Consider the following 57671-nt stretch of genomic DNA (forward strand, 5'->3'; position numbering starts at 1 on the left):
TTAATATCAATTCCGGCACCCAAAATCACACCCACCCCCCCGGCCCCCCCGCGACGAGTTCACGTCGCGGGGGCGCGGGCCGTACGGGGTGCCCGGTGCGGGTGGCTCCTACTTGAGCCAGCTCATCATCGGGCGGAGCTTGGCACCGGTCTTCTCGATCGGGTGCTCGGCGAGCTCCTCGCGGTAGGCGGTGAACCTCTTCTGGCCGCTGTCGAACTCCTCCACCAGTTCCCTGGCGAACTCGCCGGACTGGATCTCGGCGAGGATGCGCTGCATCTCCTTCTTGGTCTCCTGGGTCACCACGCGCGGGCCGCGGGAGTAGCCGCCGTACTCGGCGGTGTCGGAGACCGACCAGTACATCTTGTGGATGCCGCCCTCGTACATCAGGTCGACGATCAGCTTCATCTCGTGCAGGCACTCGAAGTAGGCGACCTCGGGCTGGTAGCCCGCCTCGATCAGGGTCTCGAAACCGGCCTTGATCAGCTCGGACACGCCGCCGCAGAGCACGGCCTGCTCACCGAACAGGTCGGTCTCGGTCTCCTCCTTGAAGGTCGTCTTCAGCGCGCCGGCGCGGGTGCCGCCGATGCCCTTGGCGTACGACAGGGCGAGGTCCAGGGCGTTCCCGCTGGCGTCCTTCTCCACCGCGACGAGACACGGCACGCCGCGGCCCGCGGTGTACTGGCGGCGCACGAGGTGACCGGGGCCCTTGGGGGCGACCATGGCCACGTCCACACCCTCCGGCGCCTCGATGAGGCCGTAGCGGATGTTCAGGCCGTGCCCGAAGAAGAGCGCGTCGCCCTCGACCAGGTTCGGGGCCACGTGGTCGGCGTACAGGTGGCGCTGGATGTGGTCCGGCGCGAGGATCATGGTCAGGTCGGCCTCTTCGACGGCCTCCGAGGGCGTGAGCACCCGCAGGCCGTCGGCCTCGGCCTTCTCCCGGCTCTTGGAACCCTCGGGCAGGCCGACCCGGACGTCCACGCCGGAGTCGCGCAGCGAGAGCGCGTGGGCGTGGCCCTGGCTGCCGTATCCCAGAACGGCGACGTGCCGGCCCTGGATGATCGACAGGTCGGCCTGGTCGTCGTAGAAGATCTCAGTCACTTGCTTGACCTTTCGAGTTTCTCGAGTGCGTTACGCGGTCCGGTCCAGGGCCCGGAGAGAACGGTCGGTGATGGAACGGGCGCCGCGGCCGATGGCCACCATGCCCGACTGGACGAGCTCCTTGATGCCGAACGGCTCAAGGACCTTGATGAAGGCCTGCAGCTTGTCCGGCGTGCCGGTGACCTCGATGGTCACCGCGTCCGAGGAGACGTCGACGCAGCGCGCCCGGAACAGGTTGACCAGCTCCAGCACGCTGGAGCGGTTGTCCGCGTCGGCCCGCACCTTGATCAGTGTGAGCTCGCGCTGCACCGACTGCGCCGGGTCGAGCTCCACGATCTTCAGCACGTTGACGAGCTTGTTCAGCTGCTTGGTGACCTGCTCCAGCGGCAGGTCGGCGACGCTGACCACGATGGTCATCCGGGAGATGTCCGCGTGCTCGGTCGGCCCGACCGCCAGCGAGTCGATGTTGAACCCCCTGCGGCTGAACAGCGACGCGACGCGCGCGAGCACGCCGGGCTTGTTCTCCACCAGCACGGAGAGCGTGTGCCTGCTCATGCCTAGTCCTCGCTGTCCCAGACCGGCGCCATGTCGCGCGCGAACTTGATGTCATCGTTGCTGGTCCCGGCCGCGACCATCGGCCACACCATGGCGTCCTGGTGCACCACGAAGTCGACGACCACCGGCACGTCGTTGATCTCCATGGCCTTCTTGATCGTCGCGTCCACGTCCTCGGGGCGCTCGCACCGCAGGCCCACGCAACCGTAGGCCTCGGCGAGCTTGACGAAGTCGGGGATGCGTCGGACCGTCTGCAGGTTGGTGTTGGAGTAACGCTCGTTGTAGAACAACGTCTGCCACTGCCGGACCATGCCCAGGTTACCGTTGTTGATGATCGCGACCTTGATCGGCACGCCCTCGATCGTGCAGGTGGCGAGCTCCTGATTGGTCATCTGGAAGCAGCCGTCACCGTCGATGGCCCAGACCGTGGTGTCGGGCCGGCCCATCTTGGCCCCCATCGCCGCCGGCAGCGAGAAGCCCATCGTGCCCGCGCCGCCGGAGTTGATGAACGTGCCGGGGTTCTCGTAGCCGATGAACTGCGCGGCCCACATCTGGTGCTGGCCGACCCCCGCGGTGTAGATCGCGTCCGGGCCGACGATCGCTCCCAGCCGCTCCATCACGTACTGCGGGGCGAGGGAGCCGTCCTCGAACTCGGTGTAACCCAGCGGGTAGGTCGCCTTGTAGGTGTTGAGCGCCGTCCACCACTCGGCGTAGTCGCCCTTGCGTCCCTCACCGCGCACCGCGGCGATCAGGTCGGAGATGACCTCCTTGCAGTCGCCCACGATCGGGACGTCCGCGTGCCGGTTCTTGGAGATCTCCGCCGGGTCGATGTCCGCATGGACGATCTTCGCGTACGGCGCGAAGGTCGACAGGTCGCCGGTGACACGGTCGTCGAAGCGGACACCGAGTCCGATGATCAGGTCGGCCTTCTGCAGCGCGCCGACCGCCGACACCGAGCCGTGCATGCCGGGCATGCCCATGTGCTGCGGATGGCTGTCGGGGAAGGTGCCCCGCGCCATCAGGGTGGTGACCACCGGGATGCCGGTCAGCTCGGCGAACTCCAGCAGCTGCGCCGACGCGCCGGCCCGGTGCACGCCACCGCCCACGTAGAGCACCGGCCTGCCGGCTTCGACGATGAGCTTGGCCGCCTCGCGGATCTGCTTGGAGTGCGGCCGGGTCACCGGCCGGTAGCCGGGCAGCTGCATGACGACCGGCCACTCGAAGGTCATCTTCGCCTGGAGCGCGTCCTTGGCGATGTCGACCAGCACCGGCCCCGGACGCCCGGTCGAGGCGATGTGGAATGCCTCCACGATCGTCCTGGGGATGTCGTTCGGGTTGGTGATCAGGAAGTTGTGCTTCGTGATCGGCATGGTGATGCCGGAGATGTCGGCTTCCTGGAAGGCGTCGGTGCCGATGGCGGCGCTGGCCACCTGACCGGTGATCGCGACCATCGGGACCGAGTCCATGTAGGCGTCGGCGATCGGGGTGACCAAATTGGTCGCGCCGGGACCGCTGGTGGCCATGCAGACTCCGACCTTGCCGGTGGCCTGCGCATACCCCTGGGCCGCATGCCCCGCACCCTGCTCGTGCCGTACAAGCACGTGCCGGACCTTGGTCGAGTCGTAGAGCGGATCATAGGCGGGGAGAATCGCGCCGCCCGGGATCCCGAACACAGTGTCGACTCCGACGTGCTCCAGCGCCCTAACCAGGGCCTGGGCTCCTGTCATCTGTTCGGTCATCGGCTCGTTCCTTGTAGCTGAACATGCTTAATGGCATAAAAAATGCCCCATTCCGCTTGGTCGGCGGAGCTGGGGCGGCGCGCAGGTCGGAGTACTTCGCTCAGCGACCTGCGCGCCGGTGAAGTACTACGAGGATCCCACGGTCAATCTGCATGCCTCCACCTTGGCCGACGGAGTGGCCCCACGTCAAATTCATGGGACAGATATCTCAGAGTCCGAGATGTGAGGTCAGGCGTGAGTCCCCAGGCTGGAGAGGCTGGTGCGCATCAGCGAGTCGACGCCGCGCGCGGCCATCGGGCGCGCCACCAGGAATCCCTGGCCTCGGGTGCAGCCCATCTCACGCAGCAACTCCAGCTGCTCGGGCCGCTCGATGCCCTCGGCGACCACGATCAGCCCCAGGTCGTGACCGAGCCGCACGATCGTACGGGTCAGCAGGGTCAGCGTCTCGTCGCAACCGAGCCCGGACACGAAGGAGGGGTCGATCTTGATCATGTCGACCGGGAGCTGCCGCAGCAGCGCCAGCGAGGCGTAACCGGTGCCGAAGTCGTCGATGGCCAGCCGGACCCCGAGGGTGCGCAGCTCGGAGAGCCGGGTGATGGTCTGCTCGGCGTCCTCGACCAGCATCTCCTCGATGACCTCCAGGGTCAGCGCGCTGGGCGGCAGCCCGCTCTCGACCAGGGCGGACTCGACGGTCTCCACGAAACGCGGCGCCATGATCTGCCGGGCGGACAGGTTGAGCGAGAGCCCGATCTCCCAGGCGGAGGCGCGCCAGGTGGCCACCTCCCGGCATGCCTCGCGCAGGATCCACTCGCTCAGCGGCACGATCAGGCCGGTGTCCTCCGCCGGGCCGAGAAACTGCTCGGGCGGTACGAACTCGCCCCCCCGGCACCAGCGCACCAGTGCCTCGACGGCGGTGACGCGCGAGGTGGCCAGGTCGACCACCGGCTGGTACTCGATCACGAACTGGTCTTCCAGCAGCGCCCGCTGCAGGTCGGCGGCGAGCTCCAGGCGCCGTACCACGTCGGCGTGCATGTGCGCGGCGAACACCTCGACCCTGCGCCCGCCCAGTTCCTTGGCCCTGGCCATCGCCACGTCGGCGTTGCGGATCAGATCGGCGGAGGAGACGTCGTCGGCCGCGAAGGCCACCCCGACGCTCGCGGTCAGCGCGATGTCACGGTCGGCCACCCGGAACGGCTCGGAGGAGACCGTACGGACCAGTCGCTCGGCCAGGTCCACCGCCGTCTGGGCGTCGACCGCCTCAAGCAGCACCGCGAACTCGTCTCCGCCCCAGCGCGCCAGGGTGTCGTCGGTCCGTACCGCGGCGCGCAGCCTGCGGGCCGCCTGGCCGAGCAGGTAGTCGCCGCTGGCGTGGCCGACCGAGTCGTTCACCGCGGTGAAGCCGTCCAGGTCCAGGAAGACCACGGCGACGCTGTTCGCGCCGGGGCGGCCGAGCACCTCGCGGGTGCGCTCCTCGAAGTAGGCCCGGTTGGGCAGGCCCGTGACGCCGTCGTGGAAGGTCAGGTGGGCGACCTGGCTGCGCAGGGCCTCCTGGTCGCTGATGTCACGGGTGGTGACGAGCAGCAGGCCCTCGCCGCGCACGTGCCGGGTGGCGACCGACTCGGCGGGGCGCCAGGTACCGTCGGAGGCTCGGACCCGGCAGACGACCATGCATGCGCCAGGCCCCTCCTCGGCCTCCTCCTCCAGGCTCATCGCGCTCAGCGCCCCCTGGATTCCCGGCACGTCCTCGGGGTGGATGTAGTCGAAGATCTTCCCGCCGACCAGCTCCTCGGGACGGTACCCGTACGTGATCTCGACACCCTCGCCGATCTGCCGCACCACACCGTCGTAGTCGCAGAGCAGGACCACGTCGCCGGCGCTCTCGGCCAGGTCGTGCAGCTGCCGCTCACCGAGATGGAGCAGGCTCCGCAGCCGCCCGGTCTCCAGCAGCATCACGAACATGCGTACCAGCAGGACCGCGACGATCGACGCGCACACCGAGGCCAGAACCACCGGCGGCCCCTGTACCCCGCCCCCGATCACCTTCAGGAGCACGACGACGGCGGCCACCGCGACGAGGAACAGCGGCACCGCCGCGATCAGCGAGGACGTGCTCTCGCGGAGGAACGGCTCGTCGTCCTCGAGATCCGGTGACCGCGCCGCGCGCCCGCTCCACGGGACCACGGCGAGCACCAGGAACGCGGCGGGGGCCAGCCACACCCAGGTGAGCGACGGCGTGTCGCCGCTCACCCGGGCCAGCGCGGTGATCGTCTCAGAGGTCGCGACGGCGGCCAGCACGGCCAGCGCCGCCAGGCCGACCGGCCAGGCCGACCGCCTGATCGGCACCACGGCGGGGCCCACGACGCAGGCGAGGATCAGGCAGAACAGGGGTGAGGCGAAGGTGACCGCGGCATTGCCCGCGTCGCCGGCGTCGCGGTAGACCGGCCCCACCAGCGTCACCCAGATGATCACCAGGATGGAGGCGGCGCACACGTAGGAGTCGGCGAGATCGCGCAGCAGGGCATGCCCTCGGGCGGGCCTGGCCGCCGACAGCGCGGTACCGACGGCGATCATGGCCGTACCGGCCAGGAGCACCAGGTCGGCGAAGGTCACCACGAACGGCGCGCCGTCCGCGATCGGCCGCACCCCCACCCCGACCAGCCAGGTGACCGAGCCACCCGCCAGCCAGCGCCAGGCCAGCGCCCTGCGCCGGCCGATCACCCTGGAGGCCGCGGCGAACAGTGAACCCGCGGCGGCCGCCGCGGTGACGACACCTGCCACCGCCTCGACGACCACGGCGGGAGCGCCGCTGACAAGAGCGGCAACGAGCCCCACCACGCCGACGGCGGCGGCGGTCAGCGGTACCCGGGGGTCACGCCAGCGGATCAATGTCGTCTGCCTATCGGTGTCGTTTCAGTGTGTTCTGCTCCCGCAGCATCTCCTGCTCGCTGCGCTCATGTCACCGGCGCGAGCGCGTCGTCCTTCGTCCTCGGCGCTCGTACCGACACACGGCCAGTGTGGGCCGTCCGGCCCGCGCGAGGGGTGACAACGCCGTAGTCGTCACCGATCTGATAACCGCGCGGGCGATGGACATCGCTGCCGTCGACGCTACGCACCGCAGGTCACGAGGTAGCCACGGTCCGGATTCCTTTGCCGGTCAGTAGGAACCCGTGATCACATTTTTGAGCGGCTCCCCCGCGAGGTAACGCAGCAGCTGGGAGCGGAGCAGCTTCAGCGTGCGCCGTACGGACGCCGGGCTGCTGCCCGCGACGTGCGGGGTGATGAAGACCCCCGGCGCGCTCCACAGCGGGTGTCCCTCGGGCAGCGGTTCGGGATCGGTGACGTCGAGCGCGGCCAGGATCCGGCCGCTGCCCAGCTCGGCGACGAGCGCGGCGGTGTCCACCACCGGGCCCCTGGCCGCGTTCACCAGGACGCCGCCGTCCTTCATCGCCGCCAGGAACCCGGCGTCCACCATGCCCGCGGTCTCAGGGGTGGACGGTACGAGCAGCACCACCACATCCGCCGCGGGCAGCAGGGCGGGCAGCTCGTCCATGCCGTGCACGCCGGGCCTGGCGGTCCTGGCCACCCGGACGACGTCCACCTCGAAACCGTCGAGCCGTCGCTCCAGCGCCTCACCGATCGAGCCGTAGCCGACGATCAGGACCGTGGAGTCGGCCAGCACCCCGGTGTGGTGGTAGGTCCACTCACCCCTCCGCTGCGCGTGGACGAACCCGGGGAACTCCCGGAGCACGGCGATCATGGCTCCCACCGCCCACTCGGCGGTACCCGCGTCGTGCACGCCCCGGGCGTTGCACAGCGTCACCCCCTCCGCCAGGTGCGGCCGGTAGGCGTCGACACCCGCCGTGACGGTCTGCAGCAACCGCAGGCCGGTCATCCGGGCGAGCAGATCGGGAAGACCCGCCACCGGCGTCAGCGGTGGGACCCAGACCTCGACCTGCTCCGCCCCCTCCGGCACCGGCTCCGTGCCGTCATAGACGACGCACTCCACTTCGGGCAGATCACACAGAACGTCAGCGGCGGCTTTCGAGGGGACCCAGATCTTCATCCCCGCATTATCCAACCGCGACGCCCGCGAGCCACTACTCGTCTGCGCTTCCCTCACTCACGCACTTCAGGTCGAGTTCGGGGCGGTAGACCGTGGTCTCCTTGACGCGCTTGATCTCCTTGCCGTTCTGCTTGAAGACGCGCCAGACGTCGATCGTGAACCCCTGCTGGCCGACCATCGGGATGCAGTTGGGGCCGCTGTCGGTCGCGCTCTTGAACGGGGTGATGTTGTAGCGCTCGGACGAGATCGACTCGATCTCGTACCGCTTGGTGCTCCAGAAGGCGACGGTGACCCCGTTGTTGTCGAAGGAGGTCTTCACCAGCACCCCGTACGGCGAGTCGTTCTTCCAGCGGAAGTCGGGCTCGGGCCAGGAGACCGTGGACTCCCGTCCGGCGGGGTAGCGGGAGATGTAGAACTCGTGTGCCATGTGCTGGACGTCCTCAAGGCCGCCGAAGAACACCGCGTTGTACATCGTGGTTACGAACTGGGAGATTCCACCGCCGACCGAGTCGACCAGCCTGCCGCCCTGGATCATGGGAGCGGGGACGAAGCCGCGGGCGGTGTCGCGCTGGCCGATGACGCCGTTGAGCGAGAAGGTCTCGCCCGGCTTGACCAGGTAACCGTCCAGCAGCTTGGCGAGCGTCCTGATGTTGGTCACCCGTGGCGGGCAGCACTCGTAGGGCGTGGTGAACTGGCTGATCCGCTCCTTGATGCCGAGCTTGCGCGCCTCGGCGTCGGACATCCGCGGCCGGACCGTGGCCATGGCCACCGGGATCGTCCGCTCTCCGTTGCGGGAGACCATCTCGGCCACGTCGGCCGCGAGCCGCTCGTCGTCGACGCCCTTCCCCTTGCGGCCGGGCACCAGTTTCGGCTTGCCCGCGATGATCTGGAAGGTGGGGTCGCGCGGGGCCAGGGCCGGATCGACGAGCTTGTCCTCCACGGAGGCCACCGCGCTTCTGGCGTCGAACACCGGGCGCATGCCGCCGGAGCTGTCCGGCTCGAAGGACAGGTGCGCGGCGAGGGTCTCCACCGGCAACTGGACCTGCTTGCCGGAGAAAGTCAGGGTGACCGGCCCGGACAGGGCCTTGACCGCGTCGTTCGCGGCCTTCTTGACCGTCTCCGCGCCGACCTTGGGCTTGATCACCGAGACCGGGAGCCTGACCTCCTTCGCCGGACCGAGGAAGGCGTCCGTGATCGCGGCGACCGCGGCCTCCCTCTCCAGTTCCCTGCCGTCGCGGGGCGTCACGACGACGGGTTTGACGCCCTCGAAGGTGACCGAGCCCTCGCGGACCTTGAGGTCGATCTTCTTGGCCAGGCTCGCGACCGCGGTCTTCATGGCCTCGGCGTCGGTGGAGACCTTGGGCTCCAGTTCGGTGGTGCCGGTGAAGGCCCGCCATACCTCGGCGGGAGTGGGGAAGTCGCTGGGCGCCTGGTCGATGGTGGCGACCACGTTGAACTCCAGACCCGCCTTGCCCGGGTCGAATTCGTGGCGCTTGCCCGCGGCCAGGAGGGTCATCTCCTCCGACGCCTTACCCGCCAGACGGTCTCTGAGCTTGTCGGCCGCCTCGGTCGCGGTCAGGCCGCCGATCTCGACACCCCGCACCACGGTGCCCGGCAGCATCTTGCCGGACATGACGACCGCGGGCACCGCGTAGGCGAGACCGGCGACGAACAGCACGGCGAGGATGATCAGGACGATCCTGCGGCCCTTGCGCCGGCTCGGGGAGGGCTCCTCGTAACGGAGGCCGCTGGACTGCGGGAACCCCCCGTCGCCGCCGGGAACGAGCGAGGGCTCGTCTCGCCGGAACGAGGGCTCGGGCGGGGCCGCCATCTGCCAGGGCTGCGGAGGCTGTGCCGCGGGCGGAAGCGCCGTCGCCCCGCGGGCCGGTGCGGCGGGACCGCCAAAGCCGGTGGGGCCGAAGATGTCGGGTGAGACTCCCGGGGGGAGGCGCGAGCCGTCCTTGGACTGGCCGCCCGGTGCTCCCGGAGGAAGGCGCGGATCACGGGCGCCGGGCGGGACAGGACGTGAGGGAAGCGGTATCGCCTCAAATGGGTCCGTCGGCGGGTCCACAGACGCTCCGGCGTTCCGCACGGCCTCCGTCTCCTCCTGCTTCTCAGCTTCCACCTCCCGCAACCCTAAACCACATCGGTCAACCAACACCCGAAAAGAAATAACAAATCAACCAGTCCAGCGGTAGCGGTGCTCGGGCCGACCAGCGGTGCCGTACTTCGGACGGAGTTCCGCCTGGCCCGCCGCGCACAGGTGCTCCAGGTACCGGCGGGCGCTGACTCTGGAGAGACCGGTGATCACTGCCGCCTCGGCCGCCGACATGTCGGTGTCGCTCTTCCTGAGCGCGGTGGCCACCAGGGCGCACGTGGTGGCCGACAACCCCTTGGGCAGCGGCAGTGGGACCCCCTTGACCGTGCCGAAGAGCTGGTCGACCTCGTCCTGGCGCGCCTCGTCCCCGAGGGTGGCGAGCCTCCGGCGCATCTCGGCGTACTGTTCGAGGCGGTCGGTGAGGGCGCGGGCGGTGAAAGGTTTGATCAGGTAGTTGACCGCGCCGCCGCGCATGGCCGCCCGGACCGTGGCCACGTCACGCGCGGCGGTGATCATCAGGATGTCCACCGGGTGCGAGGCCCCCCTGAGCGTCATGAGTACGTCGAGTCCCGACATGTCCGGCAGATAGATGTCGAGCAGTACCAGGTCGGGCCCGTGCGTCGTGACCGACTCGATGGCGGCACTCCCGGTGTGCACGACGTCGGCGACCGTGAAGCCGGGCACCCTGGCGACGTAGCCGCCGTGGATCCTGGCCACCATGAAGTCGTCGTCCACCACCAGTACGCGGATCTCCCCCGCGTGCCCGTCCCCGGTCATCTCCGCACCTGCCGTTCCGTGAGCTCCCCGGGGCCGGCGGGCTCCCCCTCGGGAGACGGCGCGGGCTCACCCGTGGGGAGGAGCGCGGTGAAGACGGCGCCGCCCGCGTTGTGCACCCGTACCCAGCCACCCCGGCGCGAGCACGTCTGACGGGTCAGTGCCAGCCCCAGGCCCCGTGGCCCGGCGTGGGCCACCTTGGTGGTGAAGCCCTCCAGGAACACCTCGTGGACCAGGCCCGGGGTGATCCCCGGACCGGAGTCGCCGACCCGGATGTGCAGCCCGTCCGCCTCGGTACGGACCGAGACCTCCACCGTTCCCCCACTCTCCTGCAACGCGTCGAGGGCGTTGGCGACCAGGTTGCCGACGACCAGGACCGCGTCGTGCGGATCACCGAGCATGCCCTCCTCCACCCGGGAGTCGTCGGACAGCACCAGGGTGGCGCCCCGCTCGGCCGCCTCTGCCGACTTCGCCAGCAGCAGCGCGGCCAGCGTCGGGTCGGCGATCTTCTCCCGGACGCCCGAGGCGTGCCTGCTGTACGCCTCGGTGGTCTGGGTGATGTAACTGACGGCCGTCTCGTACTCGCCGAGTTCCAGCAGGCCGACCACGGTGTGCATCCGGTTGGCGAACTCGTGGGCCTGCGCGCGCAGCGCGCCGGTCGTGGTGCTGGCCTGGTCGAGCTCGCGTGCCAGCCGCACCAGCTCGGTCCGATCCCGCAGGGTGACCACCCAGCCGCTCTGCCGCTCCCGTACCGCCACCGGGGTCCGGTTGAGCACCAGCACCCGGTCACGGTGGAGCACCACCCGGTCGTCACCGGGGTCCACACCGTCCAGCACGTCCCGCATCCGGCCGGAGAGCGGCATCTCCCCCAGGCTCCGGCCGACGTCGTGCTGGGAGAGTCCGAGCAGGTCGCGTGCCGCGTCGTTGACCAGCGTCACCCGGCCCGCCAGATCAAGGGCGAGCACCCCCTCCTTGACGCCGTGCAGCACGCCCTCACGCTGTTCGAGCAGGGCCGCGATCTCCGCCGGTTCCAGGCCGAACGTCTGACGGCGAACCCTCCGGACGATCAGCGCGGCGGCGGCCGACCCGGCGGCCAGGACCGCGAGCACGGTCCAGAACAGCGGCGGGAGCGCCGCGCCGAGCTGGTCGTCGACGGTCTCCTCCAGGATCCCGACCGAGGCCAGGCCGATGACCTTCCCCGAGGAGTCGAAGATCGGCGCCTTGCCGCGCACCGAGCGGCCGAGCGTTCCCGTCTGGATGCCGGTCCAGGGGTGCCCGTCCGTCATCACCTGCGAGCCGTCGGTGGACAGCCGCTTGCCGATCAGGGCCGTGTTGGGGTGGGCGTAGCGGATCTGGTTCCGGTTGGCGATCACCACGTAGTCGGCGCCGGTGGCCGCCTGCACCCCGGCCGCGATCGGCTGCAGGCTCAGTTCGGGCCGCGCCCTGGTGAACGCCTCCCGCACCTGGGGAAGCCCCGCCACGGATTCGGCGATCGCCAGGGCACGCTGCTGGTACTGCCGGTCCAGCAGCTCACGGGTGTGCTCCATCCAGACGCCCGCCGTACCGCCGACCGCGAGAAACACGATCACTGTCTGCAGCACGAAGAGCTGGGTGCCGAGCGAGGCGTTGACTAAGCGTCGCACGAGTTGACTCCCTGGTCAGGGAAGGTCGATGAAAGCAGCCCGAGATAACGGCGAGGTCGCGGGGGTGTGTGACCAATATGACCGATACGACGGCAAACACGCAAAGGATCGACACGGCGACCGGCTGAGGTCACCATCCTCACCACGCTCTGTTCATGTTGTTGGGAGTTCGACCATGCCTCTTCGGAGACTCGCCACCCTCGCGGTGTTGTCCCTCGCCGCCCTCACCGCCTGCGGTTCCGGTGGAAGCTCAGGTACCAGCGCGCTGAGAATCATGGCTCCGGCCTCACCGGGAGGCGGCTGGGACCAGACCTCCCGCGTCGCGGGAGAGGCGTTGAAGTCCGCCGACCCGTCCCGCAAGGTCGAGGTCTACAACGTGCCGGGCGCGGGAGGCACCATCGGCCTCGCCCAGCTCGCGGGTGAGAAGGGCAACGGCAACCTGCTGATGACCATGGGCCTGGTGATGGTCGGTGCGGTGGAGCAGAACAAGTCGAAGGTCACCCTGGCCGACACCACGCCCATCGCGAAGCTGACCGAGGAGTACGAGATCGTCGTGGTTCCCGCAGGGTCGCCCTACAAGACGCTGGCCGACCTGACGGCGGCGTGGAAGGCGGACCCCGCGAGGATCGCCATCGCGGGTGGCTCCGCCGGGGGTACCGACCACATCGTGGCGGGCCTGATGGCCAAGGCCGCGGGCATCGACCCCAAGCAGGTCAACTACATCGCCCACTCCGGCGGCGGCGAGGCGCTCAACGCGCTGCTCGGCGAGAAGGTCTCGGCCGGGATCTCCGGTATCGGCGAGTTCGCCGAGCACGTGAAGTCCGGCAAGCTACGCGCCCTCGGAGTCAGCTCGCCCGCCCGGCTCGACAACGTGGACGCCCCGACCCTCAAGGAGGGCGGCCTGGACGTGGAGCTGGCCAACTGGCGAGGCTTCGTCGCGCCCGGCGGACTGGACGACGGGGCGAAGAAGGAGCTCACCGAGCTGGTCACCAAGATGCACGACTCGCCGGCCTGGAAGGACGCGGTGATCAAGAACGGCTGGGCCGACGTCTTCCAGACCGGGCAGCCGTTCGCCGACTTCCTCGCCGCGGAGCAGACCAAGGTCAAGGCGGTCATCGCGGAGATGGGCCTCGTCTCCTGATGTCGTCCGCGAAAGACCCGTCCGGCACCGGACACGAACCCGTCGCCGTCGCCGTCGCCCGCGCCGGCGACGGCGGTACCGACCAGGAGACCGGCGCGCATCCCCGTCCGGCCTCCGAGACCGGTGCCGGCTGGTCGTGGCGGCGGCCCGAGCTGGGGCTGGCGGTGCTGGTCCTCGCGCTGGGGGCGTTCGTGATCGTCGGCACCGCGGACGTGACCGCCCCGGGTTCCTCCTTCGGTCTCGGTCCCCGGTTCTTCCCCGCCCTGGTCGGGGCGGCGATGTTGCTGATCGGGCTGTTCTACGTGATCGACGTGCTCAGGGGAGGCCACGGCGATCCCGAGGACGCCGAGGACGCCGACTCCGGCGCGCGGACGGACTGGCGCACCGTCGCGCTGGTCAGCGTGATCTTCCTGGCCTTCGCCGGGCTGCTCGACCTGCTCGGCTGGATCATCGCGGGCGCGCTGCTCTTCTTCGGCCTGTCCGTGACGCTCGGCGCCCCCCACCGGCTGCGCGCGGGCGTCATCGCGATCCTGCTGTCCACCGCCACCTACCTGGCCTTCGTCAAAGGGCTCGGCGTGACGCTGCCGGCCGGGCTGCTGTCCGGGGTGATCTGAGTGGACTCGTTCCAGTTGCTGCTGGAGGGCTTCGCGACCGCCCTCACCCCGGTCAACCTGCTGTACGCGCTGGTGGGCGTCACGCTGGGCACGCTGGTGGGCGTGCTGCCCGGCATCGGCCCGGCCATGACCGTGGCGCTGCTGCTGCCGATCACCTTCACCGTCCCTCCGGCCAGCGCGTTCATCATGTTCGCGGGCATCTACTACGGCGGCATGTACGGCGGGTCGACCACCTCGATCCTGCTCAACACGCCCGGCGAGAGCTCCTCGATGATCACCGCGCTAGAGGGCAACAAGATGGCCAAGCGGGGCCGGGCCGCCCAGGCGCTGGCGACCGCCGCGATCGGCTCGTTCGTCGCGGGCACCATCGCCACCGCGCTGCTGGTCGTCGCGGCGCCCCTGGTGGTGGACTTCGCCATCTCCTTCGGCCCCGAGGACTACTTCGCACTGGCCATTCTGGCCTTCACGGCCGTCTCGTCCGTGCTGTCCCGCTCCGTGGTACGGGGGCTGGCGTCCCTGGGGCTCGGCCTGGTCATCGGGCTCATCGGCATCGACCAGCAGACCGGCCAGGCCCGGCTGACGCTGGGCGTGCCGCAACTGCTCGACGGCATCGACGTGGTGATCGTCGCGGTCGGCCTGTTCGCCGTGGGCGAGGTGCTCTACGTCGCCTCCCGGCTGCGGCACGGCACGCCGGAGGTGATCCCGGTCGGCCGGGCGTTCCTCGGCCGCTCCGACTGGTCGCGTTCCTGGCGGCCCTGGCTACGCGGCACCGCGCTCGGCTTCCCCTTCGGCGCGCTGCCCGGTGGCGGAGCGGAGATCCCGACGTTCCTGTCGTACTCGATCGAGAAGCGCCTGGCGCGCGGGATCGCCCGCGAGGAGTACGGCAAGGGCGCCATCGAGGGTGTCGCGGGTCCCGAGGCCGCCAACAACGCCTCGGCGGCGGGCACGCTGGTCCCGCTGCTCACCCTGGGCCTGCCCACCTCCGCGACGGCCGCGATCCTGCTGGCGGCCTTCCAGCAGTACGGGCTGCAACCGGGGCCGCAACTGTTCGACCACAACCCGGCACTGGTCTGGGGCATGATCGCCTCGCTGTTCGTGGGCAATACCATGCTGCTGGTGCTCAACCTGCCGCTGGCTCCGCTCTGGGCCCGGGTGCTGCACATCCCCCGCCCCTACCTCTACTCGGGGATCGCGCTGTTCGCGGCGCTCGGCGTCTACGCGCTGAACTCCTCCTGGGTGGAGCTGGTCATCCTCTATCTCCTGGGCCTGCTCGGTTTCGCGATGCGCCGGTTCGGCCTGCCGGTCGCCCCCGCGGTGATCGGCCTGATCCTGGGCCCGATGGCCGAGATCCAGCTTCGCCGGGCCCTGGCCATCGGCGCGGGTGACGTGACGGTCCTGGTCAAAAGCCCGATCGCGGCGACGCTGCTGGTCGTGGCGGTACTGGCGCTGTTCACGCCCCTCATCAGGAAGGTGGCCGCCCGCCGCGCTGCCTGACGGGATGACGGCCGCCCGGCCGTGGGGAGCCGGGCGGCCGGGTCTATCCCCGCAGGGTGTCGACGTCCGAGCCGTCGGCGCCCAGACCGTCCTCCCTGGCCAGGTAGCTGCACGAGACCCATCCCGTGGTGCCCGTCGCCAGTCCCGAGGCCGATCTGCCGCCCAGCCGGAAATTGCACCAGCCGCTCGTCGAGTTCGGATTCAGCACCTGTCCGTAATCGCCGTAATAGAGATAGCCGATAACCGTCGACCCGCCGGCGCTGGTCCGCAGGCGCACCCCGTCGGCGACGACCACGGCGTCCACCGCCGGGAGCGCCGACAGGACGGAAAGCCTGTTCACAAGGGCTGCCTGGGCGGGAACCGCCGCGACGACCATTCCCGCCGCGGCCGTCAACGTCGCGGCGGCGAGTGCCAGGAACCTTCTCATTTTTCGCACTCTCCGAATGTGAGGTCAGGTCATACCAGAGTGAATGACGGGACTGCAGTGATCACTTTGCAAGCCATCAAGAATTTCGTCAATACCTGTTGAATTTCAGAAATATGAATTACCACATGAAAAAATCCCGCCGATCGCCGGGCGTTTTTCTTCGCGTTTCCCGGGCCCGGAGACGAGGCCCGTTCCGGCGGGGTGGAGCACGTGAGGCCGTACGGTCCCGCCGATGGCCCGGAGGGGCCACGACGACCGGGCGAGCCCCGCCCCAGGCACAACCAGGGCACAAGTGGCCTGCAAGTCATCACTTCTAGGTTCCCAACCACAACCGGGGGGCGAAGACGGTCCTCGGTGACCGGTTCTCGAAACCGAAACCGGGGGGAGCGACCGAAACCGCGGCGACGCGGCCGAAAGGAACAGTCATGTCGAAGATCAAGATCGATGACCTGCCCTTCGAGGGGGCCGAGCTGACCGAGGCCCAGCTGGGCCAGGTCGCCGGTGGCCTGTCCATGGAGATCTGGCAGATCACCGGTTACAAGAACGGCAAGGCCTGCGAGTGGGAGCGAGTGGCCTAGCCCGGACTCCATCGCGCTGATCACACGACCAAGCCCCGGAGGCCTGGCCGGAAGAAGTGATCATGACGGAGATCATTGCCGGCGACCTGCCCTTCGAGGGGCCGAGTCGGCCGACGCCCGGCTGGGCGAGGTTTCCGGCGGCATGCCGTCGTAGGTGCCGACCTACCGGCCGGTGGTGGCGCCTGCGGGTGGGTCAGCTGATCGGGCCGTATCCCCGGCATCCGGGATCCGCCCGCCGCGAGGCGGGGAGCGCTCCCGGATGCCGGCGCATCACATGAGGGCGGCGCGGTGGAGCAGGGCGACATGCTCCACCGCGCCTTCAAGACGGGACCTGACAGTGATTCTGATCATCAGCAAGCGCGGGGACGGGGCCGTCGAGCGGGTGCTGTCCGCGCTCCGGCGGCGCGGTGCCCGGCCGGCGGGGTCAGACGGCACCGGGACACCGGTGCTGTGGTGGGACAGCGGCGACTTTCCCGGGCGCAGCCGGATCACCGCGTCGTTCACCGGCGGGGAGCGGCGGCTGCTGCTGGACACCGGTGCGGGAACGGTCGACCTGTCCCAGATCACCGCGGTCTGGCGGAGCCGGCCGAGCGGCCCCTCCGCCGCCCCGATCGTGACCGAGCCGAGCCACCGCGCGCACATCGACATGCAGGCGGAGTTCATGTTGGACGGGGTGTGGAGCCTGCTACCCGCGCGCTGGCTGCCCGGCCGCCGGGCGGACGAGCTTCGCGCGCATAACAAGATCTTCCATATGGCGCGGGCGATCGAACTGGGCTTCTCCGTACCCGACACGGTTTACACCAACGACCCCGCGGAGCTGGCGGGCGCGTACGAGTCGGCGGAGGGGCGGCTGGTCGCCAAACAGATCACCGCCGAGCCGTTCCAGGTCGACGGCGCCGAGCACCGCGCGTTCACGACGGTGGTCACCCGCCGCCACCTGACCTCCCGGCACCGGATCCAGCACGAGCCGGTCATCCTGCAGCCCTACGTCCCCAAGGCGGTCGAGCTGCGGGTGATCGTCGTGGGGGCGCGGGTGTTCGCGGCCGAGATCGACGCGTCGGGATCCCGGGCGGCCAGGGACGACTGGCGGCACTACGACAACGACCGGGTCAGGTACGGCGTGCACGAGATGCCCACAGAGGTGGCGTCGCGCTGCGCCCGGCTGGTCGCCGACGTCGGCCTGACCTACGCGGCACTGGACTTCATCGTCACCCCCGGCGGCGAGTACGTCTTCCTGGAGCTGAACTCCAACGGCGCGTGGGGGTTCGTCGAGCTGTGGACCGGGCTGCCCGTCAGCGACGCGATCGCGGGCTGGCTCATTGACGGAGGAACACCGTGACCGATTTCGCGAAGGCCCTGCAATCCGGGGTCTCCCTGCTACGTTCGCTGCCCCGCCGCCGCGTGGGCGTCGCCGACGCCCGCCGCGCGGTCGGCGAGTGGGCGGCGCGGCATCCGGAGATCCGGGCACAGCTCGTCGTCGACCGACGACCCGGGACCCCGGTGGTCGACTACGACCTGCTCCTCGACCATCCCGACGGCGGCACTGTCGCGCTGACCGCCCCGCCCGAGGACGGGGTGCCCTGGCTGATCGACCACTCGACGCACTGGGCGGCCGGGCACCTGGTCAGCGTCAACGACGTGGACGTGACGGTCCCCCAGGCGCTGACCATGCTGCGCTCGCTCTCCCGGCGGGACGCGTCGCCGTACCAGGAGATCGTCGACCAGTGCCTGCTCGTCGAGGCCGTCGACGAGACCGAACCGCTCAGCGCCGCCGACCTCCAGGCCACGGCCGATGAGTTCCGCAGGGGCCGGGGACTGCACGACCGCGAGTCGACCCTGGCCTGGATGGCCGAGGCCGGTATGTCGGGCGAGCAGTTCGAGGCGTACATCACCGGGATCGCCCGCCGCCGCCGGTTCCGCCAGGGCAAGGAGGCGGAACTGGCCCGGGCCCACCTGGCCGCGAGCCCCGGCGACTTCGCCCGGGTCAGGGCCGTGTGGGTCACCGGCGAGGAGAAGGTGACCGCCGGCACCGTGTCCGACCTCCTGACCGGTCTGGCCTCGCTCGGGGACACCGGGGAGGCCACGGTGACCTTCGCGACCCGCTGGGAGGCGGATCTGCCCGCGCCCCTGCGCGGTACGCCGCCCGGCGGGATCGTCGGCCCGGTGGAGCTGCCGGACGGCGGCTTCCTGACCGGCGCCGTCCTGCACAGGAGCCCGGCCACCGACGACCGGGAGACACTGGCCGCCGCCGGACGCGCCGCGTTCGCCGGCTGGCTGGCGGAGCGCCGCGCCGCGGCCACGGTCGAATGGCACTGGTCGTGATCGACCCGGACCGCACCCAGGCCGTCCCCGCACCCGGCCGGCACCGGGCCGGCCACTGGGAGGACACCGAGGGGTACCGTCCCCAGGCGCCGTACTCACCTCCGGCCCCTCCGCAGCGCCCCCCGGCGGCGGCCCCGCCGACGCCCCCGCCCGGCCACCGGCCGCATTCCCCGTCAGCGCCTCCGGGAGGGCAGCCGGCGGAGTCCCCTCCCGGAGGCGGCCCGCCGGGACGGCCCATCTACCGGGCGGAGGCGCTGCGCCGGCATGCCGAGGCCCGCCCCGCCGCCCGGATGCCGCTGGTGATCAGCGGCCCGTCGTTCCTGCTGCTGTGGATCCTGGTGGCCGCCGTCCTGGCGGCCGGCGCCACGCTGATCGCGCTCGCGCTGGGAGTCGGCGGATGAGGAATCGCGTACCGGTCCTGCTGCAGAACACCGTCACCGAGTGCGGCGCCGCGTGCCTGGCCATGGTGCTCTGCCACCACGGCCAGCGCACCACCCTGCACCAGGTGTCCGAACAGCTCCAGGTCGGCAGGGACGGCCTGAGCGCCAAGGCCATCGTGGACGGCGCCCGCGAGCACGGCCTGAAGGCGCGCGCCTTCTCACTCGCGCCCGAGGACCTGGCGCGCGTTCCGCTCCCCGCGGTCGCGCACTGGGAGTTCAGGCACTTCGTGGTGGTCGAGCGCTGGTCGCCCGACCGGGTGGACCTCGTCGATCCCGGGCAGGGCCGCCGCAGGCTGACCGCGGAGGAGTTCAGCGCCGGGTTCACCGGCGTGCTGCTGGTCTTCGAACCCAGCGAGGGGTTCCGTCGCGGTACGTCCTCGATGGCGAGCGCCTGGCGGCGCGAGTTCGTCCGGACCCTGTTCCGGCGTCGGCGCGGCCTGCTCGCGCAGGTCGTCGCGGCCTCGCTGCTGCTACAGCTGCTGGGGCTGGCCCTGCCCTTCTTCTCCCAGCTGCTGATCGACAGGATCATCCCGACCCGGGGCGCGGACCTGCTGCCCCTGCTGGGCGGGGCCGTGCTGCTGGCCGGGCTGGCCCAGTTCGTGATCGGCTACCTGCGGGTGGCACTGCTGGTGGCGGTACGGGCCCGCGCCGACCAGGAGCTCACCGAGGGGGTGATCGGCCACCTGGTGACGCTGCCGTACCGCTACTTCGCGCAGCGCGGCAAGGGCGACCTGTTGACCCGGGCCGCCAGCGTCTCCACGCTGCGCGACATCCTCACCGGCCAGATCGTGGCGGCGCTGCTGGACGGTCCGCTCGCCGTCGGCTACCTCGTGCTCGTGTACGTCTGGGACCCCGTCTTCGGGCTGGCGTTGACCGGCGTGATCGCCTTTCAGGGGCTGCTGGTGCTGGCCACCACCCGCCGGATCAACCTGCTCACCCAGCAGGAACTGACCGCCTTCTCCGCGTCGCAGAGCAGCCTCATCCAGGCCATCACCGGCATCGAGACGCTGAAGGCGTCCGGAGCCGAGAACCGGGCGGTGGAGCAGTGGTCGGCTCAATTCGCCCAGCAGCTCAATGCCGACGTGCGCAGCGGCCTCACCCAGGGCCTGGTGGAGGCCGCGCTGTCCGCGACCCGGGTGATCGCCCCGCTCGGGCTGCTCTGGCTCGGCGCGTGGCGGGTCCTCGACGGGCAGCTGACCGTGGGCGCGCTGATCGCGCTCAACGCCATCGCGCTCGGCGCCCTGACCCCGCTCGGCTCGCTGATGACCGGCCTGCAGAGCCTGCAGCAGGTGGGCGCGCACTTCGACCGCCTGTCCGACATCCTGGCCTCCGAGCCCGAGCCCAGCGAGGGCATCGAGGTGCTGCGGCTGCGCGGCGCGGTGGAGCTGCGCGGCGTGGGCTTCCGGCACGACCCCCGCGGCCCGTGGGTGGTGCGGGACGTCTCGGTCTCCATCCGGCCGGGGCAGAAGGTCGCCCTGGTGGGCGCCTCGGGCTCGGGCAAGAGCACGCTGGCCAGGCTGCTACTGACGCTGCACACCCCGGTGGAGGGCGAGATCCTCTACGACGGCGTCCCGGCCTCCGAGCTCAACCTGCGCACCCTGCGCCGCCAGTTCGGCGTGGTCGGCCAGAGCACCTCCCTGTTCAACGGCTCGATCCGGGAGAACATCGCGCTGAACTTTCCCGACGCGCCCCTGGAACGGGTGGTCGCCGCGGCCGAGGTGGCGGCGCTGCACGAGGAGATCATGGCGATGCCGATGGGGTACGAGACGGTGCTGACCGACGGCGGCGGTCTCTCCGGCGGCCAGCTCCAGCGGCTCTCCCTGGCCCGCGCCATCCTGCCCCGGCCGAAGATCCTGCTGCTCGACGAGGCCACCAGCAACCTGGACGGCGCCACCGAGGCGACCATCGAGTCCAACCTGTTCTGGCTCACCCAGACCCGGATCGTCATCGCCCACCGCCTGAGCACGATCCGGGACGCCGACCTGATCCTGGTGGTCGACTCCGGCCGCATCGTGGAACGCGGCACCCACGACGAGCTGATGGCCACCGGCGGCAAGTACGCACAACTCGTCGCCGCCCAGACCGCCCCCGCCTGACCTCGCTCCGCGGGTCCGCCCGGCGGCCGGTACGGAACCCGGACGGCACTCCGAGCACGGCGGTCGCGACGGTGCCCCCGTCGGAGGGACGGGGGCACCGTTCACAGCATCCTGCCGGACCAGCTGAAAAGCGCGCCCGGGATCCTTCGCATCGGCTCCCCGGAAACCCTTCGCGCGACCTACCCGGAGACGCCGAGGCGCTCCAGGATGAGCTCCCTGGCCCGGCCCGCGTCGGCCTTGCCCCGGCTGGCCTTCATGACACCGCCGACCAGGGCGCCGACGGCGGCGACCTTGCCGTTGCGGACCTTGTCCGCCGCGTCGGCGTTGCCGGCCAGGACCTGGTCGATGATCTCCATCAGCTCGCCCTCGTCGTTGACGATCTGCAGGCCGCGGGCGGCCACCACCTCGTCTGGGGAGCCCTCGCCGTTCAGCACGCCCTCCAGCACCTGGCGGGCCAGCTTGTCGTTCAGCGCTCCCCCGGCGACCATCGCGCACACCCTGGCGATCTGGTCCGGGGTGATCCGCAGCGCGCTCAGCGAGAGCCCCGCCTCGTTGGCACGGCGGGCCAGCTCGCCCATCCACCACTTGCGGGCGTCCGCGGGCGGGGCCCCGGCGGCGACCGTCGCCTCGACCAGGCCGATGGCGTCGGCGTTGTGCATGGACGTCATGTCCAGGTCCGACACGCCCCACTCCTGCTGGAGCCGCTTGCGCCGCACGCCCGGCAGCTCCGGCAGGGTCGTCTTGAGCTCGGCGACCCAGGCGGGGTCGGGGGCGATCGGCACCAGGTCGGGCTCGGGGAAGTAGCGGTAGTCCTGCGCCTCCTCCTTGGACCGTCCCGAGGTGGTGGTGCCGGTGTTCTCGTGGAAGTGGCGGGTCTCCTGGATGATCCGGCCGCCATCGGCCAGGATCGCGGCCTGGCGCTCGATCTCACCCCGCACGGCGCGCTCGACGCTGCGCAGCGAGTTGACGTTCTTGGTCTCGGTGCGGGTGCCCCACTCCGAGGAGCCGCGCGGCATGAGCGAGACGTTGACGTCAAAGCGCATGGAGCCCTCCTCCATGCGTACGTCCGAGACGCCGAGGCCGCGCATGACCTCGCGCAACTCGGTTCCGTAGGCGCGGGCGATCTCGGGAGCGAGCCTGTCGGTCCCCGGGATCGGCTTGGTGACGATCTCCACCAGCGGGATGCCGGCCCGGTTGTAGTCGACGATCGAGTAGTCGGCCCCGTGGATGCGGCCGGTCGCGCCGCCCACATGGGTGGACTTGCCGGTGTCCTCCTCCAGGTGGACGCGCTCGATCTCGATCCGCACCGTCCTGCCGTCGACCTCGACGTCGAGGTAGCCGTCGAAGCAAAGCGGCTCGTCGTACTGGCTGATCTGGTAGTTCTTCGGCATGTCCGGATAGAAGTAGTTCTTCCGGGCGAACCGACACCACTCGGCGATGGAGCAGTTGAGCGCCAGGCCGATACGGATCGTCGACTCGATCGCGGCGGCGTTGGTCGTGGGCAGCGAACCGGGCAGCGCCAGGCAGACCGGGCAGACGTGCGTGTTCGGCGGGGCGCCGAACGTGGTCGGGCAGCCGCAGAACATCTTCGACGCCGTGCCCAGCTCGACATGCGTCTCCAGGCCCAGCACCGGCTCGAAGCGCTCCAGCGCCTCGTCGTACGGCATCAGTGTCTCAGCGCTCACTGTCGTTCACCACTCCTCCCTCGCTACGCGGAACGCTCGTCCCTCGCGCGCCACTACGCTCACTGCGTCGGATTCTCTCAGCACTCACAGGTAACCAAGTCCCTTCAAAGCGTTCCTCGTCTCGGCCACCCAGTTCGCGTAGGCGGGCACCTGGGCCAGGACGGCGAGATCGATGTTGCGTCCTATGTATTCGAAGTAGTCGCGGACCGGCTTGCCACGCCGGGGGACGGTCGCGGCCAGCACCCCCGCGGGATCGGCGATCCTCTCGACGTCGCGGGGCCGCGTGGGCAGCCCGCCGAGGTCACTGCCCGCCAGCCCCGCCCACACCGCGCGGTCGGCGAGCAGCCAGGCCTCGGTGTCGCCAAGTCCGATCACCGGCACCAGGTAGTGCGAGTGATAGCGGACGCCGTCGCTACGGCGGCGCTCCCGCCCGTCGTCGTGGGTGAAGAGCAGGTGGCAGTCGGCCGCGAGCTCCTCCAGCGCGGTGACCATGTGCTCCCGGTCGTGGGAGACGACCTCGGTCTCCTTGACGTCCACCGCGTACGGTGACATCCAGGTGAGCTCGCGCAGCTGCCTGGCGATCACGATGCTGAGGAAGCCCTCGTCGGTCTCCCCCTCCGCGATGAGTCCAGGAACCAGCGGGCGGCTCATGCGGCCGCACCCAGGTACTTGCGGACCTGCCGGGGTGAGACGAACGTGCCCGGCTCACCGTCCGGCTGGATCGGCTTGGCCACGGTCACCCGCGACACCCGGTCGTTGTCGGGGTCGACGCGGACCGCGGTGTCGAGGAACGTCAGCGCGTCCGGCTCGGTCCGGTAGACCTCCGCGACGACGATCGGGGACTGGCTGGTGAGGATCACCTGCCGCGGCGGCTCGGCCCCCCCCGGCCCGGAGGTCCTCTGGCGCACCCGCCGCAGCAGCTCGCCGAGGCGCCCCGGATGGACGCCGCTCTCGATCTCCTCCACCAGCAGCGTGCCCGGGTGGTCGGGGTCGTGCAGGGCGGTCAGCAGGCCGAGGACCCGCAGGGTGCCGTCGGAGAGCAGCGTGGCCGGCACCGCTCCCTGGCCGTCGACGAGCAGGTCGAAGGAGCATTCCCTCCGGTCGGTGCGCGGCACCAGCCCGGTGACGTCGGGGAGCACACCCGCGAGGTCGACCACGAGGTCGGCCAGCGCCTCCGTACCGGCCATCCGCCCGAGCACCGCGGCCAGGTTCGCGCCGTCGGCCGCGAGCGGTCCCCGGTTGGCCGAGGGGCAGCGGCGGCGCATCGCCGCCGGGGACGGCGAATAGCGGCGCCACGAGGAGACCGTACGGCGGGGCGTGCCCTCCGGATCCGGGTCCTCGACCAGGAGATCCAGCAGCTCGTGCGGGATCCGCTGGGCCACATGGCTGACGACGGCCCCGCTGGATCTGGGGATCTTCAGCACCATCTCCGCACCCACGTCGAACCTGACCGGCACCACGGAGCCGGGCTCCGGGGTGACCAGCGCCTCCACCGAGACGACGAACCCGCCCACGGCGGAACCGTGGGCGACCCGGTGGAACTGCTCGCCCGGCAGCCCGCGGGTCGCGCCCAGCAGCCCGCCCGGCCCCTCGATCTCGGCCGCCACGAACCCCACGGCGTCGAAGAGGTTCGACTTGCCGCTCGCGTTGGGTCCGACCAGCGCGAGGAAGGGCGGCACATCGAGATCGAAGCTCAAGAAGGACTTGAACCCGTCGATCTCGATCCGAGTGATCATGCCGCCGTTCTCCCTGTCACCTGTCGCCCCCTCGCCCCGAAATCCAGAAAACCCTTATAGCTCCGGGGCTCTGGACAGCAGGCTGCCGCCCCACCGCGCCTGGAGGGCCTGCTCGACCGCGGCACCGACCCGGTAGCAGCGGTCGTCGCCGAGCACCGGAGCCATGATCTGCAGACCGACCGGCAGGCCGTCCTCGTCCGCCAGGCCGCACGGCACGGAGATGGCCGCGTTGCCCGCCAGGTTGGTCGGGATGGTGCACAGGTCGGCCAGGTACATCGCCATGGGGTCGTCGGCGCGCTCGCCGATCGGGAACGCCGTGGTGGGCGTCGTCGGCGAGATGAGCACGTCCACCTGCTGGAAGGCGGCCTCGAAGTCGCGCGCGATGAGCGTGCGGACCTTCTGCGCCTGGCCGTAGTAGGCGTCGTAGTAACCGCTGGACAGCGCGTACGTGCCGAGGATGATGCGGCGCTTGACCTCGGGGCCGAAGCCCTGCGCCCTGGTCAGGGCCATGACCTCCTCGGCGCTGCGCGTGCCGTCGTCGCCGACGCGCAGGCCGTACCTCATGGCGTCGAAGCGGGCCAGGTTGGAGGAGCACTCCGAGGGGGCGATGAGGTAGTACGCCGGGAGGGCGGTGGTGAACGAGGGGCAGGAGACCTCGAAGACCTTCGCGCCCAGCGACTCCAGCAGTTCCACGGTCTCGTGGAAGCGCGCGAGCACACCCGCCTGGTAGCCGTCGCCGCCGAACTCCTTGACCACGCCGATGCGCAGCCCGGCCACGTCGCCGTTGCGCGCCGCCGCCACGACCGAGGGCACCGGGGCGTCGACGGAGGTCGCGTCCATCACGTCGTGGCCGGAGAACGCCTCGTGCAGCAGCGCGGCGTCCAGCACGTTGCGGGCGAAGGGGCCCGGCGTGTCGAGCGAGCTGGCGAAGGCGATCAGGCCGTAGCGGGACGAGCCGCCGTAGGTCGGCTTCATGCCCACGATGCCGGTGACCGCGGCGGGCTGGCGGATCGAGCCGCCGGTGTCGGTGCCGGTGGACAGCGGGGCCTCGTAGGCGGCGACCGCGGCGGACGAGCCGCCGGAGGAGCCGCCGGGGATGCGGGACAGGTCCCACGGGTTGCGGGTGGCGCCGTAGGCGGAGTTCTCGGTGGAGGAGCCCATCGCGAACTCATCCAGGTTGGTCTTGCCGAGGATCACCAGGCCGGCCTCGCGCAGACGGCGGGTCACGGTGGCGTCGTACGGCGGGCGATAGCCCTCAAGGATCTTGGATCCAGCCGTGGTCGGCATGTCGACGGTGGTGAAGACGTCCTTGTGCGCGATCGGCACGCCGGCCAGCGGGCCGAGCTCCTCGCCGGCGGCCCGGCGGGCGTCGACGGCCCGCGCCTGCTCCAGGGTCGTCTCGGCGTTGACGTGGAGGAAGGCGTTGACCTGCGGCTCGACGGCGGCGATCCGGTCGAGATGGGCCTGGGCGACCTCGACGGCGGAGACCTCTCCGGCGGCGATCAGCGCGCCCAGATCCGCGGCGGTCTTGTGGATGAGGCTCATGCTTCCTCCCCAAGGATGCGCGGCACGCGGAAGCGGTCGTCCTCGACTGCCGGGGCGCCTGACAGCGCCTGTTCCGGCGTCAGTCCTGGCCGCACCTCGTCGGGGCGGTAGACGTTGGTGAGCGGCAACGCGTGCGAGGACGGCGGGATGTCGTCGGCCGCCACCTCGGCGACGCGGGCGACCGCACCGATGATCACATCGAGCTGGGCGGCGAAGTGGTCGAGCTCCTCGTCGGCCAGCGCCAGCCGGGACAGCCGGGCGAGGTGAGCGACCTCGTCGCGGGTTATGGCGGACATGAGTCGTTGAACCCGTTTCGTGGAATGGCAATTGGACACTGTCATCCTATGGCTCGCGACCTGAGGGTCCCGACTCATTAACACCGTCGCAACCAACCGAAGATCTCTTACTCGAAGCGGTCAGACCGCCCCCGGCCCGCCAGGCCGGAGAAATCGGCTCCCGGCCTGTCCGGTGCGCACCGATCCGGGAGGCCCTGAGCCGGTTGCCGTCGCCCGCCGAGATCGCCGTACATCGGCCGCGCCGTGCCCCTGTCCGCCGGGAGATTGCGAAACGTTTTACTGCCGGGAGGCCCGATGATCCACGTCGCCGCCATGGGCATCGGGTCGCGGAGGCGCGCCGCGGGCCCGGCTTGAAACGTTCCCGCCCGGCAGGTCAGGGGCACCGGTGCACCGGCGTCCCAGCTCGCACCCCGAATCACGTTCCACCTCGCCTTCGGTCCCGGGCGCCCCGCGATCGCGGCCCCGTCCCACTGGAGAATCGCCGCCAAAGCGGGATCTTGCGCACCTATGTCAAGAACGTTTTAATGCCCGACAAACGGATGTGACACAACGTGACACGGAACCGGTGCCGGCCATGGCGGCCGGGTTCTGGCCGGCCGGATGTGATACCCGCGCCGTACCCGACGGCGACCGCCATCGCCCAGGACCTGGACGGAAAACTCGCGGGACAGAACGGTCAGGTCCCGCCTCGCCGGATTGTCACCGGCCACCGCGGCACGTGCGAGGCACCGACCGTCCGGCCGCGGCAGGCAGAAGATCCGGGAGCTAGGCCCGCTGGGGGTTGAGGATCTCGGTGGGGCGCAGGAAGCCGAAGTCGTGCGGGGCGAGCCCTCGATGCTTGCGCAACCATACTGTCGCGTCCGCGGCCGACATGGGCTTGGCGAACAGCCAGCCCTGGCCCAGATCGCACCCCATGTCCGCCAGGCGCTCGGCCACCTCGGCCGACTCGACGCCCTCGGCGACCGAACGCAGGCCGAGGGAGCGGACCAGATCGACGATCGAGCGGACGATCCGCTCGTCGTCCTTGGACTCGCCGATCCGGCGGACGAACGAGGAGTCGATCTTGACCTCGGCCACCGGCAGACGCTGCAGGCGGACCAGCGAGGAGTACCCGGTGCCGAAGTCGTCGAGCGCGAGCGGCACACCCAGCGAGGCCAGGGCGCGGACCGCGTCGGCGGTGTACGCCTGGTCGGTCATCAGGATGCGCTCGGTGACCTCCAGCTGGATCGCCTTGGGCGGCAGCCGGTATCGCGCCAGGCCCGCTCCCAGCTGGTCGGAGAGCGCCGAGTCGAGAAGGTCGCGGGCCGAGACGTTGACGGAGATCTGCTCGTGCAGGCCGGTGTGCCACCAGTGGGCGGCCTGCTCCAGGGCCGCGTCGATGACGTATCCGGTGAGGTGGCGCATCAGATACGACTGCTCGGCCATCGGCACGAACTCTCCCGGGGAGATCATCCCCCGCTCCGGGTGGCGCCATCGCAGCAGCGCCTCCACGCCCCGCACCTGCCCTCCCGACAGGTCGAGCTTGGGCTGGTAGTGCAGCCGCAGCTCGGAGCGGTCGATGGCCCTGCGCAGGTCACCGAGGAGGGTGAGCCGCTCGGGACTGTTGCGGTCCTTGTCGGCGGCATAGATCTCGACCCCGGTCCTGCTCTCCTTCGCCAGGTACATCGCCACGTCGGAGCGTTGCAGGAGCATCTCGAAGTCCGGTGCGTGGTCGGGGTAGATGGCGATGCCGAACGAGGCGTCCAGGTCGAAGCTCATGCCCTCCAGCCGTACCGGCTCGGTGATCGCCACCCGCAGGCGCGCCGCCACCTCCCTGGCCGCCGCGGCGTCCCTGACCGAGGGCAGCAGGACGGCGAACTCGTCGCCGCCGAGCCGGGCCACCACGTCGCCAGGACGGACGCTGTGGGTGAGCCGGTGCGCGACCATCTGCAGGAGCCGGTCGCCGACCGGGTGCCCAAGGGTGTCGTTGATCTCCTTGAACCGGTCGAGGTCGAGCAGGAACAGGCCGACCCGCTCGCCCTCCCGCGCCTCGGCGAGCGCCTCCTCCGTGCTGAGCACGAGCATCTTGCGGTTGGGCAGCCCGGTCAGGCCGTCGTGCATCGCCTGGTGGTCGCGGCGGACCGACATGCTGGCCGTGAAGTAGACGGCCAGCATGGGCGCCAGGAAGAGCGGCACCAGGGCCGGCGAGTGGTTCATCACCACCACGACGAGCGGGGCCAGGCCGAGCAGCCCGGCGTAGACGAGGCTCTGGTGACCGATCGTGGTCTTGATCACCCGGTGGATCGACCTGCGCTCGTGCAGCGCCACCGCGCCGGAGACCAGCGCGGCCCGGACCACGAAGTAGGCCAGCCCGGCCAGCCCGATCGCCAGCAGGTCGGCGCCGTCGGGCACCCCGGCGCCCACCGTGACGGGCTGGTCGCCGAAGAGGCCGAGCACCACCCCGGCGGCGGTGCAGGCCAGTGTCACCTGGGCGATGTTGAACATGACCCGGTGGCACGCCTTACGGGTGACCGCCCCGTTGACGACCATGGCGACCGCCTGCAGCAGCACCGCGATCGGCAGGCCGTAGTGGAGCAGCGCGGCGAAGGTGAACATGGTCGACGGGTAGGTGCCGCCCACGGTCAGCGACGACGACAGGACCACCGGCCGCAACTCGCCCAGCACGACCAGGACCGTGAGCATCCAGAACAGCGGGCTTCGGGCGAGTTCCACGATCTCGGTCGTGTCCATGCGCAGCTGAGACACGACCAGGACGACGAACCCGACCGAGATGACGGCGGCGAGATAGGCCCAGAGGGGCGATCCCAGACGCGGTCCGGTATCGCGAGTGTCGGTTGGGTCGGCCATGAGTAACAAAACCCCCATTAGTTCACTATGGGAGAGTACGGCCTACGGGCCACTTCGCGAAACCGATTGCGCACGGTCCGTCACTGAAAATTCACGCGTTCTTGCGCACGGCGGCGGGGCGGTCCGGTCACTCCTCGGGCCGCACCGTCACCTCCGCCGCCGCCTCGGGCCCCTCGGCCAGCAGGACTCGCAAACCGGCCTCGTCGAGGATCGGCACGCCGAGCTTCACGGCCTTGTCGAACTTGGAACCCGCGTTCTCTCCGACCACCACGAAGGAGGTCTTCTTCGACACCGACGCCGCGACCTTGCCACCTCGGGCGGCCAGGGCCTCACCGGCCTCGTCGCGGGTGAAGTCGGCGAGCGTGCCGGTCACCACGAAGGTCAGCCCGGCCAGGGTCTGCGGGAGCTGCTCGGCCGGCGGGTCGTCGACCATCCGGACCCCGGCGTCCGCCCAGCGCTTGATGATCTCCCGGTGCCAGTCGACCTCGAACCAGTCGCGGATCGCCGCGGCCACCCGCGGGCCGACGCCCTCGACCGCGGCGAGCTCCTCCTCGGAGGCCTTCGCGATCGCGTGGATGGAACCGAACTCCGCGGCGATCGCCTGGGCGGTCGGGGGGCCGACATGCCGGATGGAGAGCGCGACGAGCACCCGCCAGACCGGCTGGCTCTTGGCCTTCTCCAGCTGCTCCAGCATCTTCTCGGCGTTCTTGCTCGGCTCGCCGCTCTGGTTGGCGAAGAAGGTGACGATCTTCTGCTCGCCGCCCTCCGGATCGGTCTTGGGCAGCCCGGTGTCGGGATCGCGGACCACCGACCTGATCGGCAGCAACTGCTCGATCGTCAGATCGAACAGGTCTGCCTCGGTGCGGACCGGCGGCTCCTGCGGCGGCAGCGGCTGGGTCAGCGCGGTGGCCGCCACGTACCCCAGCCCCTCGATGTCGAAGGCCCTGCGGCCGGCCGCGAAGAAGATGCGCTCGCGGAGCTGGGCGGGACACGCCCTGGTGTTGGGGCAGCGCAGGTCGGCGTCGCCCTCGTTCTCGTACGCCAGCTCGGTGTCGCACTCCGGGCAGCGCTCCGGCATCACGAACGCCCGCTCGGTGCCGTCGCGCAGGTCGACGACCGGACCGACGATCTCGGGGATGACGTCGCCCGCCTTGCGCAGCACCACGGTGTCGCCGATCAGCACCCCCTTTCGCGCGACCTCGGAGGCGTTGTGCAGCGTGGCCCGCTCGACGGTGGAGCCGGCCACCACGATCGGCTCCATGACCCCGTACGGCGTGACCCTGCCGGTGCGGCCCACCGCGACCTGGATGTCGAGGAGCCTGGTGTTGACCTCCTCGGGAGGATACTTGTAGGCGATCGCCCAGCGGGGGGCCCGGCTGGTGGAGCCCAGGTTGTGCTGGAGCTCGATGCGGTTGACCTTGACCACGACGCCGTCGATCTCGTAGGCCGGGTCGTGACGGTGCTCGTTGTAGAAGTCGATGAAGGCGTTGATGCCCTCAAGGTCGTCGACGACCCGGTAGAGGTCGCTGACCGGCAGGCCGAACGCCGCGAGCCGGTCGTAGATCTCCGACTGGGTGCGGGGCGGGGCGGTCCCCTCCCACTTGCCGATCCCGTGGACGATCATGTGCAACGGCCGCTGCGCGGTGACGCGCGGATCCTTCTGCCGCAGGGAACCCGCCGCGGAGTTGCGCGGGTTGGCGAACGGCGCCTTGCCCGTCTCGACCAGCTGCTCGTTGAGCTTCCTGAACTCCTCGACCGGGATGTAGACCTCGCCCCTGACCTCCACCAGGTCGGGCACGTCGTCGCCGGTCAGGCGGTGCGGCACGTTGGCGATCGTGCGGACGTTGGCCGTCACGTCGTCACCGACGCGGCCGTCGCCCCTGGTGGCCCCCCTGGTCAGGCGGCCCTTCTCGTAGACCAGTGCGATCGCCAGACCGTCGATCTTCAGCTCGCACAGGTAGGGCGCGGGGTCGCGCTCGGCCAGCCGCTCGGCCCTCGCCCGCCAGGCGGCGAGATCCTCGGCGTTGAAAGCGTTGTCGAGGCTCTCCATCCGCTGCAGGTGCTTGACCGGATTGAAATCGCTGGAGATCGGCGCGCCGATCTTCTGGGTGGGGGAGTCGGGCGTGCGGAGGGTCGGGCTCTCCTCCTCCAGCTCGCGCAGCTCGCGCATCCACCCGTCGTACTGGGCGTCGCTCACGGTGGGCGAGTCGAGCACGTGGTAGCGCCAGTTGGCCTCCTCGACCAGCTCGGTCAGCTCCGCGTGCCGCTCCAACGCCCGCACCGGCACGCCCTCGACCTCAGCGCCCATCGCCGCTTCTCCCCTCGTCGTCGGCCAAGCCAAACGTATCCTCGAGCACCGACAGTCCGCGTCCTTCCTTACCCCGAGTTGAAGCCCCCGGCGGCCGGGATCACTCGCCGGGGTCGTCCTGCAGCACCCGGGCGGCCTTGCGGCAGGTGGCCAGGGCCGCCCTGGCGTAGGCGGGCGAGGCCCCGGCCAGGCCGCAGGCCGGGGTGAGCACCACCTGCGAGGCCAGCGTCCCGGCGGGGAAGCCGAGACGGCGCCAGAGCTCGACGGCCGGTCCGGCGACCACTCCGACGTCGGGGAGCCTCGCGTCCGTCCCCGGCACGACACCGAGGAAGAGAGCCGTCCCCGCCTCGACGGTCTCCCCGATCACGTCCTCGTCGCGCCTGTTCAGCAGGTGGGCGTCGAGCGAGACGCCCGCCGCGCCCGCCGCGCGCAGCACGCGGAAGGGCACGGCGGGGGCGCAGCAGTGCACGACGGCGAACGTCCCCGCGGGGAACACCGCGCCGAGCCGGTCCGCGGCGACCTGACGGTCGACCGCGGCCAGCCGCCCGAAGCCCGAGGCGGTCGGCACCGTGCCCGCGAGAACGCCCGGCAGCCCCGGCTCGTCGATCTGCACCACGATCTGCGAGGCTCCCGGCACCCTGCGGCGCACGTCGGCGACGTGCGCGGCGAGCCCCTCGGCCAGGGACTCCACCAGATCGCGCACCGCCCCCGGGTCGGCGAGCGTCTTGTCGCCGTGCCTGAGCTCGACCGCTCCGGCCAGCGTCCACGGCCCGCACACCTGGATCTTGAAGGGCCCCTCGTACCCCTGGGCCGCCTCCTCCAGGGCGTCGAGGTCGCGGATGAGATGGTCGCGGGCGCGTTTGAAGTCACGGCCCGGCCGGTCGGCGAACCGCCAGCCCGACGGCTGTACCTCCACGGGCATCTCCAGCAGGAGCGACGCGGTGCGCCCGATCATGTCGGCGCCGACGCCCCGGGCGGGCAGCTCCGGCAGGTACGGCAGCGCGGGCGACTCGCCGAGGACCACCCTGACCGCCTCGGCGTGGTCCTCCCCCGGATGCGACCCGATGCCGGTGGCGGTCGCCTCACCCCATGGGTACTGGCTCAAGACTGCTCCTGGTTTCGCGTTGGGACGTGGGCGACGCTCACCGGCGTCCGCCCGGCTCACCCACCCTGGCCAGCTTAGGACCGCCGGATCCCGTCCCCGCCCTGAGTGACCTCTCCTCGTACGGCCTCACCGGCCGGTTCCCGGTGCCGGTGCGGTGTGTCAGGCGGATGAGGTTGACCGTCCTTGTCACCGGCAGCAATCTCGCCATTACTCCGATAAGCAAATGAAACCAGTCATCCCACCCCCGACAGGCAAAAGAGCATGAAGAACGGATGAAAACGGTGATCCGGATGGGTCAGATTTGATTTGATGGTGCCTGATAAAGCGATAAATACACATATAGAGACTTGAGCCGATAGGAACCCCCGTGGGCGATTTGCACCCTTTGCTGCAAGAAGATCCGAAGCGCATCGGCGTCCACCTCCTGGTCGGCCGGCTCGTCGAAGACCCCACGCAGGCCGTCTACCTGGGGCATCTACTGGACGAGGACACCCTCCGGGTGATCCGCGTGCTGGAGGCCTGTCCGGGCACCGACCCACCGACCCGCGAACGAATCACCAACGAGCTGCACGCCGCCAGGCGCGTGTCCGGCGCACACGCCGCCCGGCTCCTTGAGGTCGGCTGGTTCGACGACTCCCCCTATGTGGTCCGCGAGCACCTGGGAGGCCGTTCACTGCGCGAGACGGTGACCACCGACGGACCGCTCAGCGGGGACGCCCTGGAACGGCTCGCCGTCAGCATGCTCACCTCGCTCACGGCCATCCACCTGTCCGGTCTCGTCCACGGCGGCCTCAGCCCGGACACCGTGCTCCTCGGCCCCGACGGGCCCCGCGTCTGCGACATCGGCCTCGGCGACACCGGCTCCGAACCGGGATACCGCGCCCCCGAGTACATCCACCCGGCGTTCGGATCCGGCGGCGACATCGCCCGGATCACGGAGACCGGCACCGGTCAGGCACCGGTCCCTGCCACCGTGGCCGGAAGGCCCGCGGACCTCTTCGCCTGGGCCGCGACGGTCGTCTACGCGGCGACCGGTCAGCCGCCTCTCCTTGAGCGGCCCGAGACGGCGCCAGAGGGCCCGGCGAACCTGACCGGCATCCCGTCCGGGCTCCGCTCCCTCATCGCCGTCTGCCTGGACAGCCGCCCGGAGGCTCGGCCCGACACCGGCGCGGCCATGCTGCGGCTGCTCGGCGAGCAGCCCGTGGAAACGCTCCTGCCGGCTCCCCCGCCGCCCGCCGAGGGCGGCGGGAACATCCCCGGTGCGAAGGACGGGGCCCTGTACCCGGCCTCGGTGCAGCCGCCGGCGACGCCGCTCTGGAACGCACCGCCGCTGCCGGGAAGCCCGCCTCCGATGAGCGGGACTGTGATCACCGAACCCGCTAGGGAGCAGCGGAAGACCGCCGGTTTCCCCCTCATGCTGGTGACCGGTGTCGGTGTGGTCGCCCTGATGTCCGGCCTCGGAATCTGGGCCGCCGGAAACTACGCCTCCCTCGGCAACACCGGACAGGTGGCCGCCGCGAACGAAAGGGCCCCGCTGGCGCTGGCGAGCCAGTGGCAGGGGCAGGGGGGTGGAGATCCGGGCCGGGGGAGTGCGGGTCCGGGCGGGGCGGGCGGAGACCCGGGCCAGAGCAATGTGGATCCGGGCCAGGGCACCACGGACGACCCGGCCAACCGGGTTACCGTGCCCTGGGGCATGACACCGGAGCCGCGGGTGGGAGACGTCGGGCCGTTGCAGCTGCCCACCGACGTCCCCACACCCCCGGCACTGGATCCGCTCACCCCACCGCCGACCGCGGTGCCGACGATTCCGGCCGCCCCCTTGCCGACCGCCGCGCCGACCGCCGCGCCGGCTCCCCCGCCCCAGGCCACGGAGAAGGCCAGGGCGACGCCGACCGCCAGGGCCGGGGAAAGGCAGAAGCCGACTCCTCGAACCACAGAACCTCAGCAGACGTCGCAGCCGAAGCCGAGCCCGACACGGGAGACTCCCGAGCCACCGCCCCCGGCCCCGACGCGGTCCGAGCAGAGCCCGACCCGGGAGGCCCCCGAGCCACCGCCCCCGACACAGTCCAAGCCGCCGTCGTCGAAGCCGACCACCAATCCTCCGGCCGTGGCCCCGGAATCACCGCCCACCACCAAACCACCCGCGGCCAAACCGACCACCGCCAAACCGACCACGGCCGCTCCGAAACCGACCGCGGCGCCGGCGCCGCGTTCCAACCCCTACAGCCCGCAGCAGGTCTGCGGATCGGGTTACTACGTGCAGCGGTCCGCCCAGTTCGGCGGCGGGACGACCTACCAGCTCTACAACACCTCCACCGGCACCAACTGCGCGGTCACGATGAAGACCGCCGACGTCGGAAAGGCGACGCAGGTCTGGGCCACCCTGGAGGTACAGGGGGGCGGTTCCAAAACCGACCGGGGCAACTTCGAGTACTACGCGGGCCCGGTCTTCCTTCCGGCCAAGGGCAAGTGCGTGCGCATCTCCGGCGGCGGCCCCGGCGGCAGCACCGGCACGGGCTGGGCCAACTGCGGATGACCTCCGAGGCGAACGCGGGTAACGCGGCGGGAGGAGAGAAGCATGACGCCGCTCTCCCCCGCCGCCGACCCCGCGGCCGACCTCGCGGCCGACCGGATGCTCGCCGGGCTCCAGGAGCAGGTGAACCGGGCGGGAGAGATCGGGCGACACGCACCCGTGGCCATGGGACGGTGTGGAGCCTCTGCCCGGCCCTTCGAGAGATGAAGAGTGCTGTCTGACGTCCACCTGTTTCGGGGGTTTCAATGATTGGTGGGAAGTTTGTCGCGGGAGTGCTCGCGCTGACTGTCACCGCTCCCGTCCCCGCCTCGGCGGCGGGAGGGGCGGTGGGAGGCGCAGCCGACTGCTCCCCGCCCCGCGGGACGAAGAGCATCAGGGAGTCGTGGGCCCAGCGGCGCTTCAACCTGCCGGAGGTGTGGAAGCTGACCAGGGGCGCGGGGGTGACGGTCGCGATCGTCGACAGCGGCGTGGACGTCACACACCCGCAGCTGACGAAGATGGGAAAGTCACTGATCGACCTCACCGGCACGGGCGGGGGCGACTGCATCGGGCACGGCACGGAGGTCGCGGGCATCATCGGGGCGAGTGAGATCAAGGGAGTGCCGTTCGCCGGCATCGCGCCGGAGGCCAAGCTGATATCCGTCAAGCACACGAACAAGGACATCGGCGAGGCGGGGTCGCTGGCCCACGCGATACTGCGGGCCGTCCGGCTCGGCGCCGACGTGATCAACGTGTCGGCCAAGGCGTACGACCAGCCCGATCTGAGGAAGGTGGTGAACTACGCCCTGGCCCAGGACGTGGTGATAGTGGCCGCCGCGGGCAACGTCACCAAGGATGACGGCACCTCCCCGCCCGCCTACCCGGCCGCCTATCCCGGAGTCATCTCCGTCGGCTCGGCCAACCCGGACGGCACCAGGGCCTCCTCCTCCAGCACCACCACCCCGGTCTCCGTGCTCGCCCCCGGCGTCGACCTCACCTCCACCTCGCCGGGCAGGGCCTACAGCGAGGGCCTGGAGGGCACCAGCTTCGCCGCGCCGTACGTCGCGGGAGTCGTGGCGCTGGTGCGCGCCCGTCACCCCGGGCTGGACCACCTGGCCGTGCATCGGCGCATCAAGCTGACCGCCGGTGGCGGCTCCGGGGTCGGGACCGGCGAGGGAGTGATCAATCCGCTGCTGGCCGTCTCGGCGATCCTGCCGTCGGAGTCGGTGGCGATCGCTCCGGACGAGGCCGCCCCGCTGCCGGCTGACGCGATCCCGCGGGTCCCCGTGGAGGACTCCCATGGAATCGCGGTCGCCGCCTGGGTCGCCCTGTTCTCCCTCTCGCTGGCGCTCCTGGCCGTCCTGGCCAGGGTGGTGACCCCGCTGGGCCACCGCCGGGGATGGCGGCCGGCCCGGATCGAGAGTGGCGGGTGAGAGCGCGATGAGTCTCCTCATCCATCGTTCCCCGGTGGAGGCGGCGAGGTGGGAGTGGCATGCAGACCCGTCGTGACCTCTACCAGGCGCACAAGCTGATGGTCCAGCGCCTGAACATGGCCCTGCTCCAGGGCGAGCCGGACCTGCCCGAATCGCCGATGCGCAGGCTCAACGTGGCGATGTTCTGCGGTGTGCTGGCCGCGGTGCTGGTGACGGTCGGCTTCGGCATAGTCGGGCTGCTCTTCCCCGGTGGCGCGACCGCGCTCACCGAGCCGGGGACCGTGATCGTGGAGGAGGAGTCGGGCGCGGTCTTCGTCTACAGCGCGCCGCGGAAGGAGATGCTCCCGGTCGCCAACATCACCTCCGCCCGGCTGTTGCTACGCGAGCGGGAGGTGACCGTGCGCACCGTCACCTCGGCCTCCCTCGCGGACTTCCAGCGCGGCACGATGGTGGGCATCCCCGGTGCCCCCCAGTCGCTGCCCGCCCCCGGCAAACTGGTCCGTGCCCCCTGGTCGGCCTGCGTGGTGGAGGGCGTGGACACCCGCGGCGAGCGCCGGCTGTACACCTCACTGGTCGGCGGCATGAACGTCGGAGGCCGCCCGATCGGGACGGACAGCGCCATGGTCGTCGAGGAGGGGAACGACACCTGGCTGCTCTGGTCGAACCAGCGGATGCTCGTACCGGCCGGCAGCGTGCGGGCGCTGCCGGAGGGCGGGCGCCGCCAGGTCCCCGCGGCCTGGCTCAACGCACTGCCCGTCGGGGCCGACTTCCGCGGCCCGAAGATTCCCGGCCTCGGCCGCGCGGCCCGCGGGCCCGACGGGAAGCAGTCCGCGGTGGGCCGGGTGTACCGGGTGCCCTCGCTGGCCGGCGGCTCCGAGAAGTGGTACGTCCTGCTCTCCGACGGACTGGCGAGCCTCACCCCCGTCCAGGTCAGCCTGCTGTTGCAGAACCCCGCCAGCAAGAAGGCGTACGGCGACCGGCAGGTGCGGCCGATCGAGACGGACGCCGCCAGCGCGAACGGGATGAAGGTGTCGGCCACCAGCCTGGAATCCGCCGGCCTTCCCACGGTCATGCCGAAGATCATCACTCCGAATCCGACGGACCCGCTCTGCGCCGTCTACTCCGACGCGGAGCGCGGCTCGACCCGGGCCACGCTGACGATCGAGAGCACCGTGCGGATCCCCACGCCGCCCGCGGGCCGGTTCAACCAGGACGCGGCCGACCAGGTGGTGCTCCCGCCCGGCACCGGCGCCCTGGTGGGAGTGCTGCCGGGAAACGACAGGCTGGACTCGGTCCAGTCGCTCTACCTGATCGGAGACCAGGGGCGGCGGCACGCCATCCAGTCCCCGGAGGCGCTGGGCAGCCTCGGCTACGCGCTGGAGGACGTCGCCCCACTCCCCGCGCAGCTCAAGCTCCTGATCCCCGAGGGCCCGGTGCTCGACCCCGCGGCCGCGCGGGCACCGGTGCGCGTGGAGCAGCCGCCGACGGCCCGCCTTCAGCAGTAGGACATCCATCGCGCCAATTTTCCCTTTTGTCGACAGATGAGAGGGAAATCATGATCTATTAGGAGCGCAGGTAGGTGCGGGAACGCAAGGAGCAGGCATGGCAGATCCGATAGAAGATCTCTTCCGGACGCTCTCCAACGCGATCGCGTCGCTGGGCAGCGACGCGGATCAGCGGCAGCTGACCAAGATGGCCGAGGCCTGCCGCCAGCTCGACCGGGATCTCCAGGGCGTGAACGAGATGCTTCAGCCCACGGCGTACAGACCCCCGGCCGACTGGTCCGGCGCGGCGTCGTCGGCCTTCCAGGATGTGAACAGGAAACAGCTCAGCCCCGAGGAGCGCAGGGCGCTCAGTGAGAACCTCAGGGTCGTCGCCGAGGTGCTCGACGCGGCGGCGGAGGCCAGCCACGAGACCAAGCGCGCGCTGGAAGAACTCATCAAGTCCATCGGGATGTCCATCGCGGCCAGCGTCGCCATCTCCCTCACCGCCGGAGCCCTGGGCGCCTACGTGGCGTGGGCCGCCCGCGCGAACATCGCCGCCAAGGGCGCGGTCGCCACCGGGAACATCATGATGAGGCTGACCGCGCTGCTGAAGAACCTCGGAACCACCCTGAGGAGCCTGGGGATCGCCGGGGGCAGGAGCAGGGTCGCGAAGGCCTGGACGCTCAACGGGTCCGAGTCGTACTCCTTCGGCAAGACCAGCCTGACGGCCCTCTCGAACTACTGGAAGGTGTTCGGCATGTCCTGGGCCGGCGGCTACGCCACGGCGGGCTTCGGCCGGATGCTCAACGGCCAGTCCTTCGTACAGCCTTTCAGCCTCGGATACGCGCAGCTCACCAATGCCGCGGGGATCGCGTCCGCGCTGCCCTTCGGCAGCACGTGGTGGTCCAAGGCGCACGCGGCCCACCCCGCGCGCATGAACTTCGCCGCCGGTGTCACGGCCGGGGCGCTCCCGTCCCCGGTGAACGACATGCTCCAGGGTGGGAAGTCCGCCGGGGAGATGGCGAAGAACTTCGCGACGTTCGGGCTCGTGTCCGGAGGGTTCAACGCCGGGATGGGAGGAGCCCTGGGCAAGACCGGCATCACCGATCCGAAGCTGGTCATGGGCATCGGTTCCTTCTTCGGCCTGATCCCGGGTACGGCTCTCCGCGGCGCCCCCGAGCCCTTCGGGGTGCCTCTCGCCCCGGCTCCGGAACCGCTGCAGATACCGGAGAACCCGTTGCAGTCGAGGCCGACGAAGCCCTGACCTCGATCACGCCGTACGGAAGGTCTCGCCCGCGGGAACCTTCCGTACGGCCGGCGCCGTCGGCTCAGTAGGGCTCGCGCCCCGCGTCCCTGACCCTGGCCTCCCGCTCGTCCATGGAGCGGCCGAAGGCGTTGGAGATCTCCTGGAACGGGTCGGTGAGCTCCTCCGTGGACAGCCCGGAGGGGCCGAGAACGTCACGCAGCACCTGCTCCCGCTTGTAGTCGCCGTCTTGCTGCGCCCGCCGTACGGCGAGCGTCACCTCCTCGGCCAGGTCCTGGCTGCCCATCTCCATCACCCGGGGATCGAGCCGCACCTCCAGCAGGAGCCCGGCCGCGCCGGTGCGCGCGCGGACCTTGCCGTTCGCGCTCTCGCCCTCGCCGGTGACGTCGTCGAGCTCACGTAGCACGACCTCCGCACGGTATCTCACCTGCTCGGCGTCCTCGACCAAGCGGTCCAGATCCTCGAAGCGGAAACCGCCGGGAGAGGAGTTGAAGGGAAACACATGTCCTCCTTGTGATCATCGGCCGGTCGAGGTCAGAACATGCCCAGGACGCCGCCGCTGGGCTGCTTGGTGCCCCCCAGATCCAACGAGGGGGTGAGGCTGCCGGACTGGTAGTCGAATCCCAAGCCCGCGTAGTCGGGCGTCTTGTCGGTCACGGCCTCCAAGCCGGGGAGCAACTGCGCCTGGGTCGCGCTGTACATGTTCACGATGCCGAGAACCGCGGTGGCGGAGAGAATCACCTTCATCTTCGTCCTGATCAGCGCCACGAGGCCCTGGCCGATACTTCTGAGTGCCTGGTGTATCGCGATCTGCGCGCTCACCCTCATCGCGGGAACGACCATGGTGGCCAGGGCCACGGCCGCCAGATAGGCCATGAGCTGCGCGGCCCAGAACACCACCTGGGCACCGACGTGGAAGATGAGCGCGGCCTGCTCGACGGTGTCGCCGGCACTGACCCGGTGGTTCTCGAGCTTGGCCGTCTCCTCAAGGAAGGCGGCCGAGGAGGAGTCGAACAACTGGCGTGCCTCTCCCTTCCATCCTCCGGCCTCGGCCAGCGCCCTCAGGCCGGTTATCGTGGCCTTCAGGTCGTTGAGATCCACGGCCTCGCCCCCCAGCTTCGAGTCACGCCACTGCTCGGCGAGCCTCTGCATGCCGCCGGGATCGGAAATCATGGTGCCGATCATCACCGCGATGCTCTTCGCGATGGGGGACATGAGCACGACCGCGGCGGCGGCGGCCTCCGCCGCCGCCGCGATGTACATCGCCTTGTCACTCTCGTAGCTCACGGCGAGCGCCTTCCTTCAGACCGCCGGACCGCCAGGCCGCCGGGCAGGGGGGACCGATCCTCGTCGATCACTGCTCCTGCCCGAGCACGGCGGGAGCGACGTCGGCGTCGTCGTCCCAGTCCCCCTCGTCCCCCGACAGGCCCGAGAACGGGTTGTCGATCTCCCTCTTCTGGTCGCCGGCACCGCCCATCGGCATGAAGGGCATTCCCGCCATGCCGTTCAGCCCGGCCCCACGCGCGCCGGCCAGTGAGGACTGCCCGCCGCCCGCCGCCGCTCCGAAGGGGGAGGCGCCGCCGGAACGGCCGGACTCGCCCGACCAGGTCGAGGCTTCCGGCACCCTCGGCTGCGACGTCGTCAGGTCGGGAGGGGTGTAACCCGCCAGGTCCGTCTTCCCCGGGTCCGGCAGGTCGAGGTTCGGGGTGGCCGGCGTGTTCGCCGCGTCGCCAGGGTCGAGGCCCGGGATGTTCGTGTCGGGGACCTGCGGCAGGTCGGTGTTCGGCGCCGGTATGTCGGGCGTGGGGGTGTTCGAATCGGGAAGGTCCGTGCCCGGCGTCTTGAGGTCGGGCGTCTCCAGGTCCGGGGTCCGCGCACCGGGCGCGGTCGGGTCGAGGCCATCCGTGTCAGGAAGGCCCGTGCCAGGCAGACCCGTGCCAGGAAGGCCCGTACCAGGAAGGCCCGTGTCGTCAAAGCCCGTACCGGGCAGACCCGTGTCACCAAGGTCCGTGCCCCCCAGATCCAGGCCACCGAGATCCGGCGTGCCGAGTCCGGGAGAGCCCGGCCCCGGGAAGAGTTCCTCGTTCTCCTTCTCCCGCTTCCTCATGTCCTCGGCCATCGCGGCAAGAGCCGCCTTCCAGGAGTTCAGCACCTTCGCGCTCGCTTCGAGAGCCTGGGCGGCGCTGTCGCGAGCCTGGTCGGTGGCCGTCAGCAGCCCTATGCCGACGACGCCGAACGCGGGAAAACCGATGCTGATCGCAGCGGTCCTCTTCCCCAGTGACTCCAGGCCCGGCGCCTCCCTGCCGAACCCGTTGCCGAGTCCGTCCAGATCGTCGGCCGAGTAGCCGATCTCCTGACTCGTCGGGCCGAAGTTCATTCCCGGAACAAGTTCGCCCATCTCCACCCTCTCCGGTACCGCGTCTAGGTGAGCAGCGGGGGTATGGTGGGGCCGCCGCTGCCCCAGACCTCGTCATCCTCCAGGAGGTCGGTGGTGTTCTCGTACTCCTGCCCGCTCTCGCCTCCCTGTCCATGAAGCGGCGCCCCGAGCGGCAAGATCGGCATGCCGTTCATCCCTCCGCGGGCTCCGGAGGGGACTCCGGAGAGGGCTCCGGCGCCGCCCGTGCCCCAGATCCCCGCACCCCCCGTTCCCGCACCGCCCGGCGTGCCGATGCCCGGCCCCCCGTTCGACGACGGGCCGTTCGTCAAGGCGTTCGCCGGTCCGGTCAGCGCCGTGTCGTTCAGGCCGGTGAGCCGGGTTCCGTCATCCGGTACGGACAGGTCCTGGCGGGGAGCCTCGGCGCCGTCCAAGGACTGCGGAGACGGATCCGAGCCGTTCCAGCCCGGCACGGACTGGCCGTTCGAGCCGGACGGGCCGGAGGGCTGGACCTGGCCCGGACCCCAGGCGCCCTGGTCCGGCCCGAACCGATCCGTCCCCGGCCCGCCGGCACCGGTACCGTTCGTGTCGACTCCTGAGGAGATCAGGTCGTACGGCCCTCCTTCCGCCTGCCCCGGGTCGAACGGCCGGTCCGTGCCGCCGGGACCGTAGGGCGAGTCCTGGCCGGCCGGCCCGCCGGGAGGCAGTCCGGGAGGCGGGCCGGGGGTGAAGCCCCCGTCCTTGAAGTCGGGGATGTCCAGCGGGGTCGGGGTGGGCAACGCCTCCTGCACCTGGCTGGGGAGCAGCGAGTAGTGCTCGGCGATCCTCTGGTTGACCTCGTAGAAGTGGTCTCTGGCCCGGTCCTCCACCCGGTACATCCCGTAGAACGGGATGTGGTCCGCCCAGTCGGTGTCGTGGTCCGACCGCGAGTCCTGCCCCCTCTTCACGACGAGGTTCTGCTGGGCCCAGACCAGGGTGTCCGCGTACTGGTGCAGCGGCGGACCCATCATCCCCATCTTGTCGGCCAGCTCGCGGATGGTCCCGTGCAGAGACTGCAGCTGTTTCTGCGTCTCCACACTCGCCGGCCCCCGGTAGTGGTCGGCCAGTTCCACGGCCTTGCTCTTGAGCTCTCGCGCGGCGTTCTCAAGCAGGGTCTGGGCGGCGAGGTAGTAGTCACCGGCCCGGCGTACCGAATCCGGATTGGTGCTGTCGATCCAGCCCTTGATTTTCTCCAGGGTGCTCTCGAAGAGCGTGATCGAGAGCGTCTCCTTGGGAATGTTGATGACGGTCTGGTTGGGCGAGGTCGATCCCGTTTCCGCCATGGTGGCTCCTCGTCAGACGTCGCGCCGGTCGCCCGGCTCCATGTTGGCTTGCTCGGCGGCGGTGTTGGTCCTGGCGATGCCGATGAGCGCCTCGACGACCGTGTCGTACTGCTGGACCAGCGACGAGTAGAGGCCGCCGGACCCTTCCGTCTCGCCGATGAGCGTCGCGTAGGCGGTGTAGGTCGCCATGGCGAACTGCTGCGCGGTGAGCCACTCCCCCATGTGGGCGGAGCCGATCGCGCACTGGAGCCGGACGTCGGGCAGCGACCCGGCGCCGGGGGGCGGCCCGGGCAACGGCGCGGGTGGGCCTCCCTGATCTTGGGCGACCGATGTCGCCGGCGGCTGCGTGGGCGTCGTCAGCGTCGTCAGCGACTCGTCCAGCGCACGCGCGATCCGCTCGATCTCGGCCTGGTTCCCCTCGGGGCCGCCGTCGCCGCTGCTGTCGTCCTTGATCGTCAGGCCGGGCCAGTCCGGGTCAAGTTCGATCGCCATGCCGTACCTTTCCGTGGTCCGCGGCGGATCCGCTGATGAGCGCGGAGGTCACGTCGGGGCGCGAGCCCCAGACGTCCTGCTCTTCCGTCAGTGGGCTGAACCTCTCGGACTCCTGGGCGCTCTCGCCCCCGGCCCCGCCGCCCATGAGCGGCACCATCGGCATGCCGTTCATCGTTCCCCGCGCCACCGCGGCATTGGGGGGCGGCACGGCCGCCCCCGCACCCACACCCGGGGTGCCCAGCACCGGAGGAACGGAGGTGGCGGGGGGAACGACGGTCGTCACCGGTCCGACGGGGCCGACCGGGCTCTGCTGGATCACCGGAACCGTCGCCGGGGTCTGCGGGATGAAGCTCGCCACCTCGGTGCTCCCGGGATCGTCGGCCGGTGTGCCGTCCGTTCCGTCGATCACCGCGGGGACGGTTCCGTCGTTCTGCGGGTTCTGGCCGGTGCCGGTGCCCGTATCGGTGCCGCTGCCGGTGCCGTCCGCGGTGGGCGGATCCTGCCCGCCCGTCCCTCCAGGACCGTCCGAGCCCGGGCCGCCGTTCCTGGGATCGCCGGGATCGCCGGAATCCCTGCCACCCGGGGCCGAACCGTCCGGGCCCGGGGCGCCCGGACCGGTACCCTCCGTGCCGGGGGTCGAGACCGACCCACCCCGGCTCCCGCCACCGGTCGCTGAAGCGCCCGCTCCCCCGCCGCTCCCGCCGGCGGAGTCCGAAGACCGGCCGCCGGACTCCGCGCCCGCTCCGCCGCTCGCCGTCCAGGCACCCGGCCCCCTGCCCTCTGGCCCGGGGCGGCCGTTCGGGTACGGGTCGCCGTCGGGGTAGACGACGTCGGGATAGACCTGGCCGCCCTCCGGTATCGTCACGGTCGGCAGGTCGTAGAAGATCGCCTCGGGCACCCTGTGGTTGAGTTCGAGGATCTGCGCGTTCAGCGTGCGCAGCGCCTGGCGGGCCGCGTAGGTGCCGTCCTCGACGTCGGAGGCCGACGGCGACGCGCCGGCCGAGGGCTCCTGAGGCGATGGCGTCGACCCGCCGGACGCGGTCGCCGTCGGGGTCGCTGTCGGGGTCGCTGTCGGGGCGGGCCCGGGTTCGGGATTGGGCGTCCGCTCCGCCCCGCCGGGGTTGTCGAGGTTCTCGATCTTCCGGCGGGCCTCGGGAAGATAGACCCCGCCGTACCATCTGAGGACCTCGGACATCTTCTCCATCGTGGAGACCAGTTCCTCGGCGGTGGAGTGCAGCATCTGCAGCGCTCTCTGCACTTCGGCGGACGTCTCGCCGCGCCACGACCGGCTGAGTCTCGTCGCGTTCGACGGCAGTGCGTCACGAAGGGTGCCGATCGTGCTCGCGGCGTGCATGTAGGCGAACCCCGCGTCGTCGACCGCCATGGGCGAGGTGTTCCGCAACCACTGCTCGATCTGGGCTCTGGACGCGGTGACCTCGCCCTGCTCGGGCGCCGCGCCGGTGGCGCGTATCCGCCGGCTCCCTGAATCGCTGCCCACGACGACCTTCCACTCCTATGCGTTCGAGCCGTTTCCTCGGCGGGGATCGGCCCTGTCGTACTCGTCGGCGTTCGCGCGGATCGCCTGGATGGCCTCCTCGTACCGGGTCACGAACAGCTGGTAGACATACCGCAGCGCCGCGTTCCCCTGTTCGAGGGAGACGATCCCACCGGGGTCGGGCACCATGCCGACGGATCTGGTGAACGCGCTCGCCGCCGGCCAGGCCCCCAGTTCCCGTTCGGTCAGCCCACCGTTGACCTGCACGCTCTTCAGCGATCCCGTCGTGTATCCCTCGGCGTGGGCCGCCCCCTTGAGGGGGCCGAGATGCCGCTCCAGCTCGTCCGCGACCTTCCGCATCAGCGTGGTGTCGTACTCGAGTGTCGCCTCACCGTCCAGCCCGGGCCAGCCGGGAGCACCGCCGTCGGAGGCTCTGCTCACGTTTCCCCCTCGAAGAAGACGAACGGTCTCGGCCATCGCGTCACGCATCGATGGCCGAGACCACATGAGACGTGTACCGGTCGTCTCAGCCGCTGCTCCAGATGGCCTTGTTCCTCGCCTCCGCCGCCCGGTAGTTCTCGTTGGCGGTGCCGAGGGCGACCGCGGCGATGTTCAACTGGCGGCCCATCTCCTGCTCGGCCGCGTCCCAGATCTTGCGGTGATCCTCGAAGTAGGTCGCCGCGTCACCCGCCCAGCTGTCGCCCAGCACCTCCTGGAGCTTGGTGATGAGCTGGTCAGTGGCGGTGTCCATGGCCGTGACGACGCGGAGGAGCCCTTCCTGGGCCTGCTCCATCTGGACGAAGTTGACCTTTGTATAGTCCGAATCGGACACATCGATCTCCGTTCTTGGTCGTGGGTCGAGCAGGTTCACTTCACGCCGACGTCCACGGTCAGGACGCCGTCGTGCTGGTGTTGATGAGGGAGTCGACCCTGTTCATACCTGACTGAACGTCCTGGTCCGCCGCGCTGTAGGTGATGGAGTTGTCGCCCATCTTCCTGGCGATCGACTCCAGGTCCCGTCGCACGATCATCATCTGCTCATCCCACTTGCGCATCGCGCCGACGAACCTGGCGGACGCCGGGCCGAGCCAGCCCGAGGCGGTCAGCTCCTGGGTCGTGGTCTCGACGCCCCGGCGCAGGCCGTCGACGTACTGCGCGGTGTCAACGACGAGCTCGGACGCTCTCCTGATCTGTGTCGCGCTCGCGCCAAAAAACTCCGCCACCGGCTACCTCCGTGACATAAGCCTGCTTCTTCGCGACGATGCCGTGTCTGCCACGGACCGTACGGCCACAACACCGCACACGCGGACAGAAAGAGCTATAGCCGCAAATGCCATCGAATGGCATGTTAGCGATCTAGCGCAACATACCTAACATGAATGCATATCAAGCTCAGATAACACTTTAGTCACATTAAGAAAAACATGCAGGCCGGAGGGGGCAGACCGGGCGGGCACCCCAAAGCGATCGGCGCGGCGGCCGGATCACACCTCAGGCCGCCCACATCCGAAGGCCGACCGCGACGGACCGGGGCGCTACTCAAGTCCTCGGCGAATTCGGTCGAGCTCGCCCATCACATCCTCGAACGTCCGCTTGTAGGCGGCCTCGGCGGACTTGACCTGGCTCATCGCCGCCTCCGGATCGGCGACGAATCTCATCGGGTTCATCTCCTCGCCGAACACCTCGCCCATCACCGCGTTCACCCGCGTCTGCAGATCCTGGGAGGCGTCCTGGAGGGTCGCCTTTATCTTCTCCGCGAGTTCGGACGAGCTCAGCCGCATCGCCTTGGGATGGATGTCGAGCGCGCGTAGCCCCTCGGTCGTGTACTCCACCGAGACCAGCTCGTCCTCGTCCTGGGCACGCCCCACCAGCCCGGCGACGTCCTCCCGCAGTCTCCCCGTGCGCGCGATCTGCGACTCCACGCCGTTCAGAAACCTGTCGACATCGATGTTCGCGAATTCCCCGAATTCCCTCATCGAGGGTCCCCTCCCCGGGCGCCACTTACCCCACGAGTAACAGGCGGTCACTTTCCGGGCAACCTAGCCGCCATTCCCGCGGGGTGGCAATACGGCCGGGATCACGACGGTCGACGCCGGAGCCTGTCCAGTTCCGCGAAACTCCCGTCCATGGAGCGTGCGAAGGACTCCTGGACCTCCTCGAACCGCCGCAGCGTCCGTCCAACGTCGATCACCGGCGGGGTCTCCCCACCGAACGCGGAGCGCAACAGGCTCTCGGTCCTCCGCCGGGCGTCCTCCTGCGCGGCCCGTACGACATCCGTCAGCGCCTCGGCGAGGCCCTCGCTCCCCAGCCTCATCGCCCGCGCGTCCAGCCGGATTCCCTGGATCATCCCGCCACCGTCCACCGTCGCCCGTACCAGACCGTCGGCGGACTCCCCCTCCCCCCGCACCGCACCGATCTCCTCGACGGCTCCGGCCAGGTCCCGCACGGCCCGGTTCGCCTGGCCGCTCATCTTGTCGAACTCCTCGGGCCCGGCTCCCACCGGGTCGAACTCGAAGACCACAGCCCCCCCTTGAAGATCACATGTAAATCAGGGTTCGCAGTCGATCGAGAGCCGGTGAACCCACCTCCAGCGGCAGATGTCATCACCCCGAACGTCGCATGAACAGACGCCTCCCACCTGGATGAACGCCGTTTGACGCGTGGCAGGAGTGGCGAACCCGGTGATAGGGAGATCACATGTCCACTCCCTCACCGAGCACCGCCGGCCCTCATCCGACCGTATGGCGGCCGTCATCGCCCAGCACGGTGTCCAGCACGGTGTCCACGGCGGCCCCCTCCCCCGGCGGCGCCCAGGACAACCAGGACAGGTACGTCACCTCAACGGGCATCCTGCGAGTCGCGGAGCGTCTGGAACCTGACCTCATCGACCATTTCAAAGATCATCTGCAGAAGCTGCACGACACGATCCTCAGCGACTCCGACCTCGGGATGATGGGCAGCCTGATGATCGCCCCCTCCTACCGAAAGGTTCAGGAGGAGTCGGCCCAGTTCCTTCGGGACGCGATAGAGGCCGTCGAGCGGCTGCAGGGCGGGATGCGCGTCGCCGCCACCAACTGGCGCGCGGCCGAGGACGCGGGCACCGTCCGATACGTCTGACCGGGAGACAACGGGAAGGCCGGGAAACCACGAAGGCAGATCATGATGGCGAAGCACGCGGGCGCGCCGCACGCGATGGAGCAGGCACTCTCCAACCTGAGACGGGTGCAGCTCCTGACCGGAGTCCCCCTGCTCGCGTTCGGCGCCGTAGAGGCGCTGCAGGCGGACCATGCCGCGATCATCCGGACCGTCAACAACTGGCACGCGCTCGCGCGTGAACTCGACGGTGGCCCGAAACGGCTCATCCCCAATATCAACGACCAGCTGAGAACGGTCTGGAAGGCGGAGGACGAACGGGGGGTGGAGGAGGTCCTCGCGACCTTCCTGGAGAAGACCGAGGCACTGCGCGGAGTCTTCAACGACGTCGCCGGCTGTATGGACGAGGTCGGCAGCGCCTACCGCAACTTCATCTGGACCGTCACCGCCTTCTCCGCGGCGATGCTCACGGCGACCTTGGCCACGGTGGCGCTCACGTTCACCCCTGCCGCCCCCCAGGCCCGGCTCTACCTGCGCCTGCTGGCAGCCGCCTCCGACAAGGTCCTGCTCGCCTGGGCCGGAGTGATGACCAGCTATCTCGGCGCCGTGGGATACACCCTCTTCAACCTCTGGCGCAGAGACCTCTACCTGGACAACTTCGCGCCGACCGACGCGGCCGCCATCGAGTTCAAGCAGGCGACGATCGACGTGACGCGCTACCCGACCTTCCGCGGTTACGCCGACGACAACGCGATGCTGAGGGGCACCCGTGGCTTCGACTGGATCGCCCCCAAGCAGGACAAGCCCATGCCTTACGGGCAGTAGCTCAGCCGGCCAGGCCACGTACCCAGGAGTAGACGTCCAGCACGCCGAGGGCGAGCGGGAACAGTGCGACGATCAGCAGGGTCTCCACGATGTCCCCGGCCCTGCCCCAGAACGGGGACGGTTTCCCACGCGGCAGCGCCAGGCCGATGCCCACCGGGATCGCGGCGATCCAGAACAACCCCGTCGCCACGCCGACCGCCGTGAGACCGCCCCCGGCGACGGCCTGTGACATCGCGAAGAGGACGATTCCGGCGGTGCCGGTGATCGTCAGCCAGAGCCGCTGGCCAAGCCCCTGGAAGACGCGGGCCCGCATGAACAGGACCAGCGACAGGGAGAGCGTGGTGGCCGTGGCGGTCCAGCGGGAGTCCAGCGCGAGATAGACCTGGGCCACCAGCCCCACCAGGGCGGTCGCTACCACGAATCCGGTCGCGTAGTGCCGTGCCTGGCCGGCGCGCTCCTGGACGGCCGGGCCGTCGACCTGGTGGTTGTCGCTCCGCAACTCCTCGGCGTTGGTGGGCATCGAGGGCATCGGCATCCCGGCGAGCCGGAACGACAGGGTCGAGATCAGCGGGCCGAACGCAAGCACGACCGTGGCGGTCAGCGCGGCGACTCCCTGGGCGGGGGCTCCGGACAGCATCACGACGGCGGCCCCCACCGCGCCGACCGCCGAGGCCACGGCGGAGCCGAGGAATCCGGGCACGCCGTCGGCGACCGCGACGAGGCCGAGGGTCGCGACGAGCACGGTGACGGCGAACGCCGACAGCAGGTGAGGCGCGCCCAGGCCACTCAGACCTCCGAGGGCCAGCGGCGCGAGGAGCCCCGCGAGAAAGCCGTAGGGCAGGGCCGCGTATCCGATCAGCGCGCCCGCCGCGGAGTCGCCCATCGCCCGGGACAGCACGGCGCCCGCGGCGATCAGGAGAGCCGCGAACACCCCGCAGAGCACGGCGGGAACCGTCCACGGCGGCCCCGCCAGTATCAGGGACAGGGCTCCGGCGACCAGGAGTGCCACCGCGAGCCCCAGGCCCACCAGGCGGGTGTGCTCCGGGGCCCACTTGCCCGGGCCGTCCTTCACCCTTGTGGCGACCACGTCGGCCACGTCGTCGAACAGGGCCGGAGGGAGCACGGAGTCGCGGGGTCGCAGGTAGAGCACCTCACCGTCGAGCACCCCCAGAGCACCCAGGCTCTGACCGATGTCGAGCGGGGGGCCGCCGAGCCGCTGGAGCGCCCATCCGGGAGCCGTCGCGGAGTCGCCTCCCGGCTCGCCCAGCGCCTGCAGCAGGCCGGGCAGGATGTGCGGTAGCGGAAGGTCTGCCGGTAGCGCCAGATCCGCCTTCCCCCTGGGGGCCACCACCGTGACGTGACACAGTGCGGGTAGCGGAGCGGCGACCCGGGCCGGCGCGGTCTGCGGCGTCAATCCTGGAGCAGGCGGTTGAGCAAGTGAACTCACCTTTGTCCTCCGTCCCACCACAGACATTGCGAACATCACAGATATCCCGGATACCGTAGCGGGCGAGAATGGATCATGCACGGCAGCCTTAGGCGAGTATCCGTGACCGACGACCCGGCGAACGACCAGGAGGGTGACTCAGGGTGAGCATCGTCGTCATACGACGTCCCGAACGCCGTCCCCCGCCCAAGCCACCTCGGGGCGAGATCCTGCTTGAGTCTCCACCGGAGATTCCCGAGGTCGAGTCACAGGGTTTCACCGCGATCCTCACCTACCTGCCAATGGTGGCCGGCGGCGCCGCGATGGGTCTGATGTTCACCGCCGGGGGGAACTCCAACCCGATCATGTATGTGGCGAGCGGCCTGTTCGCCGTCTCCATGGTGGGCATGTCGGTGGGGCAGATAAGCCGCCAGGCCGGGGAACGCAGGCAGCGGCTGAACAGCCTGCGCCGCGACTACTTCCGTTACCTCGCCCAGATCCGCAAGAGGGTACGACGGGCGGCCGCGCAGCAGCGGGGGGCTCTTGAGTGGGGCGCCCCGGCCCCCGACTCCCTGTGGTGGATCGCCATGGGTCCGCGCCTGTGGGAACGGCGCTCCCACGACGACGACTTCGGCACCGTACGACTCGGCACGGGCGTACAGAAGCTCGCTCTCAAGCTCATCCCTCCCGATTCCAAACCCGTCGAGGATCTGGACGCCCTGTCGTCCGGCGCGCTGCGACGGTTCGTCCGGGCGCACTCGACCGTCTCCCGGCTGCCGGTCGCCGTGGCCCTGCACTCCTTCGCACGGATCAGGCTGACCGGCGACGTGGCGTCCGTACACGAGATCGTGCGCGCGATGATCGCGCAGATCGCCGTGTTCCACTCTCCCGACGACATGCGGATCATGGTGTGCGCGGGCGAGGAATGGATGTCGCAGTGGGACTGGGTCAAGTGGCTGCCCCACGCGCTGCACCCGGAGGAGAATGACGCCGCAGGCCCGGTCCGGCTCATGACCAACGATCTCGGTGAGCTCGACAAGCTGGTCGGCGGCGAGTTGAGGGAGCGGGCACGGTTCAACCCGGGCGCCTCCTCCGACGCCCTGCCGTACCACGTGCTGATCATCGACGGCGGGCACGTGCCGCACGACTCCCAGCTGGGCGGCGACGCCATCCAGGGTGTCACCGTGATCGACCTGTCCGGTTCGACGGCACCGATCGAGGAGAAGAACACGCTCCGGCTGGACGTCCAGCCGGAGGGCTTCTTCATGGTCAAGATCGACCACGCGGGCAAGGAGAACTCGACCCGCCTCGGCGATCCCGACCGGATGGACTTCCTCAGGGCCGAGGGACTGGCCAGGCAGCTCGCGCCGCTGCGCGCCTCGACCGCCAAGGGCGGGGAGCCGCAGGACGTGCTCTCGGTGGACACCTCGCTGACCGACCTGCTCGGCGTCGGCGATCCGACCCGTCTCGACCCCGCGGTGACCTGGCGGCCCAGAGCCGGACGCAACCGGCTACGGGTGCCGATCGGCCTCGGCTCCGACGGCCGGGTGGTCGAACTCGACATCAAGGAGTCGGCGCAGGGTGGGATGGGCCCGCACGGGCTGGTCATCGGCGCCACCGGCTCGGGCAAGAGCGAGCTGCTGCGCACCCTGGTGCTCGGCCTGGCGGTCACCCACTCCTCGGAGATCCTGAACTTCGTCCTGGTCGATTTCAAGGGCGGTGCCACCTTCCTCGGCCTCGACGGCCTCTCTCACGTCTCGGCGGTCATCACCAACCTCGAGGACGAGCTCCCCCTCGTCGACCGCATGTACGACGCCCTGCACGGCGAGATGGTCCGCCGCCAGGAGTTGCTCCGCGCCTCCGGCAACTACGCCTCGCTGCGCGACTACGAGCGCGCTCGCGAACAGGGCGCGAACCTGGCGCCGATGCCCACGCTGTTCGTCGTCATCGACGAGTTCAGCGAGCTGCTCGCGGCCAAGTCCGAGTTCATCGAGCTGTTCGTGATGATCGGGCGGCTTGGCCGCTCCCTTGGCGTGCATCTGCTGCTGGCCTCACAGCGGCTGGAGGAAGGGCGGCTGCGCGGCCTGGACACCCATCTGTCCTACCGGGTGGGCCTGCGCACGTTCTCGGCGATGGAGAGCCGGGTCGTGCTGGGGGTCGCCGACGCCTACGAGTTGCCGTCCGCCCCGGGCAACGCCTACCTCAAGTTCGACACCACCGGAATGACCCGCTTCAAAGCCGCCTATGTGTCCGGCTCCCACCAGGTGGACCCGCGCCACGCGACGACACCGGACGGGCGGGGATCGATCCGGCAGGTGGTGGAGTACGGCCCGGCATTCGTCCCGCTGCCCGTCGTGGAGGAGCCGGAGTCGGACGAACAGGTGGAGAACAACAGGAGCAGCCTGCTGGACATCGTGGTCGGCCGGCTGGCCGGCCAGGGCCCGCCCGCCCACCGCATCTGGCTGCCTCCGCTGAACGAGCCCCCGACCGTCGCCCATCTGCTCCCGCCGTTGTCGGTCACACCGGAACACGGCCTCACCACGGCCGGGTGGGTGGGCCGGGGCCGGTTGCACGCCGTCGTGGGCATCATCGACAGACCGTTCGAGCAGCGAAGCGACCCGTTCTGGCTGGACCTGGCGGGTGCGACCGGTCACGTCGGCGTCGCGGGCGGAACCCAGAGCGGCAAGAGCACGGTGCTCCGCACGCTGATCACCAGCATGGCGCTCACCCACACACCCCGCGAGGTGCAGTTCTACTGCCTGGACTTCGGCGGCGGCTCACTCGCCTCGCTGGAGGGGCTGCCCCACGTGGGCGGGATCGCCAGCCGTCTCGACGGTGACCGCGTCCGCCGTACGGTCGCCGAGATCGCCGTCCTTCTCCAGCGGCGAGAGCGCGACTTCGCCGAACAGGGCATCGACTCGATCACCACCTACCGGCGGCGGCTCGCCGACGGGACGATCGAGGGCGACGGCTGGGGAGACGTCTTCCTCGTGGTCGACGGCTGGCTGACCGTCCGGCAGGAGTTCGAGACGATCGAACCCGTGATCACCGATCTGGCCGCGCGCGGTCTCGGCTACGGCATCCACGTCGTGGCCGCGACCAACAAGTGGTCGGAGTTCCGGCCCGGCATCCGCGACCTGTTCGGCACCCGGGTGGAGCTCAAGCTCGGCGACGCCTACGAGTCCGAGATCAACCGGAAGTCATCGCTGGCTGTGCCGGCGGGTGTACCGGGACGCGGGCTCACCAAGGAGGGCATGCACTTCCTGTCCGCGCTCCCCAGGATCGACGGCGTCCGGAACGCCGAGGACCTGTCGGCGGGGGTGCGCGGACTCGTCTCGGCCGTCAAGAGCGCCTGGAAGGGTGCCTCCGCACCGCCCGTACGGCTGCTGCCGTCGATACTGCCCGCCGGGACGCTGCCCGACGTCGCCCAGAGCGGGCCGGGCCGCATCCCGATCGGCATCGACGAGGCCACCCTCTCGCCCGTCATGCTCGACTTCGAGACGGACCCGCACTTCATCGTGGTGGGCGACACCGAGAGCGGGAAGTCCAACCTGCTGCGGCTCGTCACCGAGGGCCTGGTCGCCCGGCGCACTCCGCAGGAGGCCATGATGATCGTTGTCGACTACCGGCGGTCGCTGCTGGACTCCGCCGCCACCGAGCACCGCATCGGCTACGCCGCCTCCGGCGCGGCCGCCCTCGAACTGATCAACGACGCGCGTGGCGCGCTGCTCAAACGGCTGCCCCCGGCGAACCTCACCCCCGACCAGCTCCGGGCCAGGGACTGGTGGAAGGGCTGTGACCTCTACATCGTCGTCGACGACTACGATCTCGTCGCGACCTCGTCGAACCCGCTGCTGCCACTGGTGGACCTGCTGCCGCAGGCCCGCGACATCGGACTGCACCTGGTCATGTCACGCGCGATGGGCGGCATCGGCCGGGCGATGTTCGACCCGGTCATCCAGCGGGTCAAGGACATGGCCAGCCCCGCCGTCATCCTCTCCGGCAACAAGGACGAGGGCTCCCTGTTCGGCAATGTGCGCCCCCATCCGCTTCCGGCGGGCCGGGGATACCACGTCGACAGGAAGTCCGGCGCCCGCCTCATCCAGACCGCCCTCTTGCCCCCCTCGGACGGGTAGGCCACGCAGGCCGTGTCGGACATACCACCCACTACCAGCCGAATCCCTTGCAGACCCAAAAGATCGCTTGCTCCTCCGAAAAAGTACAAAAAAGGCCAACAATATGTAAACTCTTGATCAACAGTCGTTAACACGAGGCACCGGGCCCTTGCGCGTTTCCCGGCCGCGGTGCGCGAGGAGGCCGGCATGGGCCAAGCGGACGAGCAGGGATTCGGATACACCTCTGACGGGCTGACCAAGAGCGGGAACGACCTGAAGGACGCCGGGGACGCCCTGAAAGTCCCCCTGGAAATGTTCAAAATCAACGCCGCCCCCACGTCGAGCTGCTTCGGCCTGGTCCCTCAGGGGTCGGAGGAACTCGCCGAGGGCTACCAGGACTTCTTCCGAGAGACCACCCAGATCCTGGAGGCGCTGCAGGTGGACCTGTCAGGCTCCGGAGTGGGGCTGATGATCAACAATTACACCTACCGGGGCGCCGACGGCGCGGGTCCCGTGTAACCCCTGTCCGTTATGCTCGACCTTGATCGGCTCAGGGCGAGCCCGGAAGGGGGCGGCCGCGTGGCAGGCATCGACCTTCACTTTCAGGCGCTCGAACGGTGCCGTACGAAGGTGGGGAAGCTGGCCAACCAGGTCCGCGACGAGCTCAGTGACGATCATCCGGCTCCGCCGTCCAACACCTCCGACTACGGAGGTCTCACCGGTTCCACCAGGCTCGCCGGGCTCGTCGACAGCCTTGAGGGGTTCATCGACGAGGAGCTCCAGCAGGTCAGGGAGAAGCTCAGAGGCGTCGAGCGCGCTCTGGAGACGGTGCAGGACAACGTCCGCGGGGCGAACAACGCCAGCGAGGCCGGAGGGCGATAGTGGCTGCCCCGGACGGTATCGCGGCGGCTCTTTCGGGGCTGCCACGCGGCGATGAGCTCGTCGGCCTCAGGAGGCAGGTCGCCGGCGCCCCGGCGTCGATCCGCAAGGTCGCGACCCGCTGGCGAACGACGGCGAACGCGGCGATCGAGCTGGTGAGCGGCCTGAACACCACGGTGATCGACGTGGACAACGCCTGGCAGGGCGCCTCCGCGGACACCTTCAGGGGCTACATGCGGACGTACGACCGGGCCTGCGACGGATTCCGCGACGCGCTGGTGAGCTGCGCCAACTCCCTCGACGTGGTCGCCGCGAGATTGGAGGAGGCGAGCTCGACGGTCGACAACATCTGCGGCAACCTCCTCAACCGGGTGGAGACCCACCGCAGGAACAACCCCGACAGGGAGCAGCGAGACCTCGACCAGGATTTCGGACCGTGGGTCGAGACGGCCATCTCCGACGCTCGCAGCGCGATCGGACCCGCCGGCGACGCCGTGACCCTGGCCACGACCACCCTTGAGAAACACACGGAAGACGAGCTGGCCCACTTCTCCCTCGTCAGGTCACCGGGCAGCGACGCCTCCATACCCACCTCCGGCTGGGAACGGACCCCCGGCTACCAGCCGCCGACCGGAATCCGCGCTCTCGGCGACTCCGGCGGCTACGGCGGCAACGGCTCCGAGGGCGGCTACGGCCCGGTCGGGCACAGCGGCACGTCGCCGGGCGGCGGCGGGACCCCCGCGCCGAAGAAGGAGGTCGTGGAGTGGATCCGGGAGGCGCTCACGATCCTGCGGGACAACGGCGTGGCCGTGAACCCGGACGATCCGGCGACCATCGACAAGATCTGGACGATCATCTTCCACGAGTCGGGCGGCAACCCGCAGGCGATCAACAACTGGGACTCCAACGCCGCCGCCGGCATCCCGTCCAAGGGACTCATGCAGACGATCGACCCCACGTTCCAGGCGCACAAACAGCCCAGCTACAACGACATCTGGAACCCGGTGCACAACATCATGGCCGGTGTCCGCTACACCATCAGCCGTTACGGCTCCCTGGACGGCCACCCCGGCCTCGTGTCCCTCAGCGAGCCCGGCGGCGGCTACAAACCGTACTGACACCCGCCACCGCGGGGCGGCCCGATGAAGATCGGATACCCCCGCCCCACTGCGGATCATGATTCGGCGCGCCCTTTAGGGTGTGGGAATGAGACTCACGAAATTCGGACACGCCTGTGTCCGCCTGGAGAAGGACGACTCCGTTCTCGTGATCGACCCGGGCTCCTTCAGTGAGGAGTCCGCGCTCGACGGGGCACGGACGGTGCTCATCACCCACGAGCACTTCGACCACGTGGAGGCGGGCCGGCTGCGCCGGGCGGCCGAGGCCGACCCGTCCTTGGAGATCTGGACCAACGAGGGCGTGGCCGCCACGCTGACCGACGTCCCCGCGAAGATCCAGGTGGTACGGCACGGCGACACGTTCGACACGGCCGGCTTCGGGGTGAGGGTCGTCGGCGAGTGGCACGCCCCCAACCACCCGGACCAGCCGATCGTGCGCAATGTCGGTTTCCTCGTGGACGAGGAGGTCTTCTACCCTGGGGACGCGTTCACCCCGCCGGGCGTCGAGGTGCCCACGCTCCTGGTGCCGACCAACGCGCCGTGGATGAAGGCGTCGGAGATGGTCGAGTACCTGCGCCAGGTCCGCCCGGGCAGGGCCTTCTCCACCCACGACGGCCTGCTCAACGACATCGGGCTCGGCCTGGTCGACATGTGGCTGGACATGGAGTCGAAGAAGCAGAAGGCCGAGATGCGCCGCCTCAAGCCCGGCGAGTCGATCACCCTGCCCTGACGCGGACCTGCTCGCCCGGGCCGGGAACCGGGCGCGGGGGCGCGGACGCCGATGACGTGCCCGCTCGGCGGCGGAGGGGGCTCAGCGGGCCGAGGCGATGGTGGCCGAGCCGATCACGGTGTCGCCGAGGTAGAGCACCGCGGCCTGGCCCGCCGCGACCCCGGTGGCCGGGGCGTCCAGCGTGATGTGCACCTCCCCGCCGGAGAGCCGGGCACGGCAGCCGTACACCTCGCCGTGCGCGCGGAGCTGGACCGTGCAGGTCAGCGGCTCGCGCGGCTCGCCGGTCGGGCCGTTCCAGACCGGGCGCCCCGCGACGATCTCCGTGACCGCCAGGGACGAGCGCGGACCGATCGTGACCGTGTTGGAGACCGGCTCGATGGACAGCACGTAGCGCGGGCGGCCGTCGGGGGCCGGGCGGTCGATGCGCAGGCCCTTGCGCTGGCCGACCGTGAAGCCGTAGGCGCCCTCGTGGCCGCCCACGACCTCGCCGGACTCGTCGACGATC

49 protein-coding genes and 1 pseudogene (1 of these 50 running past the window's edge) are annotated in these 57671 nt (G+C 70.2%); 20 read left to right on the top strand and 30 right to left on the bottom strand.

The genetic code is table 11. The features are described 5' to 3' along the window. Window positions 1–108: 108 nt before the first annotated feature. From ilvC to ACWD3H_RS16085, 8 genes and pseudogenes are all read right to left on the bottom strand, one after another. Window positions 109–1089, bottom strand: a complete 981-nt coding sequence (gene ilvC / locus ACWD3H_RS16050) for a ketol-acid reductoisomerase (RefSeq protein ID WP_326646885.1) — start codon at window positions 1087–1089, stop codon at window positions 109–111. A 39-nt stretch (window positions 1090–1128) separates the two neighbouring features. Then, entirely contained in the window at window positions 1129–1653 is a 525-nt protein-coding gene (gene ilvN, locus ACWD3H_RS16055) for an acetolactate synthase small subunit (protein WP_343969953.1), read from the bottom strand. 2 nt (window positions 1654–1655) lie between these two features. After that, window positions 1656–3395 (bottom strand): annotated as a pseudogene (locus ACWD3H_RS16060) (acetolactate synthase large subunit); the annotation flags it as partial. A gap of 225 nt (window positions 3396–3620) precedes the next feature. Continuing rightward, the gene (locus tag ACWD3H_RS16065; RefSeq protein ID WP_451955493.1) at window positions 3621–6278 is read right to left on the bottom strand and encodes a putative bifunctional diguanylate cyclase/phosphodiesterase; all 2658 of its coding nucleotides are present in this window, start codon (window positions 6276–6278) and stop codon (window positions 3621–3623) included. A gap of 268 nt (window positions 6279–6546) precedes the next feature. After that, complete coding sequence (locus ACWD3H_RS16070; RefSeq protein WP_451955494.1) at window positions 6547–7455, bottom strand: 2-hydroxyacid dehydrogenase; 909 nt, start codon at window positions 7453–7455, stop codon at window positions 6547–6549. Between the two features lie 34 nt (window positions 7456–7489). After that, entirely contained in the window at window positions 7490–9286 is a 1797-nt protein-coding gene (locus ACWD3H_RS16075; protein WP_451955495.1) for a VanW family protein, read from the bottom strand. A 348-nt stretch (window positions 9287–9634) separates the two neighbouring features. Beyond that, on the bottom strand, window positions 9635–10330 hold the full coding sequence (locus tag ACWD3H_RS16080; RefSeq protein ID WP_355555095.1) for a response regulator: 696 nt from the start codon (window positions 10328–10330) through the stop codon (window positions 9635–9637). Further along, window positions 10327–11970, bottom strand: coding sequence for a sensor histidine kinase (locus ACWD3H_RS16085; RefSeq protein ID WP_355555093.1), 1644 nt, complete (start codon window positions 11968–11970; stop codon window positions 10327–10329). Before ACWD3H_RS16085 ends, ACWD3H_RS16080 begins: the two co-directional genes overlap by 4 nt. Before the next feature lie 175 nt (window positions 11971–12145). Here ACWD3H_RS16085 and ACWD3H_RS16090 point away from each other — a divergent pair, with 175 nt between their 5' ends. The 3 genes from ACWD3H_RS16090 to ACWD3H_RS16100 are packed head-to-tail and all read left to right on the top strand — an operon-like array spanning window position 12146 to window position 15219. Then, a complete protein-coding gene (locus ACWD3H_RS16090) occupies window positions 12146–13111 on the top strand; it encodes a Bug family tripartite tricarboxylate transporter substrate binding protein (protein ID WP_355555091.1) in 966 nt (321 codons plus the stop codon). Then, window positions 13111–13725 (top strand): tripartite tricarboxylate transporter TctB family protein, encoded by a 615-nt coding sequence (locus tag ACWD3H_RS16095; protein ID WP_451955496.1) that lies wholly within the window; start codon window positions 13111–13113, stop codon window positions 13723–13725. Before ACWD3H_RS16090 ends, ACWD3H_RS16095 begins: the two co-directional genes overlap by 1 nt. Further along, the gene (locus ACWD3H_RS16100) at window positions 13726–15219 is read left to right on the top strand and encodes a tripartite tricarboxylate transporter permease (protein ID WP_451955497.1); all 1494 of its coding nucleotides are present in this window, start codon (window positions 13726–13728) and stop codon (window positions 15217–15219) included. It abuts the gene before it with no gap. Window positions 15220–15262: 43 nt separating this feature from the next. On the opposite strand, the gene ACWD3H_RS16105 is transcribed toward ACWD3H_RS16100, so the two are convergent. Then, the gene (locus ACWD3H_RS16105) at window positions 15263–15646 is read right to left on the bottom strand and encodes a hypothetical protein (RefSeq protein WP_451955498.1); all 384 of its coding nucleotides are present in this window, start codon (window positions 15644–15646) and stop codon (window positions 15263–15265) included. 425 nt (window positions 15647–16071) lie between these two features. Between ACWD3H_RS16105 and ACWD3H_RS16110 the strand changes: the two genes are divergently transcribed. From ACWD3H_RS16110 to ACWD3H_RS16130, 5 genes are all read left to right on the top strand, one after another. After that, window positions 16072–16224: a putative ATP-grasp target RiPP gene (locus tag ACWD3H_RS16110; RefSeq protein ID WP_451955499.1), complete on the top strand. Its 153-nt coding sequence runs from the start codon at window positions 16072–16074 to the stop codon at window positions 16222–16224. Window positions 16225–16561: 337 nt separating this feature from the next. Then, entirely contained in the window at window positions 16562–17563 is a 1002-nt protein-coding gene (locus ACWD3H_RS16115) for an MvdC/MvdD family ATP grasp protein (RefSeq protein ID WP_451955500.1), read from the top strand. Beyond that, the gene (locus ACWD3H_RS16120) at window positions 17560–18546 is read left to right on the top strand and encodes a TIGR04500 family putative peptide maturation system protein (protein WP_451955501.1); all 987 of its coding nucleotides are present in this window, start codon (window positions 17560–17562) and stop codon (window positions 18544–18546) included. Before ACWD3H_RS16115 ends, ACWD3H_RS16120 begins: the two co-directional genes overlap by 4 nt. Then, on the top strand, window positions 18531–18947 hold the full coding sequence (locus tag ACWD3H_RS16125) for a hypothetical protein (RefSeq protein WP_451955502.1): 417 nt from the start codon (window positions 18531–18533) through the stop codon (window positions 18945–18947). Before ACWD3H_RS16120 ends, ACWD3H_RS16125 begins: the two co-directional genes overlap by 16 nt. Next, window positions 18944–21082, top strand: a complete 2139-nt coding sequence (locus ACWD3H_RS16130; RefSeq protein WP_451955503.1) for a peptidase domain-containing ABC transporter — start codon at window positions 18944–18946, stop codon at window positions 21080–21082. Before ACWD3H_RS16125 ends, ACWD3H_RS16130 begins: the two co-directional genes overlap by 4 nt. A gap of 179 nt (window positions 21083–21261) precedes the next feature. On the opposite strand, the gene gatB is transcribed toward ACWD3H_RS16130, so the two are convergent. From gatB to ACWD3H_RS16170, 8 genes are all read right to left on the bottom strand, one after another. Then, window positions 21262–22767: an Asp-tRNA(Asn)/Glu-tRNA(Gln) amidotransferase subunit GatB gene (gatB, locus tag ACWD3H_RS16135; protein ID WP_451955504.1), complete on the bottom strand. Its 1506-nt coding sequence runs from the start codon at window positions 22765–22767 to the stop codon at window positions 21262–21264. 84 nt (window positions 22768–22851) lie between these two features. Next, window positions 22852–23418 carry a hypothetical protein gene (locus tag ACWD3H_RS16140; RefSeq protein WP_355555069.1) on the bottom strand — a complete coding sequence of 189 codons (567 nt, stop codon included), beginning with the start codon at window positions 23416–23418 and terminating at the stop codon, window positions 22852–22854. Continuing rightward, window positions 23415–24503: an AAA family ATPase gene (locus ACWD3H_RS16145; RefSeq protein ID WP_350914659.1), complete on the bottom strand. Its 1089-nt coding sequence runs from the start codon at window positions 24501–24503 to the stop codon at window positions 23415–23417. The genes ACWD3H_RS16140 and ACWD3H_RS16145 overlap by 4 nt, the downstream gene beginning before the upstream one ends. Before the next feature lie 54 nt (window positions 24504–24557). Beyond that, on the bottom strand, window positions 24558–26048 hold the full coding sequence (gene gatA / locus ACWD3H_RS16150) for an Asp-tRNA(Asn)/Glu-tRNA(Gln) amidotransferase subunit GatA (RefSeq protein WP_451955505.1): 1491 nt from the start codon (window positions 26046–26048) through the stop codon (window positions 24558–24560). After that, window positions 26045–26344: an Asp-tRNA(Asn)/Glu-tRNA(Gln) amidotransferase subunit GatC gene (gene gatC / locus ACWD3H_RS16155; protein ID WP_030913706.1), complete on the bottom strand. Its 300-nt coding sequence runs from the start codon at window positions 26342–26344 to the stop codon at window positions 26045–26047. The genes gatA and gatC overlap by 4 nt, the downstream gene beginning before the upstream one ends. 765 nt (window positions 26345–27109) lie before the next feature. Continuing rightward, window positions 27110–29191 (bottom strand): putative bifunctional diguanylate cyclase/phosphodiesterase, encoded by a 2082-nt coding sequence (locus ACWD3H_RS16160; RefSeq protein ID WP_355555062.1) that lies wholly within the window; start codon window positions 29189–29191, stop codon window positions 27110–27112. A 127-nt stretch (window positions 29192–29318) separates the two neighbouring features. Beyond that, complete coding sequence (ligA, locus tag ACWD3H_RS16165) at window positions 29319–31499, bottom strand: NAD-dependent DNA ligase LigA (protein WP_451955506.1); 2181 nt, start codon at window positions 31497–31499, stop codon at window positions 29319–29321. Window positions 31500–31599: 100 nt separating this feature from the next. Next, window positions 31600–32604: a methionine synthase gene (locus ACWD3H_RS16170; RefSeq protein WP_451955507.1), complete on the bottom strand. Its 1005-nt coding sequence runs from the start codon at window positions 32602–32604 to the stop codon at window positions 31600–31602. Window positions 32605–32971: 367 nt separating this feature from the next. Here ACWD3H_RS16170 and ACWD3H_RS16175 point away from each other — a divergent pair, with 367 nt between their 5' ends. From ACWD3H_RS16175 to ACWD3H_RS16195, 5 genes are all read left to right on the top strand, one after another. Next, complete coding sequence (locus tag ACWD3H_RS16175; protein ID WP_451955508.1) at window positions 32972–35140, top strand: serine/threonine protein kinase; 2169 nt, start codon at window positions 32972–32974, stop codon at window positions 35138–35140. Window positions 35141–35182: 42 nt separating this feature from the next. Then, a complete protein-coding gene (locus ACWD3H_RS16180; RefSeq protein ID WP_451955509.1) occupies window positions 35183–35344 on the top strand; it encodes a hypothetical protein in 162 nt (53 codons plus the stop codon). Between the two features lie 38 nt (window positions 35345–35382). After that, window positions 35383–36549 (top strand): S8 family serine peptidase, encoded by a 1167-nt coding sequence (locus ACWD3H_RS16185; RefSeq protein WP_355555052.1) that lies wholly within the window; start codon window positions 35383–35385, stop codon window positions 36547–36549. A 59-nt stretch (window positions 36550–36608) separates the two neighbouring features. Next, window positions 36609–38054, top strand: coding sequence for a type VII secretion protein EccB (gene eccB, locus ACWD3H_RS16190; RefSeq protein WP_451955510.1), 1446 nt, complete (start codon window positions 36609–36611; stop codon window positions 38052–38054). 97 nt (window positions 38055–38151) lie between these two features. Beyond that, window positions 38152–39297, top strand: a complete 1146-nt coding sequence (locus ACWD3H_RS16195) for a hypothetical protein (RefSeq protein ID WP_355555048.1) — start codon at window positions 38152–38154, stop codon at window positions 39295–39297. 64 nt (window positions 39298–39361) lie between these two features. Here ACWD3H_RS16195 and ACWD3H_RS16200 read toward each other — a convergent pair whose 3' ends face one another. The 11 genes from ACWD3H_RS16200 to ACWD3H_RS16250 form a co-directional block, all read right to left on the bottom strand. After that, on the bottom strand, window positions 39362–39799 hold the full coding sequence (locus ACWD3H_RS16200) for a YbaB/EbfC family nucleoid-associated protein (protein WP_355555046.1): 438 nt from the start codon (window positions 39797–39799) through the stop codon (window positions 39362–39364). A 32-nt stretch (window positions 39800–39831) separates the two neighbouring features. Continuing rightward, on the bottom strand, window positions 39832–40584 hold the full coding sequence (locus tag ACWD3H_RS16205) for a hypothetical protein (RefSeq protein WP_355555044.1): 753 nt from the start codon (window positions 40582–40584) through the stop codon (window positions 39832–39834). 67 nt (window positions 40585–40651) lie between these two features. Next, entirely contained in the window at window positions 40652–41695 is a 1044-nt protein-coding gene (locus tag ACWD3H_RS16210) for a hypothetical protein (RefSeq protein ID WP_451955511.1), read from the bottom strand. Between the two features lie 23 nt (window positions 41696–41718). Further along, window positions 41719–42993 (bottom strand): hypothetical protein, encoded by a 1275-nt coding sequence (locus tag ACWD3H_RS16215; protein WP_451955512.1) that lies wholly within the window; start codon window positions 42991–42993, stop codon window positions 41719–41721. A 12-nt stretch (window positions 42994–43005) separates the two neighbouring features. Further along, window positions 43006–43485 carry a hypothetical protein gene (locus tag ACWD3H_RS16220; RefSeq protein WP_451955513.1) on the bottom strand — a complete coding sequence of 160 codons (480 nt, stop codon included), beginning with the start codon at window positions 43483–43485 and terminating at the stop codon, window positions 43006–43008. After that, entirely contained in the window at window positions 43469–44983 is a 1515-nt protein-coding gene (locus ACWD3H_RS16225) for a hypothetical protein (protein ID WP_451955514.1), read from the bottom strand. The genes ACWD3H_RS16220 and ACWD3H_RS16225 overlap by 17 nt, the downstream gene beginning before the upstream one ends. A gap of 15 nt (window positions 44984–44998) precedes the next feature. Continuing rightward, the gene (locus ACWD3H_RS16230) at window positions 44999–45421 is read right to left on the bottom strand and encodes a hypothetical protein (protein WP_355555034.1); all 423 of its coding nucleotides are present in this window, start codon (window positions 45419–45421) and stop codon (window positions 44999–45001) included. 85 nt (window positions 45422–45506) lie between these two features. Beyond that, the gene (locus ACWD3H_RS16235) at window positions 45507–45812 is read right to left on the bottom strand and encodes a WXG100 family type VII secretion target (protein ID WP_355555032.1); all 306 of its coding nucleotides are present in this window, start codon (window positions 45810–45812) and stop codon (window positions 45507–45509) included. A gap of 58 nt (window positions 45813–45870) precedes the next feature. Next, window positions 45871–46203, bottom strand: coding sequence for a WXG100 family type VII secretion target (locus ACWD3H_RS16240; protein ID WP_355555029.1), 333 nt, complete (start codon window positions 46201–46203; stop codon window positions 45871–45873). A gap of 312 nt (window positions 46204–46515) precedes the next feature. Then, window positions 46516–46956: a YbaB/EbfC family DNA-binding protein gene (locus ACWD3H_RS16245; protein ID WP_451955515.1), complete on the bottom strand. Its 441-nt coding sequence runs from the start codon at window positions 46954–46956 to the stop codon at window positions 46516–46518. Between the two features lie 101 nt (window positions 46957–47057). Next, on the bottom strand, window positions 47058–47501 hold the full coding sequence (locus ACWD3H_RS16250; protein WP_451955516.1) for a YbaB/EbfC family nucleoid-associated protein: 444 nt from the start codon (window positions 47499–47501) through the stop codon (window positions 47058–47060). Window positions 47502–47677: 176 nt separating this feature from the next. Between ACWD3H_RS16250 and ACWD3H_RS16255 the strand changes: the two genes are divergently transcribed. Together ACWD3H_RS16255 and ACWD3H_RS16260 are read left to right on the top strand one after the other, a co-directional pair. Then, window positions 47678–48097 (top strand): hypothetical protein, encoded by a 420-nt coding sequence (locus ACWD3H_RS16255; protein ID WP_355555023.1) that lies wholly within the window; start codon window positions 47678–47680, stop codon window positions 48095–48097. Between the two features lie 42 nt (window positions 48098–48139). After that, window positions 48140–48898 carry a hypothetical protein gene (locus tag ACWD3H_RS16260; protein ID WP_355555021.1) on the top strand — a complete coding sequence of 253 codons (759 nt, stop codon included), beginning with the start codon at window positions 48140–48142 and terminating at the stop codon, window positions 48896–48898. Between the two features lies 1 nt (window position 48899). Here ACWD3H_RS16260 and eccD read toward each other — a convergent pair whose 3' ends face one another. Next, window positions 48900–50312, bottom strand: coding sequence for a type VII secretion integral membrane protein EccD (eccD, locus tag ACWD3H_RS16265; RefSeq protein WP_451955517.1), 1413 nt, complete (start codon window positions 50310–50312; stop codon window positions 48900–48902). A 176-nt stretch (window positions 50313–50488) separates the two neighbouring features. On the opposite strand from eccD, the gene eccCa reads away from it, so the two are divergent. The 5 genes from eccCa to ACWD3H_RS16290 all read left to right on the top strand — a co-directional run bounded on the left by eccCa (window position 50489) and on the right by ACWD3H_RS16290 (window position 57166). Then, on the top strand, window positions 50489–54460 hold the full coding sequence (gene eccCa, locus ACWD3H_RS16270; RefSeq protein WP_451955518.1) for a type VII secretion protein EccCa: 3972 nt from the start codon (window positions 50489–50491) through the stop codon (window positions 54458–54460). Window positions 54461–54646: 186 nt separating this feature from the next. Continuing rightward, entirely contained in the window at window positions 54647–54958 is a 312-nt protein-coding gene (locus tag ACWD3H_RS16275; RefSeq protein ID WP_451955519.1) for a hypothetical protein, read from the top strand. 60 nt (window positions 54959–55018) lie between these two features. Further along, window positions 55019–55321 (top strand): hypothetical protein, encoded by a 303-nt coding sequence (locus ACWD3H_RS16280; RefSeq protein WP_355555013.1) that lies wholly within the window; start codon window positions 55019–55021, stop codon window positions 55319–55321. Next, window positions 55321–56436 (top strand): transglycosylase SLT domain-containing protein, encoded by a 1116-nt coding sequence (locus ACWD3H_RS16285; RefSeq protein WP_451955520.1) that lies wholly within the window; start codon window positions 55321–55323, stop codon window positions 56434–56436. Before ACWD3H_RS16280 ends, ACWD3H_RS16285 begins: the two co-directional genes overlap by 1 nt. 88 nt (window positions 56437–56524) lie before the next feature. After that, window positions 56525–57166 (top strand): MBL fold metallo-hydrolase, encoded by a 642-nt coding sequence (locus tag ACWD3H_RS16290; protein ID WP_451955521.1) that lies wholly within the window; start codon window positions 56525–56527, stop codon window positions 57164–57166. An 81-nt stretch (window positions 57167–57247) separates the two neighbouring features. On the opposite strand, the gene mnmA is transcribed toward ACWD3H_RS16290, so the two are convergent. Further along, window positions 57248–57671, bottom strand: the 3' portion of a protein-coding gene (gene mnmA, locus ACWD3H_RS16295; RefSeq protein WP_355626341.1) for a tRNA 2-thiouridine(34) synthase MnmA. It continues 647 nt past the right edge of the window; 424 of the gene's 1071 nt are visible here — the last part of the coding sequence; the start codon falls outside the window, past its right edge; the stop codon is at window positions 57248–57250.

Source organism: Streptosporangium sp. NPDC002607 (genome assembly GCF_053592655.1).

Excerpts from the sequence above, each read along its gene's own strand:
- ACWD3H_RS16095 (WP_451955496.1), top strand. The coding sequence starts at position 13,111 with ATGTCGTCCGCGAAAGACCCGTCCGGCACCGGACACGAACCCGTCGCC.
- ACWD3H_RS16090 (WP_355555091.1), top strand. The coding sequence starts at position 12,146 with ATGCCTCTTCGGAGACTCGCCACCCTCGCGGTGTTGTCCCTCGCCGCC.
- gatC (WP_030913706.1), bottom strand. The coding sequence starts at position 26,344 with ATGTCCGCCATAACCCGCGACGAGGTCGCTCACCTCGCCCGGCTGTCC.
- ACWD3H_RS16145 (WP_350914659.1), bottom strand. The coding sequence starts at position 24,503 with ATGATCACTCGGATCGAGATCGACGGGTTCAAGTCCTTCTTGAGCTTC.
- ilvN (WP_343969953.1), bottom strand. The coding sequence starts at position 1,653 with ATGAGCAGGCACACGCTCTCCGTGCTGGTGGAGAACAAGCCCGGCGTG.
- ACWD3H_RS16245 (WP_451955515.1), bottom strand. The coding sequence starts at position 46,956 with ATGAGGGAATTCGGGGAATTCGCGAACATCGATGTCGACAGGTTTCTG.
- ACWD3H_RS16075 (WP_451955495.1), bottom strand. The coding sequence starts at position 9,286 with ATGGCGGCCCCGCCCGAGCCCTCGTTCCGGCGAGACGAGCCCTCGCTC.
- ACWD3H_RS16185 (WP_355555052.1), top strand. The coding sequence starts at position 35,383 with ATGATTGGTGGGAAGTTTGTCGCGGGAGTGCTCGCGCTGACTGTCACC.
- ACWD3H_RS16275 (WP_451955519.1), top strand. The coding sequence starts at position 54,647 with ATGGGCCAAGCGGACGAGCAGGGATTCGGATACACCTCTGACGGGCTG.
- ACWD3H_RS16070 (WP_451955494.1), bottom strand. The coding sequence starts at position 7,455 with ATGAAGATCTGGGTCCCCTCGAAAGCCGCCGCTGACGTTCTGTGTGAT.
- ACWD3H_RS16080 (WP_355555095.1), bottom strand. The coding sequence starts at position 10,330 with ATGACCGGGGACGGGCACGCGGGGGAGATCCGCGTACTGGTGGTGGAC.
- ACWD3H_RS16105 (WP_451955498.1), bottom strand. The coding sequence starts at position 15,646 with ATGAGAAGGTTCCTGGCACTCGCCGCCGCGACGTTGACGGCCGCGGCG.
- ACWD3H_RS16110 (WP_451955499.1), top strand. The coding sequence starts at position 16,072 with ATGTCGAAGATCAAGATCGATGACCTGCCCTTCGAGGGGGCCGAGCTG.
- ACWD3H_RS16220 (WP_451955513.1), bottom strand. The coding sequence starts at position 43,485 with ATGGCGATCGAACTTGACCCGGACTGGCCCGGCCTGACGATCAAGGAC.
- eccB (WP_451955510.1), top strand. The coding sequence starts at position 36,609 with ATGCAGACCCGTCGTGACCTCTACCAGGCGCACAAGCTGATGGTCCAG.
- gatA (WP_451955505.1), bottom strand. The coding sequence starts at position 26,048 with ATGAGCCTCATCCACAAGACCGCCGCGGATCTGGGCGCGCTGATCGCC.
- ACWD3H_RS16130 (WP_451955503.1), top strand. The coding sequence starts at position 18,944 with ATGAGGAATCGCGTACCGGTCCTGCTGCAGAACACCGTCACCGAGTGC.
- ACWD3H_RS16260 (WP_355555021.1), top strand. The coding sequence starts at position 48,140 with ATGATGGCGAAGCACGCGGGCGCGCCGCACGCGATGGAGCAGGCACTC.
- ACWD3H_RS16125 (WP_451955502.1), top strand. The coding sequence starts at position 18,531 with ATGGCACTGGTCGTGATCGACCCGGACCGCACCCAGGCCGTCCCCGCA.
- ACWD3H_RS16215 (WP_451955512.1), bottom strand. The coding sequence starts at position 42,993 with ATGGCGGAAACGGGATCGACCTCGCCCAACCAGACCGTCATCAACATT.
- ACWD3H_RS16160 (WP_355555062.1), bottom strand. The coding sequence starts at position 29,191 with ATGGCCGACCCAACCGACACTCGCGATACCGGACCGCGTCTGGGATCG.
- ACWD3H_RS16290 (WP_451955521.1), top strand. The coding sequence starts at position 56,525 with ATGAGACTCACGAAATTCGGACACGCCTGTGTCCGCCTGGAGAAGGAC.
- ACWD3H_RS16140 (WP_355555069.1), bottom strand. The coding sequence starts at position 23,418 with ATGAGCCGCCCGCTGGTTCCTGGACTCATCGCGGAGGGGGAGACCGAC.
- ligA (WP_451955506.1), bottom strand. The coding sequence starts at position 31,499 with ATGGGCGCTGAGGTCGAGGGCGTGCCGGTGCGGGCGTTGGAGCGGCAC.
- ACWD3H_RS16255 (WP_355555023.1), top strand. The coding sequence starts at position 47,678 with ATGTCCACTCCCTCACCGAGCACCGCCGGCCCTCATCCGACCGTATGG.
- ACWD3H_RS16195 (WP_355555048.1), top strand. The coding sequence starts at position 38,152 with ATGGCAGATCCGATAGAAGATCTCTTCCGGACGCTCTCCAACGCGATC.
- ACWD3H_RS16180 (WP_451955509.1), top strand. The coding sequence starts at position 35,183 with ATGACGCCGCTCTCCCCCGCCGCCGACCCCGCGGCCGACCTCGCGGCC.
- ACWD3H_RS16210 (WP_451955511.1), bottom strand. The coding sequence starts at position 41,695 with ATGGGCGAACTTGTTCCGGGAATGAACTTCGGCCCGACGAGTCAGGAG.